This window comes from Micromonospora sp. NPDC051006 (assembly GCF_044456245.1).
GTDB lineage: Bacteria > Actinomycetota > Actinomycetes > Mycobacteriales > Micromonosporaceae > Micromonospora.
Genome location: NZ_JBITFP010000038.1, coordinates 1 through 48637, shown reverse-complemented (window position 1 = coordinate 48637; position 48637 = coordinate 1). Strand labels below are relative to the sequence as shown.

The 48637-nt window shown below is 73.5% G+C and carries 48 protein-coding genes, 2 tRNA genes and 1 pseudogene; 31 read left to right on the top strand and 20 right to left on the bottom strand.

Annotation, left to right across the window (positions count from 1 at the left end; translation table 11 throughout):
• Window positions 1–235: 235 nt before the first annotated feature.
• The 6 genes from ACIBBA_RS32800 (at window position 236) to nudC (ending at window position 7050) form a co-directional block, all read left to right on the top strand.
• Complete coding sequence (locus ACIBBA_RS32800; RefSeq protein ID WP_396702666.1) at window positions 236–1567, top strand: DEAD/DEAH box helicase; 1332 nt, start codon at window positions 236–238, stop codon at window positions 1565–1567.
• 158 nt (window positions 1568–1725) lie between these two features.
• Window positions 1726–1929: a hypothetical protein gene (locus ACIBBA_RS32795; protein ID WP_357051324.1), complete on the top strand. Its 204-nt coding sequence runs from the start codon at window positions 1726–1728 to the stop codon at window positions 1927–1929.
• Window positions 1930–2166: 237 nt separating this feature from the next.
• Window positions 2167–3282 (top strand): LLM class flavin-dependent oxidoreductase, encoded by a 1116-nt coding sequence (locus ACIBBA_RS32790; RefSeq protein ID WP_396702664.1) that lies wholly within the window; start codon window positions 2167–2169, stop codon window positions 3280–3282.
• 10 nt (window positions 3283–3292) lie between these two features.
• Window positions 3293–4603 carry a M16 family metallopeptidase gene (locus tag ACIBBA_RS32785; protein WP_396702662.1) on the top strand — a complete coding sequence of 437 codons (1311 nt, stop codon included), beginning with the start codon at window positions 3293–3295 and terminating at the stop codon, window positions 4601–4603.
• Between the two features lie 55 nt (window positions 4604–4658).
• Window positions 4659–6014, top strand: a complete 1356-nt coding sequence (locus tag ACIBBA_RS32780) for a M16 family metallopeptidase (RefSeq protein ID WP_396702660.1) — start codon at window positions 4659–4661, stop codon at window positions 6012–6014.
• A 52-nt stretch (window positions 6015–6066) separates the two neighbouring features.
• A complete protein-coding gene (gene nudC / locus ACIBBA_RS32775; protein ID WP_396702658.1) occupies window positions 6067–7050 on the top strand; it encodes an NAD(+) diphosphatase in 984 nt (327 codons plus the stop codon).
• 100 nt (window positions 7051–7150) lie between these two features.
• Here the strand turns inward: nudC and ACIBBA_RS32770 are convergent, their stop codons facing one another.
• From ACIBBA_RS32770 to ACIBBA_RS32760, 3 genes are all read right to left on the bottom strand, one after another.
• Window positions 7151–7426, bottom strand: a complete 276-nt coding sequence (locus ACIBBA_RS32770; protein WP_396702656.1) for a hypothetical protein — start codon at window positions 7424–7426, stop codon at window positions 7151–7153.
• 213 nt (window positions 7427–7639) lie between these two features.
• Window positions 7640–7879, bottom strand: coding sequence for a DUF397 domain-containing protein (locus ACIBBA_RS32765; protein WP_396702654.1), 240 nt, complete (start codon window positions 7877–7879; stop codon window positions 7640–7642).
• A gap of 71 nt (window positions 7880–7950) precedes the next feature.
• Complete coding sequence (locus tag ACIBBA_RS32760) at window positions 7951–8931, bottom strand: helix-turn-helix domain-containing protein (protein WP_396702653.1); 981 nt, start codon at window positions 8929–8931, stop codon at window positions 7951–7953.
• Window positions 8932–9156: 225 nt separating this feature from the next.
• Here ACIBBA_RS32760 and ACIBBA_RS32755 point away from each other — a divergent pair, with 225 nt between their 5' ends.
• Window positions 9157–10431, top strand: a complete 1275-nt coding sequence (locus ACIBBA_RS32755) for an MFS transporter (protein WP_396702651.1) — start codon at window positions 9157–9159, stop codon at window positions 10429–10431.
• 87 nt (window positions 10432–10518) lie between these two features.
• On the opposite strand, the gene ACIBBA_RS32750 is transcribed toward ACIBBA_RS32755, so the two are convergent.
• Entirely contained in the window at window positions 10519–10761 is a 243-nt protein-coding gene (locus ACIBBA_RS32750) for a mycoredoxin (protein WP_350871584.1), read from the bottom strand.
• 93 nt (window positions 10762–10854) lie between these two features.
• Here ACIBBA_RS32750 and ACIBBA_RS32745 point away from each other — a divergent pair, with 93 nt between their 5' ends.
• From ACIBBA_RS32745 to ACIBBA_RS32730, 4 genes are all read left to right on the top strand, one after another.
• Window positions 10855–13017, top strand: coding sequence for an ATP-dependent DNA helicase UvrD2 (locus ACIBBA_RS32745; protein ID WP_396702649.1), 2163 nt, complete (start codon window positions 10855–10857; stop codon window positions 13015–13017).
• A 124-nt stretch (window positions 13018–13141) separates the two neighbouring features.
• Window positions 13142–13396 (top strand): hypothetical protein, encoded by a 255-nt coding sequence (locus ACIBBA_RS32740; RefSeq protein WP_396702647.1) that lies wholly within the window; start codon window positions 13142–13144, stop codon window positions 13394–13396.
• A 131-nt stretch (window positions 13397–13527) separates the two neighbouring features.
• Window positions 13528–13893, top strand: coding sequence for a WhiB family transcriptional regulator (locus tag ACIBBA_RS32735; RefSeq protein ID WP_350871589.1), 366 nt, complete (start codon window positions 13528–13530; stop codon window positions 13891–13893).
• 1 nt (window position 13894) lies between these two features.
• Window positions 13895–14131 carry a hypothetical protein gene (locus ACIBBA_RS32730; RefSeq protein ID WP_350871591.1) on the top strand — a complete coding sequence of 79 codons (237 nt, stop codon included), beginning with the start codon at window positions 13895–13897 and terminating at the stop codon, window positions 14129–14131.
• 100 nt (window positions 14132–14231) lie between these two features.
• On the opposite strand, the gene ACIBBA_RS32725 is transcribed toward ACIBBA_RS32730, so the two are convergent.
• The 3 genes from ACIBBA_RS32725 to ACIBBA_RS32715 form a co-directional block, all read right to left on the bottom strand.
• On the bottom strand, window positions 14232–15578 hold the full coding sequence (locus ACIBBA_RS32725; protein WP_396702644.1) for an ABC1 kinase family protein: 1347 nt from the start codon (window positions 15576–15578) through the stop codon (window positions 14232–14234).
• Between the two features lie 145 nt (window positions 15579–15723).
• Window positions 15724–16776 (bottom strand): TOMM precursor leader peptide-binding protein, encoded by a 1053-nt coding sequence (locus ACIBBA_RS32720; protein ID WP_396702642.1) that lies wholly within the window; start codon window positions 16774–16776, stop codon window positions 15724–15726.
• A 204-nt stretch (window positions 16777–16980) separates the two neighbouring features.
• Window positions 16981–17148 (bottom strand): DUF5679 domain-containing protein, encoded by a 168-nt coding sequence (locus tag ACIBBA_RS32715; protein ID WP_012014940.1) that lies wholly within the window; start codon window positions 17146–17148, stop codon window positions 16981–16983.
• 524 nt (window positions 17149–17672) lie between these two features.
• Here ACIBBA_RS32715 and ACIBBA_RS32710 point away from each other — a divergent pair.
• Both ACIBBA_RS32710 and ACIBBA_RS32705 read left to right on the top strand, forming a co-directional pair.
• Complete coding sequence (locus ACIBBA_RS32710; protein WP_396702639.1) at window positions 17673–18206, top strand: M48 family metallopeptidase; 534 nt, start codon at window positions 17673–17675, stop codon at window positions 18204–18206.
• Window positions 18207–18315: 109 nt separating this feature from the next.
• A complete protein-coding gene (locus ACIBBA_RS32705) occupies window positions 18316–18924 on the top strand; it encodes a hypothetical protein (protein ID WP_396702637.1) in 609 nt (202 codons plus the stop codon).
• A gap of 211 nt (window positions 18925–19135) precedes the next feature.
• Here ACIBBA_RS32705 and ACIBBA_RS32700 read toward each other — a convergent pair whose 3' ends face one another.
• Window positions 19136–20428 (bottom strand): zinc-dependent metalloprotease, encoded by a 1293-nt coding sequence (locus ACIBBA_RS32700; protein ID WP_396702635.1) that lies wholly within the window; start codon window positions 20426–20428, stop codon window positions 19136–19138.
• A gap of 114 nt (window positions 20429–20542) precedes the next feature.
• On the opposite strand from ACIBBA_RS32700, the gene ACIBBA_RS32695 reads away from it, so the two are divergent.
• The 8 genes from ACIBBA_RS32695 (at window position 20543) to ACIBBA_RS32660 (ending at window position 28027) form a co-directional block, all read left to right on the top strand.
• Window positions 20543–21556 (top strand): PDZ domain-containing protein, encoded by a 1014-nt coding sequence (locus tag ACIBBA_RS32695; RefSeq protein WP_396702633.1) that lies wholly within the window; start codon window positions 20543–20545, stop codon window positions 21554–21556.
• Window positions 21557–21683: 127 nt separating this feature from the next.
• Window positions 21684–24689, top strand: coding sequence for a UPF0182 family protein (locus ACIBBA_RS32690; RefSeq protein WP_396702631.1), 3006 nt, complete (start codon window positions 21684–21686; stop codon window positions 24687–24689).
• Between the two features lie 191 nt (window positions 24690–24880).
• Entirely contained in the window at window positions 24881–25390 is a 510-nt protein-coding gene (locus ACIBBA_RS32685) for a SigE family RNA polymerase sigma factor (protein ID WP_350871601.1), read from the top strand.
• Window positions 25380–26297: a hypothetical protein gene (locus tag ACIBBA_RS32680; protein ID WP_396702629.1), complete on the top strand. Its 918-nt coding sequence runs from the start codon at window positions 25380–25382 to the stop codon at window positions 26295–26297. The genes ACIBBA_RS32685 and ACIBBA_RS32680 overlap by 11 nt, the downstream gene beginning before the upstream one ends.
• A gap of 89 nt (window positions 26298–26386) precedes the next feature.
• Window positions 26387–26460 (top strand) — tRNA-Met (locus ACIBBA_RS32675).
• 411 nt (window positions 26461–26871) lie between these two features.
• Window positions 26872–26945 (top strand) — tRNA-Met (locus ACIBBA_RS32670).
• A gap of 119 nt (window positions 26946–27064) precedes the next feature.
• The gene (locus ACIBBA_RS32665; RefSeq protein ID WP_396702627.1) at window positions 27065–27622 is read left to right on the top strand and encodes a hypothetical protein; all 558 of its coding nucleotides are present in this window, start codon (window positions 27065–27067) and stop codon (window positions 27620–27622) included.
• A gap of 156 nt (window positions 27623–27778) precedes the next feature.
• The gene (locus ACIBBA_RS32660) at window positions 27779–28027 is read left to right on the top strand and encodes a hypothetical protein (RefSeq protein WP_396702625.1); all 249 of its coding nucleotides are present in this window, start codon (window positions 27779–27781) and stop codon (window positions 28025–28027) included.
• Window positions 28028–28044: 17 nt separating this feature from the next.
• On the opposite strand, the gene ACIBBA_RS32655 is transcribed toward ACIBBA_RS32660, so the two are convergent.
• A complete protein-coding gene (locus ACIBBA_RS32655) occupies window positions 28045–29379 on the bottom strand; it encodes an ABC transporter substrate-binding protein (protein ID WP_396702623.1) in 1335 nt (444 codons plus the stop codon).
• 168 nt (window positions 29380–29547) lie between these two features.
• On the opposite strand from ACIBBA_RS32655, the gene ACIBBA_RS32650 reads away from it, so the two are divergent.
• Window positions 29548–30381 (top strand): phosphoribosylaminoimidazolesuccinocarboxamide synthase, encoded by an 834-nt coding sequence (locus tag ACIBBA_RS32650; RefSeq protein ID WP_350871609.1) that lies wholly within the window; start codon window positions 29548–29550, stop codon window positions 30379–30381.
• A gap of 42 nt (window positions 30382–30423) precedes the next feature.
• On the opposite strand, the gene ACIBBA_RS32645 is transcribed toward ACIBBA_RS32650, so the two are convergent.
• The 3 genes from ACIBBA_RS32645 to glpK all read right to left on the bottom strand — a co-directional run bounded on the left by ACIBBA_RS32645 (window position 30424) and on the right by glpK (window position 33376).
• Window positions 30424–31146, bottom strand: a complete 723-nt coding sequence (locus ACIBBA_RS32645; protein ID WP_396702621.1) for an acetate uptake transporter family protein — start codon at window positions 31144–31146, stop codon at window positions 30424–30426.
• Between the two features lie 220 nt (window positions 31147–31366).
• Window positions 31367–31888 (bottom strand): pyridoxamine 5'-phosphate oxidase family protein, encoded by a 522-nt coding sequence (locus ACIBBA_RS32640; protein ID WP_396702619.1) that lies wholly within the window; start codon window positions 31886–31888, stop codon window positions 31367–31369.
• Window positions 31889–31891: 3 nt separating this feature from the next.
• Window positions 31892–33376: a glycerol kinase GlpK gene (gene glpK / locus ACIBBA_RS32635; RefSeq protein WP_396702617.1), complete on the bottom strand. Its 1485-nt coding sequence runs from the start codon at window positions 33374–33376 to the stop codon at window positions 31892–31894.
• A 99-nt stretch (window positions 33377–33475) separates the two neighbouring features.
• Here glpK and ACIBBA_RS32630 point away from each other — a divergent pair, with 99 nt between their 5' ends.
• Window positions 33476–34414 (top strand): ribose-phosphate diphosphokinase, encoded by a 939-nt coding sequence (locus ACIBBA_RS32630; RefSeq protein WP_396702615.1) that lies wholly within the window; start codon window positions 33476–33478, stop codon window positions 34412–34414.
• Window positions 34415–34482: 68 nt separating this feature from the next.
• Here ACIBBA_RS32630 and ACIBBA_RS32625 read toward each other — a convergent pair whose 3' ends face one another.
• Entirely contained in the window at window positions 34483–34935 is a 453-nt protein-coding gene (locus tag ACIBBA_RS32625; protein WP_396702613.1) for an ATP-binding protein, read from the bottom strand.
• 120 nt (window positions 34936–35055) lie between these two features.
• Between ACIBBA_RS32625 and macS the strand changes: the two genes are divergently transcribed.
• Together macS and ACIBBA_RS32615 are read left to right on the top strand one after the other, a co-directional pair.
• On the top strand, window positions 35056–36180 hold the full coding sequence (gene macS, locus ACIBBA_RS32620) for a MacS family sensor histidine kinase (protein WP_396702611.1): 1125 nt from the start codon (window positions 35056–35058) through the stop codon (window positions 36178–36180).
• Window positions 36181–36260: 80 nt separating this feature from the next.
• Window positions 36261–36914, top strand: coding sequence for a response regulator (locus ACIBBA_RS32615; RefSeq protein WP_396702609.1), 654 nt, complete (start codon window positions 36261–36263; stop codon window positions 36912–36914).
• A gap of 1 nt (window position 36915) precedes the next feature.
• Here the strand turns inward: ACIBBA_RS32615 and ACIBBA_RS32610 are convergent, their stop codons facing one another.
• From ACIBBA_RS32610 to ACIBBA_RS32600, 3 genes are all read right to left on the bottom strand, one after another.
• On the bottom strand, window positions 36916–37488 hold the full coding sequence (locus ACIBBA_RS32610; protein ID WP_396702607.1) for a DUF5709 domain-containing protein: 573 nt from the start codon (window positions 37486–37488) through the stop codon (window positions 36916–36918).
• 107 nt (window positions 37489–37595) lie between these two features.
• Window positions 37596–38327, bottom strand: a complete 732-nt coding sequence (locus ACIBBA_RS32605; RefSeq protein WP_396702605.1) for an ATP-binding protein — start codon at window positions 38325–38327, stop codon at window positions 37596–37598.
• A gap of 59 nt (window positions 38328–38386) precedes the next feature.
• The gene (locus ACIBBA_RS32600; protein ID WP_396702603.1) at window positions 38387–39385 is read right to left on the bottom strand and encodes an SDR family oxidoreductase; all 999 of its coding nucleotides are present in this window, start codon (window positions 39383–39385) and stop codon (window positions 38387–38389) included.
• Between the two features lie 232 nt (window positions 39386–39617).
• Between ACIBBA_RS32600 and ACIBBA_RS32595 the strand changes: the two genes are divergently transcribed.
• The gene (locus ACIBBA_RS32595; protein ID WP_396702601.1) at window positions 39618–40817 is read left to right on the top strand and encodes a glycosyltransferase; all 1200 of its coding nucleotides are present in this window, start codon (window positions 39618–39620) and stop codon (window positions 40815–40817) included.
• Here ACIBBA_RS32595 and ACIBBA_RS32590 read toward each other — a convergent pair.
• From ACIBBA_RS32590 to aroA, 4 genes and pseudogenes are all read right to left on the bottom strand, one after another.
• Window positions 40775–41675, bottom strand: a pseudogene (locus ACIBBA_RS32590) (hypothetical protein). The gene ACIBBA_RS32595 and the pseudogene ACIBBA_RS32590 overlap by 43 nt on opposite strands.
• A gap of 59 nt (window positions 41676–41734) precedes the next feature.
• On the bottom strand, window positions 41735–42553 hold the full coding sequence (hisN, locus tag ACIBBA_RS32585) for a histidinol-phosphatase (RefSeq protein WP_396702599.1): 819 nt from the start codon (window positions 42551–42553) through the stop codon (window positions 41735–41737).
• Window positions 42554–42562: 9 nt separating this feature from the next.
• Window positions 42563–43696: a ribosome small subunit-dependent GTPase A gene (gene rsgA, locus ACIBBA_RS32580; RefSeq protein WP_396702597.1), complete on the bottom strand. Its 1134-nt coding sequence runs from the start codon at window positions 43694–43696 to the stop codon at window positions 42563–42565.
• Window positions 43666–44967, bottom strand: coding sequence for a 3-phosphoshikimate 1-carboxyvinyltransferase (gene aroA, locus ACIBBA_RS32575; protein ID WP_396702595.1), 1302 nt, complete (start codon window positions 44965–44967; stop codon window positions 43666–43668). The genes rsgA and aroA overlap by 31 nt, the downstream gene beginning before the upstream one ends.
• A 103-nt stretch (window positions 44968–45070) precedes the next feature.
• Between aroA and ACIBBA_RS32570 the strand changes: the two genes are divergently transcribed.
• From ACIBBA_RS32570 to rsrA, 5 genes are all read left to right on the top strand, one after another.
• Entirely contained in the window at window positions 45071–45778 is a 708-nt protein-coding gene (locus ACIBBA_RS32570) for an SOS response-associated peptidase (RefSeq protein WP_396702593.1), read from the top strand.
• A gap of 198 nt (window positions 45779–45976) precedes the next feature.
• A complete protein-coding gene (locus ACIBBA_RS32565) occupies window positions 45977–46369 on the top strand; it encodes a WhiB family transcriptional regulator (RefSeq protein WP_357051435.1) in 393 nt (130 codons plus the stop codon).
• A gap of 141 nt (window positions 46370–46510) precedes the next feature.
• Complete coding sequence (locus ACIBBA_RS32560) at window positions 46511–47128, top strand: alpha/beta family hydrolase (protein WP_396702591.1); 618 nt, start codon at window positions 46511–46513, stop codon at window positions 47126–47128.
• Between the two features lie 257 nt (window positions 47129–47385).
• Window positions 47386–48204: a sigma-70 family RNA polymerase sigma factor gene (locus tag ACIBBA_RS32555; RefSeq protein ID WP_396702589.1), complete on the top strand. Its 819-nt coding sequence runs from the start codon at window positions 47386–47388 to the stop codon at window positions 48202–48204.
• A 1-nt stretch (window position 48205) separates the two neighbouring features.
• On the top strand, window positions 48206–48493 hold the full coding sequence (gene rsrA, locus ACIBBA_RS32550) for a mycothiol system anti-sigma-R factor (protein ID WP_350871639.1): 288 nt from the start codon (window positions 48206–48208) through the stop codon (window positions 48491–48493).
• Window positions 48494–48637: the final 144 nt, after the last annotated feature.

Genomic DNA, 48637 nt, shown 5'->3' with positions numbered 1-48637 from the left:
GCCCAACGGCCCGGCCGGGGTCCAACACCCCCCCGCACGCCAGGTGGCCAACCCCCCCCCCACCCCCCCCCCCCCGGGGGGGGTGGGGGGGGGGGCGGCCCGGGGGGGGGGGGGGGGGGCCCGGCCCCCGTACCCCCTTCGGTTCGTGCTTGTGACCACCCGCAGCTCGGCTGCGCCGGTGGCAGCGCCGCTCGGCGCCTTCCTCGACACGTGCCGCCTCGAGGAAGGCTCCCTTGTGACTACCGTCATGCCGTCATTCGCTGATACCGGCCTGGCGCCGAACCTGCTCGCCGCACTGTCGGCCCAGGGCATCGCCGCGCCGTTCCCGATCCAGTCCGCCACCCTGCCCGACTCGCTCGCCGGCCGGGACGTGCTGGGCCGGGGCCGCACCGGCTCCGGCAAGACCCTCGCCTTCGGGCTCGCACTGCTGCACCGCACCACCGGTCACCGGGCCCGCCCGGGCCGTCCACTGGCACTGGTGCTGGTGCCGACCCGTGAGCTGGCCCAGCAGGTCACCACCGCGCTCGCCCCGTACGCCCGCGCCGTCGGGCTGCGCTGCGCGACCGTGGTGGGCGGCCTCTCGCTCCAGCGCCAGGCGGACGCGCTGCGCGCCGGCGCCGAGGTCGTGGTGGCCACCCCCGGTCGGCTGCACGACCTGATCAACCGCGGCGACGCCCGTCTCGACCAGGTCGAGATCACCGTGCTGGACGAGGCCGACCAGATGGCCGACATGGGCTTCCTGCCGCAGGTCACGAAGCTGCTGGAGCAGGTCGCCCCGCAGGGGCAGCGGATGCTCTTCTCGGCGACCCTGGACGGCGGCGTCGACCGCCTGGTCCGTCGCTTCCTGAGCAACCCGGTGACCCACTCGGTCGACCCGGGCACGGCCACCGTCAGCGCGATGACCCACCACGTGCTGCACGTCGACGCGGTGGACAAGCCCGCCGCGCTGACCCGCATCGCCGCCCGTGAGGGCCGCACCATCCTGTTCATGGGTACCAAGCACCGCGCCGACCGGCTCGCCCGCCAGCTGCTCTCCAAGGGGGTACGCGCCGCGGCGCTGCACGGCGGCAAGTCGCAGCCGCAGCGCACCCGGATCCTGGAGCAGTTCCGCAACGGGCAGGTGAGCGTCCTGGTCGCCACGGACGTGGCGGCCCGGGGCATCCACGTCGACGGGCTGGACCTGGTGGTCAACGTGGACCCGCCGACCGAGGCGAAGGACTACCTGCACCGGGGTGGCCGCACCGCCCGGGCGGGGGAGTCCGGCACGGTGGTGACCCTGGTCCTGCCGGAGCAGCGCCGCGACGTGTCCCGGCTGATGGCCACGGCCGGCATCCGCCCGGAGTCGGTCCAGGTGCGCTCCGACGAGGCCGCGCTGGTGCGGGTGACCGGTGCCCGGGAGCCCTCCGGCGTGCCGGTGACCATCGCCGCGCCCCCGGCGCCCGCGGCCAAGCGCGCCTCGGGTGGTCGTGGCACCGCGACGAGCACCGACGGCACCTCGAACGTCGGCCGGCCGGCGCACCGCGCCTCGGGCCGGTCCCGTCGGCCGCGCCGGCCGCGTATCGCCTGACGCCCGCGGCTGACCTCGTCCCGCGCCGCCGCACCGGTTGACTGAGTCGGTAATCAGCATCCGGTGCGTCGGGTGGGCGACTGCGGGGTCGTACCGGCCTGGTCGAAGCTGCCCTGGGGACGTCGTCGGGCGGGGGGCCCGGCGCGGGAGGGGTGACCATGGTGGGCGACGTGGACTCCGGCGCGGCACTGCGCGAGCTGCTCATGGTGCTCGCGGTCGCCGTCGCCGGACTGCTGCTCGCCATGGTCGCGGCCTTCACGCCCTGGCACGCCACCCCGGCCGGGTCTGCTCCCGCCGGCCTGGTGGAGCTGCACGGCCCGGGTGATCCGGGCGCCGCCCCGGCAGGTACGCGAGCCGGCTGACCGGCCGTCGAGGCCCGTCGAGCCGTCGCGTCCGCCAGGGTGCGCCGGGTCGGGTCGTGCGTGGTGTGGTCGGGCCGGCGGGGCACCGGTCCGACCACGCCCTGCTGTCCGGCAGTCGGCCCGGGTCTCTTCTCCGTCATCCAGATGCCGGGACGATTCGATCTCGGCTATGTCGGTCTTTCCTACCGGCTCGATAGGATTACCACTCCTGTCGCGCTGGCTGGAGAGAGGCGACGCATGACCTTCCACTGGTTTCTCCCCACCTCCGGCGACGGCGACCAGGTGGGCGCGGCGACCGTCACGGCCGGCGCGGCCAGGCACGACCGCGCCGCGACCGTCGCCTACCTGGCCGAGGTCGGTCGGGCCGCCGAGCGGGGCGGCTTCGCGGCCGTGCTCACCCCGGTGGGCGCGGGCTGCCCCGACCCGTGGATCGTCTGCGCCGCCGTCGCCCAGCACACCGAGCGGCTCGGCATGCTCGTCGCGGTCCGGGCCGGCTTCGCGCTGCCCACCCTGATCGCCCAGCAGGCCGAGGCGTTCCAGGCGGTCTCCGGCGGCCGACTGTCGATCAACGTCGTCACCGGCGGCGACCCGGCCGAGCAGCGGGCGTACGGCGACTTCCTGCCGCACGACGCCCGCTACGCGCGTACCGGCGAGTTTCTCGACGTGCTCCGCCGCTGCTGGCGCGGCGAGCCGTTCGACTTCACCGGCGCGCACTACCAGATCGCCGGCGGCGGCCTGGCCAACCCGCTGACCGACCCGCCGCCGGTCTACTTCGGCGGTGCCTCCCCGGCAGCCGAGGCGGTGGCCGCCCGGCACGCCGAGGTGTACCTCATGTGGGGCGAACCCCCGACCGCGATCGCCGCCCGGGTGGCCCGGATCCGCGCGCTCGCCGCCGAGCACGGCCGGCAGTTGCGGACCGGGATCCGGCTGCACGTCATCGCCCGGGCCACCGCCGCCGAGGCGTGGGCCGAGGCCGACCGGCTGCTGGCCGGGATGAGTCCGGAACGGATCGCCGCCGCCCAGGCGCGGTTCCGCCGGATGGACTCGGTCGGGCAGGCCCGGATGGCCGCCCTGAACGGCGGGAGCGCCGACGGGCTCACCGTCGCGCCGAACCTCTGGGCCGGGGTCGGTCTGGTCCGCGAGGGCGCCGGCACCGCGCTGGTCGGCAGCTACGCCGAGGTCGCCGCCCGGATCGACGAGTACGCCGGGCTCGGCGTCGACGAGTTCGTGCTCTCCGGTTGGCCGCACCGGGAGGAGGCCGAGCGGGTCGGCGCCGAGGTGCTGCCCCTGGTGACGGCCCCGGTCGCGGCTGCTCACCGGAGGTCGCCGGTGGCGACGGTGCCGACGCGCTAGGGTCGATCCCGTGGCGGCGCGGAGATCGAGAATTCCAGCGACGAAGTACCCGGTCGAGCGGTTCACCCTCGACAACGGCCTGCGGGTGGTCCTCACCCCGGACCGCAGCGCCCCGGTCATCGGGGTCGCCGTGGTCTACGACGTCGGCATCCGCTCCGAACCGGAGGGGCGTACCGGCTTCGCCCACCTCTTCGAGCACCTGATGTTCCAGGGTTCGGAGAACCTGGAGAAGCTGGCCCACTTCCGGCACGTGCAGGGCGCCGGGGGCACCTTCAACGGCTCCACCCACCTCGACTACACCGACTACTTCGAGACCCTGCCGAGCAACGCGCTGGAACGGGCGCTCTTCCTGGAGGCCGACCGGATGCGCGGCCCCCGGCTGACCGAGGAGAACCTGCGCAACCAGGTCGACGTGGTCAAGGAGGAGATCCGGGTCAACGTGCTCAACCGGCCGTACGGCGGCTTCCCCTGGCTGACCCTGCCTCCGGTCATGTTCGACACCTTCGCCAACGCGCACGACGGCTACGGCTCCTTCGACGACCTGGAGTCGGCCACCGTCGCCGACGCTGCGGACTTCTTCCGGCGCTACTACGCCAGCGGCAACGCGGTGCTGGCGGTGAGCGGCGACATCGACGTGGCCGAGGCGACCGGGCTGATCGAGCGGCATTTCGGGGACGTACCGGCCCGGCCCGCGCCGCAGCGTCCCGACTTCACCGAACCCGACCTCACCGCTGAGCGGCGCACCTCGTACACCGACCGGCTGGCGCCGCTGCCGGCGGTGGCCGGCGCCTGGCGGGTGCCGGACCCGATCACCGACTTCGTCGGCTACCTGCCCTACGTGGTGCTGGCCGAGGTGCTCACCGACGGCGACGCGTCCCGGCTGGTGGAGCGGCTGGTGCTGCGGGACCGGGCGGTCACCAGCGTCGGCGGCTACCTGGGTTTCATGGGCGACCCGTTCGACGTCCGTGACCCGACGGCGTTGCTCCTCCAGGCGCACCTGCCGCCCGGCGGCGACGTGGACAAGGTGCTGCGCACCGTCGACGAGGAACTGGACCGGCTGGCCAGCGACGGGCTGACCGAGGGCGAGCTGGCCCGCACCCAGGCCCGCATGGGCACCCACCTGCTGCGCGACACCGATGCGGTGCTCGGCCGGGCGCTGCGGATGGCGGTGCTGGAGCAGCAACGCGGCGAGCCCGGGCTGCTCAACGAGCTGCCACGGCTGGTCGGCGAGGTCACCGAGGAACAGGTACGCGCCGCGGCCGCCACCCTGCGGCCGGAGCGCCGCGCGTCCATCGAGGTCATCGCCGGAGGTGCCCGGTGAGCGCGAGGAGTGAGCTGGGTTTGCGAGCCCCGCAGTCGCGAACGAAGGAGGCCCGATGACGGCAATGGTTGAGCCGGGGCCGCGGACGCTGCCGGCGCTGGGCCCGAATCGCAAGCTCAAGCTGCCGAAGCAGGCCGAGCGCACGCTGGCCAACGGCCTCACCGTGATCGCGGTGCGCCGCCCGGCGGTGCCGCTGGTCGAACTGCGGTTGTGGGTGCCGTTCGGGCGGGCCCACCTGGCCCGCGGCGTGATGCTCGCGCAGACCCTGCTCTCCGGGACGCCCGCGATGACCAGCGTGCAGATCGCCGCCGAGCTGCAGAAGGTCGGCGGCGGGCTCGCCGCCGGCGTCGACCCGGACCGGCTGATGCTCTCCGGCACCAGCCTGGTCACCGGGCTGGACCGGATGCTGGAGATCCTCGCCGCCGTGCTGACCTCGGCGAGCTATCCGAAGGACGAGGTGGGCACCGAGCGCGACCGGCTGGTCGACCGGATCCAGGTCGCCCAGAGCCAGCCCGCGCACCTGGCCCGGGAGGCCCTGCTCAAGCGGGTCTACGGCCGGCACCCGTACGCGCTCCAGACGCCCGAGCCGGAGCAGGTCCGTGCGGTCCGTCCGGCCGCGCTGCGCAGCCTGCACGGCGAGCGGGTACACCCGGCCGGGGCGGTGCTGGTGCTGGTCGGCGACGTGCAGCCGGAGCGGGCGCTGGACGCGGCCGAGAAGGCGCTGGGCGACTGGACCGGTGGTGGCCGGGAGGTCGACCTGCCGCCCGCCCCGCCGCTGGAGCCGGGACCGCTGCTGCTGGTCGACCGGCCGGGGTCGGTGCAGTCGTCGCTGCGGGTGGCGCTGCCGGCGGTGCCCCGCACCCACCCGGACCACGCGGCGCTGCAACTGGCCAACCTGATCTTCGGCGGCTACTTCTCCTCCCGGTGGGTGGAGAACATCCGCGAGGACAAGGGCTACACGTACGGCCCGCACTCGCTGGTCGAACACTCGGTGGCCGGGTCGGTGCTGGTCGCCGCCGCCGAGGTGGCGACCGAGGTGACCGGACCGGCGCTGCTGGAGACGACGTACGAGCTGGGCCGGCTGGCCTCGGTGCCGCCGAAGGAGGAGGAGCTCGAGCAGGCCCGGCAGTACGCGCTGGGCACGCTTCAGCTCGGCATGTCCACCCAGGCCGGCCTGGCCGCGTTGACCAGCGCGTACGCCGGCAACGGGCTGCGGCTCGACTTCCTGGCCGAGCACGCGGCCCGGCTGGCGAAGGCCACCGTCGCCGACGTCGCCGAGGCGGCGGCCCGCTACCTCGCCCCGGCGCGGGCGGTCACCGTGGTGCTCGGCGACGCCGAGCGGATCGCGCCGCCGTTGGCCGCGTTGACCGCGGTCGAGACGGCCTCAGTGAGCGCAGCGACCGAGTCATGACGCGCAGCGCGGCGGGGCCTCGTGACGGCGCCGGCCGAAGGGAGGGGTCGGCATGAGCGGGGAGACCGCGCCGCCGCTGGCCCGCTCCACGCTGGACCGGGCCGCGCACCGCCGGACCGACCCGGTCTGGTTGGCCGAGGCGTGGTTGCGGGGTCGGGTGCTGGTGTTGGACTCCACCGCGGAGGGCCGCACCCTGATCCGCACCGAGGGCACCCCGCCGCCGGTGGTGCTGCTGGGCGCGGGGGAGCTGCCACCGGGCAGCGAGGCGACCGCGATGTTCCTCGGGGTCGAGCCGGACGGGGTTCCGGTCTTTGCCGTGGACGTCCCGCTGCCGGCGTTGCCCGGCACCCGCGCGGTCGGCCTGCGCGACGTGGGCCACCTGCTCAGCGATCGGGACGCCGGCCTCTTCACCACCGCGCTGGCGCTGCTCAACTGGCACCTGCGGCACGGCTACTCGTCGGCGAGCGGCGCGCCGACCGAGATGGACGAGGCCGGCTGGTCGCGGATCGACCGCAACGGCGTGCGGATCTGGCCGCGTACCGATCCGGCGATGATCGTGCTGGTGCACGACGGGATGCCCGGCCCGGAGGGGCGGTGCCTGCTGGGCAACAACGCCGCCTGGCCGGGCACCGCCGGCGAGCGCCGCTTCTCCTGCCTGGCCGGTTACGTCGAGCCGGGCGAGTCGGCTGAGGCCGCGGTGCTGCGCGAGGTCTGCGAGGAGGTCGGCGTCGGGGTCGAGCGGATCACGTATGTGGGGAGCCAGGCGTGGCCGTTCCCGGGCTCGCTGATGCTGGGCTTTCTCGCCACGGCCGATCCGGAGCACCCGGTGCGGATCGACCCCACCGAGATCGCGTACGCCCGGTGGTTCTCCCGTCAGGAGATCGGCGCGGCGCTGGCCGGGCGGACGGTGGACGTCGGCGGCGGCGCCCGCTTGCTGCTCCCGCCACCGTCCTCGATCGCGTTGTTCCTGATCCACCGCTGGCTGGACGGCTGGCTGGAACCGTCGGACGGAGCTGGACACGGTCCCGGCCTGTGACCGTCGTTGCCGCGGCGGTCACAGGCCGGGAACACGGACCGTCGTGGTCGGTGGGCGAGGAACACGGCGGGGGAGCCGGTCCGGCCACGACGGACGTCTCTCAGGTGGCGGTGCGATCCGGTCGGTGCCAGCGGCCGGATCCGGGCTCGCTCAGCGGCAGCACTTTGACCCGCTGCCGGCCGGCACGGACCGCGCCCACCGTGGCGAGGGCCCGGGCCAGGATCAGCGCGGCGTCCCGGTCGTCGGCGTGCACGATTTGCCGGCGCGGCTCCGGCGCGGTCGTCTCGTCCCGCAGCCGATGACCGCCGGCCCAGGCGGCGGCGATGTCTCCGTCGGCGACGGAGCGGATGTCGGTGCGAACGATCAGGAACCGCATGAGGGTCTCCGATGAACCGCGACTGATGAGCCGGTGTGGAAGTTCCACGTCACTCTGTCGCCATGTTACGCCGCGTGTTCATCTCGGCAACTGAAACACGACTATCGGTGTGGAGCCTCGTCCGATCAGCGGATGCCTGATCAGCGGGGGTGCCGGGGCCACATGCGACGGGGCCGCCGGCATCGTGCCGACGGCCCCGTGCCTCTCGGTGGGTCAGTCCAGATCGAACTGTCCCTTCTTCGCACCGGTGATGAAGCCCAGCCATCCGGCCCGGTTGAACAGCAGCACCGGGCCGCTCTGGTCCTTGCTGTCCCGCAGCGCGACCGCCGCCGGTCCGCCGCCGAGCGGCGCGACCTCCACGCAGTTGGAGGTCTGGCTGCGGGTGCTCTTACGCCACGGGGCGTCCGCCAGGTTCTGGCCGGGTACGGACGGCGTGTTGCGGATCTCGTTCATGGTTCTGCTCCATTCGAACCGCTTCGATGGGTCGAGTGGTGTCGCACGCGAAACGGAGGGTCCCCCGTGGATCACCGTTCCGTCAGCCGCCCCGAATAGCGGCGGCGCTGGGCCGGCGCCGTTGCCGGCCCGTACGCCACTGTGGACGGGCTTCCCGCCTCGGTCAGCCGTCCCGCCGCGTCGATCAGCCAGGAGAGGGTGTCCGAGGCGGGAAGCGCCGCCGTGCATAGCCACTCGAACACCACTTTATAGCGATTTAGGCCGTTTGCCTCGGTCGACATGACGTCGGTGAACCCCCCTTCGATGGCGACCGTCTCCGGATCGAGGGGATCGGCGAACCGATAGAGCGAGAACGCGGTCGGTGGGAGGTAGAAATCGCCGATCGGCGCGTCGCGGAGCAGCACGTGCAGGGTGACGTTGGGCAGCAGCGCCAGCTCGCAGAGCTGGACCAGTTGCTCGTGGAGCACGTCGGGCGGGCCGGCCCGGTGGCCCAGCGCCGCCTCCTCCAGCACCGCCGTGTAGCGCGGCGCGTCGGGCGCCCTGGTCAGCAACGACTGCCGTGCCAGCCGGGCCTGCACCTCGGTCTCCGGCTCGTCGGTGGGCTCCGGGTCACCGGCGCCCGCCCCGACCTGGCGGGCCGAGACGATCCGCACCCGGGCGTAGCCGGGTGTCTGCAACAGCCCGGGCACCAGCACCGGGTTGTACTCGGAGATCTCGGCACAGCCCGCCTCGAGCTCGGCCCAGCTGCGCTGCTGCTGGGTCATCACCGGGAAGTTCTTCAGCCAGCCACGGATGTCGCCGGCCTCCTGGGTGATGCCGAGCAACTCGCCGCGGAGCGCCTCGCCGGCGCCGTAGAGGTCGAGCAGGTCCCGCACGTCCTCCGGGTCGGGCCGGCTGCGGCCATTCTCCAACCGGGACAATTTGGACGCGGATGCCCAGCCGATCCGCTCGATGACCTGGTCTCCGGTGAGGCCCGCGGCTTCGCGCAGCCGGCGCAGCTCGGTGCCCAACCTGCGACGGCGCAGGATCGGGCTGGGTGAGGCAGGAGGCACGACGACCTCTTTCCCGTCGGCCGCCGCAGACGCGACGGTAACTGTATGAAATTCGCCCCCCACCGTCAGTATGGACGGCGCGACCGGCGTCGGACGTTCCGGCGAGGGCGTGTCTTGCAGAAAAGAGGACCGTGGACGCTGTGGCCTCGCACGAACCGGGCCGCGAGGCACGCGCCACCCCGACCGCGCCCGCCACCGGGCGCACCACCGCAAGCCGGAGGATCCATGCGCACCGTCCTGCGCCGACCCGAGTTCCGCCTGCTCTTCGGCGGGCTGCTGGCCAGCATGACCGCGGAGTCGATCCTCCTGCTCGCGCTCGCCATCTGGGTGAAGGACCTGACCGGTTCGAACGGCATGGCCGGCGGCACCATCTTCGCGATCATCGCGCCGATGACCCTGGCGCCGCTGATCGGCTGGTTCGTCGACCGCTACCCGCGCCGGCCGTTCTTCGTGGTGGCCAACCTGGTGACCGCGGTCCTGCTGATGCCGCTGTTCCTGGTGCGGGATCGGACCGACGTGTGGATCATCTACGCGGTGGCCGCCCTCTACGGGCTCTCCTACCTGACCCTCAGCGCCGCGCTCAACGGGCTGATCCGTGAGCTGGTGCCGGTCGAGCTGCTCGCCGAGGCGAACGGCGTGCTGCAGACCGTACGCCAGGGGCTGCGGTTGATCGGTCCGCTGGCGGGCGCCGGGCTCTACGCGGCGGTCGGCGGCGGGGTGTTGGCCGCGATCGGCATGGTCGGATTCCTGTCAGCCGCCGTCGTGGTGGCCGCGCTGCGCACGACGCAACAGGCGCCGTCCCGGGCCGGGCCGCGCTGGACCGCCGAGCTCGGGGCCGGCCTGCGGCACCTCGCCGGCGAGCCGGCGTTGCGCCGGGCGCTGCTCGGCTACGGCTTCGGCTCGCTGGTGATGGGCTTCACCGAGTCGCTGATCTTCGCGTACGTCGACCACGGACTGCGCCGCGACGCCGCGTTCGTCGGCGTGCTGGTCACCGTGCAGGGGATCGGCGGGCTGATCGGCGGGCTCTGCTCGGCCGGGGCGGTCCGCCGCCTCGGCGAGGTGGGCACGCTCGCCGTCGGCGTCGCCTTCTTCGCGCCGGCCGCGTTGATGCTGGCGTACCCCGATCTCCGGCTGGGGACGGCGGCGGTGCTGCTGGCCGGCGTCTCGCTGCCGCTCACCATGGTCGGGCTGAACACGCTCGTCCAGCGCCGGACCCCGCCCCGCCTGCTCGGCCGGGTCACGGCTGCCGCGGAGGCGGTGATCAGCGGACCGCAGGCGGTCTCGATCGGCGCCGGCGCGCTGCTGGTCGGCGTGCTGGACTACCGACTGCTCTTCCTGCTGATCGGCCTGGCCACCCTGCTCGCCGGGGGCTACCTCTGGCGCGGCCGCCACCTGAGCGCCCCACCCCCATCCACACCCCACATCCCGGCCCCCCGCCGCCCCACCACTCCCGTCGATCATGAGGTTCTCGCCGCGACACGCCGGCGCCGCGGGAGATAACTTCATGATCAACGGTCCGGGTGGGCCACGGCAGACACGGAAAGGGTGGCCGTCCGGGGGGACGGCCACCCTCGCGTTGGGTGCGGGTCAGGCGGCGATGCTGGCGAGGTGCTGCTTGACCTGCGTGATCGACGGGTTGGTGAGCGAGCTGCCGTCGGCGAAGCGCAGGGTCGGCACGGTCTGGTTGCCGCCGTTGACGCCCATCACGAAGTCCGCGGCCTCCGGGTTCTGCTCGATGTCGACCACCTCGTACCCGATGCCCTCCCGGTCGAGCTGCGACTTCAGCCGGTGGCAGTAGCCGCACCACGAGGTCGAATACATCGTCAGCATGGTCAGATCCTCCAACTGCTCCACCCGGTGGCTTGCCGATCAAGCCGAGGCTAATCGCTGCAACGTCCGGGGCGGCTGCGAGAATTCCTGGCTGTGGTGGTTCACTCAGCGTCCGAGCGGGTGCTCGCCGGGCTGGATCCCGAGCAGCGCAACGCGGTGACCGCGCCGGCCGGCCCGGTCTGCGTCCTGGCCGGCGCCGGCACGGGTAAGACCCGGGCCATCACCTCCCGGATCGCCTACCGGGCCCTCACCGGGGAGATCTCCGCCCGGCATGTGCTCGCGGTCACCTTCACCGCCCGGGCCGCCGCCGAGATGCGGCACCGGCTCACCCAGCTCGGGGCTGCCGGCGTGCAGGCACGCACCTTCCATGCGGCGGCACTGCGGCAGGTGCGCTACTTCGCGCCCCGGCTGCTCGACGGCCGGGCCATGCCCGAGCTGTTGGACAGCAAGGTCCGGCTGGTGACGCTCGCCGCCGCCCGCGTCGGCCTGCGTACCGACCGGGCCGCCGCGCGCGACCTGGCCGGCGAGATCGAGTGGGCCAAGTCGTCCCTGGTCGAGCCGGGGGAGTACGTGGTCGCGGCGGCGAAGGGACTGCGCGACACCCCGCACGAGCCGGCAAAGGTCGCCGAGGTGTTCGCCGCGTACGAGAAGATCAAGCGCGGCAACGGGGTGATCGACTTCGAGGACATGCTGCGTGCCGCCGTCTGGGGGATCGAGGAGCACGCCGACGTCGCCGAGCAGGTGCGCGCGCAGTACCGGCACTTCGTGGTCGACGAGTACCAGGACGTCAACCCGCTGCAGCAGCGGCTGTTGGACGCCTGGCTCGGTGGCCGGGACGACCTGACCGTGGTCGGTGACGCCAGCCAGACCATCTACTCCTTCACCGGGGCCACCTCGTCCTACCTGGTCGACTTCCCGCGCCGGCACCGCAACGCGGTGGTGGTCCGGCTGGTCCGCGACTACCGGTCCACCCCGCAGGTGGTCGGGCTGGCCAACGCGGTGATCTCCCAGGCCCGGGGCGCGGAGGCCCGACTGCGGCTGGAGCTGAGCGGGCAGCGCCCGCCCGGCCCCGAGCCCGAGCTGCGCATCTTCACCGACGAGCCGGCCGAGGCGAGCGCGGTGGCCGCGCGCGCCCGGGCGCTCGTCGAGGCCGGCACCCCGGCCCGCGAGATCGCCGTGCTGTTCCGCACCAACGCCCAGTCCGAGGCGTACGAGAAGGCGCTCACCGAGGCCGAGGTGCCCTACGTGGTGCAGGGGGCGGAGCGGTTCTTCGAGCGCGCCGAGGTGCGCCAGGCGATGATCGCGCTGCGCGCCGCCACCCGCTCGATCCCGGGCGAGACCCCGCTGCCGACCGCCGTGGTCGAGGCCCTCGCCGCGGTCGGTTGGGCGCCGGACTCGCCTCCGGCCGGTGGCGCCGCCCGGGAACGCTGGGAAGCGCTCGCCGCATTGGTGCAGCTCGCCGAGGAGTACGCGGCCACGCCCGAGGTGCTCCCGATCGGCGAGGCGGCGTCGGTGGAGCGCCCGGTGACCCTGGCCGGCTTCACCGACGAACTGCACCACCGGGCCAGCCAGCAGCACGTACCGACGGTGGACGGGGTGACACTCGCCTCGCTGCACTCGGCGAAGGGGCTGGAGTGGGACGCGGTCTTCCTGGTCGGGCTCTCCGAGGGCACCCTGCCCACCACCTACGCGAAGACCGTCGAGCAGGTCGAGGAGGAGCGCCGCCTGCTCTACGTCGGCATCACCCGAGCCCGGGAGTGGCTCTGGATGTCGTACGCCGCGGCGCGTTCTCCGGGCGGGCGGGCCCGGCGGCCGTCGCGGTTCCTGCCCCAGCTGGACCGCTCCGGGGGCGTCGAGCGGGCCCGCGGCACGGGACCCGCCGGCCGGCCGGAGCGCCGCCGTACCCAGATCGTCTCCTGCCGGATCTGCGGCGCGACCCTGCTCGCCGGCCCGGACCGCAAGCTCGGCCGCTGCGCGACCTGCCCGTCCGACCTGGACGAGGAGTTGCACGCGCGGCTGTGCGACTGGCGGCAGCGGGTGGCCCGAGCGCAGAAGGTCCCCGCCTACGTGGTCTTCACCGACGCCACGCTCACCGCGCTCGCCGAGCGGCGGCCCCGGCGCGCGGAGGAACTGATCGCCATCGCCGGGATCGGGCCCCGCAAACTCGGGCTCTACGGCGAGTCGGTGTTGGCCCTCGTGGGCGGCGCGACGGTCGACGACGTCTGCCCGGAGAAAACTTTCGAAATCTCGTCGTAAATTCGTTTGCCCTCGCCCCGTGGCGAGGAATAGCCTCAGGACACACCTCGCGAGCAGCGCCATTCCGGCTGCTCACGGGGGGCGAGACCCAGTCGATACGAGGAACGTGAGGGAGGTGGCACCCGTGGAGATCTTCACCTATGAGCGTCCGGCGGCGATGCCAGCTGCCTGCGCTCCGCTGTCGGCTGTCCGGGTTGCCCTTACCGCCGCACGACCGTCGGTTCCGCAGGTGCACCAGGTCCAGGTTCAGGCCGAGCTGAACCTGACCGTCGCGCCGTTCGGAGTCGAGGGCACCAGTGGCTCCACGGGCATGGGCATCAATGTCGCCAAGAAGCGCATGGATGTCCGCGGCGTTCCACCTCGAGGTAGACCGGTCTGATCACAGACCACCGGCTCACCTCGAGGCCGCGGAACCCGCTTACCGGGATCCGCGGCCTCAGTTTTTTGCCCCGCCGAAGTAGTCGGAAGTAGCGATCCACAAGATCGAAGTGAGAGAGAGGTGACCGGGCGATGAGTCTGGCGTTGGCCCCACTCGAGGTGAGCGTCGAGCTGGAGGCGAACCTGCCCTGCCGGAAGTTCGACCCCGACCTGTGGTTCTCCGACTCGCCCGCCGAGCTCGAGCTGGCCAAGTCGCTCTGCGGGGACTGCCCGCTGCGCGTCGAGTGCCTCGCCGGTGCGGTGGAGCGGGCCGAGCCCTGGGGCGTCTGGGGCGGCGAGATCTTCGAGCGTGGCGCGGTCGTTCCGCGTAAGCGGCCCCGTGGCCGTCCGCGCAAGGAAGACGTCGCCCGCGACGCCGCGCTGCGGGTCGAGGCCGAGGCGCGCCTGGCGGCCAGTGGGCTGTCCCAGGGGCGTAACGCGGTCCGGTTGGCGGCCTGACATGAACCCGATCCGTCCCAACTACGCCGGTGTCACGCCGGTAGCGAGCGAGAACACCATGCTGCACGTCCCGAACGGAGCCATCGAGATGCAACTACTCCACGAAGCGTTGTCCCGGGCTCGAATGCGCCGGCCTCAGGCCGGTCGTATCACCACGAGCACTGAGGCAACCCGATCCGCCCGTACCATCGCGCTGAACAGCCGCAAGCAGGCGGCGCGCGACCTGGGCCTTCTCTGACACCACCCACCGAACCGGGGGGGGGGGGGGGGGGGGGGGGGCCGCGCCCCCCCCCCCCCCCCCCCCCCCCGCTTCTCAATCCACGACCGCGCGCCGGTGCTCAGCCGACCGGCGCGAAGCCCGGCAGCCAGCGTTCCAGGATGCCCCGGTACGGCGCCTTCGCCTCCAGCTGGCAGAGCACCCCGATCGACCCCAGCGTCACCCGGTGGATGAGCAGGTACGACGGGGGCAGGTTGAGCTGCCGGCTCAGCTGGTAGGTGGGGGAGCGGGGGCTGGCCAGCCGGGCGGCTTCACCCCGGAGCCAGGCGCGGGTGAACCGGAACTCCTCGGCCGAGATGGGCTCCAGCATCGGACGGATGAAGTCGAGCACCCCCTCGGCGTCGATCTCTTCCGTGGCGCTGATGAAGCCCTCTGCCCGTAGGCCCGCGACCACCTCTTCGGCGTCGTTACGCAGGGCCAGCGCCGCGATCCGACCGATCGGCTCCGGCGTGCCCTCCGGCATCCGGGCCACCGCGCCGAAGTCGATCACCCCGAGCCGGCCGTCCGGCAGCAGCCGGAAGTTGCCCGGGTGCGGGTCGGCGTGCAGCAGACCGGCCCGCTGCGGCGCGGAGAGGTGCAGGATGGCCATCAGCCGGCCCGCCTCGTCCCGCTGGGCCTCGGTGCCCTCCCGGATGATGTCGGCGAGCGGCGTCCCCTCCACCCACTCGGTCACCAGTACCCGGGGCGCGGCGGAGACCACGGCCGGAATGTAGATCTCCGGGTCGTCGGCGTACGCGGCCGCGAACGCGCGCTGGGACTCCGCCTCCAGCTCGTAGTCGAGCTCCTCGGTGATCCGCTCCCGCAGCTCCACCAGGAGCGGCTTGACGTCCAGCCCGGGCTGGATCGCCCGGAACATCCCGCCCAGCCGGGAGAGCTGCTTCAGGTCGGCGAGCAGGGCTTCGCCGGCACCCGGGTACTGGATCTTGACTGCCACGTCCCGGTGGTGCGGCGCGCCCCCCGGGCCGTACCCCGGATCACGCCAGACCGCGCGGTGCACCTGCCCGATGCTCGCCGCCGCGGCCGGGGTGTCGTTGAACTCGACGAACCGGTCCCGCCAGTCGGGGCCGAGCTGCTCGGTCAGCACCTTGTGCACGCTGGCGACCGGCAGCGGCGGGGCGGCCTCCTGGAGCTTGGTCAGGGCCTGCCGGTAGGGCGCGGCGATCTCCTCCGGCAGCGCCGCCTCGAACACCGACAGCGCCTGACCGAACTTCATCGCGCCGCCCTTGAGCTGGCCGAGGACGCTGAAGAGCTGTTCCGCGGTGCGCTGCTGGATCTCCGCGGAGATCACGTCGGAGGCGAGCCCGGTGACGCGCTTTCCCATGCCGAGGACGGTCCGGCCGGCGAAGCCGAGCGGCAGTGCGGCGAGCTTGGCGGTCCGGGACACGGCCCGGCGTGGGATGTCGGTCACCCGGTCATTGTTACCGACTTGGCCGGCCCGCGGCTGCTGAGCGGCCGGGCGACTGTCGTTTGGTCCGGACGGTCGGGCGGACACCGGGCGTCGGCGGACACCGCGACGGCCGCTGCCCGGGGTTCGCCGGAGCATGCGACCGGTTTCAGCGCCGTCGGCGGGAGCATTCGCAGCCGGGGTGCGGCGGCCAGCTCCGGCGGCGGAACCGGCCGGCGCCGACGACCTCCACGGCTCCGCCGGTCGTCTCCGGGGCCCCGCCGTCGAGGTGCGCCAGCGCCTCCGCGACCGCGAATCCGACGGCCGCGAGCAGGGTGGCGGTGGCGCACGCCGGGGCCGGGCCGTCGCCGGTGAGCTGGGCGGCGAGTCGGGGCCAGTCCGGGTCACGGTCGGCCCGGTGCAGGTCGACGCAGTTCAGGCAGGGCCCGACCGGGGGGCGGAGCAGGGGGCCGATCACCGGCACGTCCTCCCGCAGGGTGACCAGCAGGTGCGCCAGGCGGCGCTGGGCGTAGCCGGCGGCGAGCAGGGCCGCCGGCCGGTCGGTGCCGAGTTGCACCGCCAGGTCGGCCCGGCCGCGGTGACCTCGGTGCCCGCCGGTGCCGGGGGCGGCCCGGTCGATCGCCTCCCGCACCGCGGTGGCGAGCGGGCGCCCGAGATCCGCGGCGGGGATGCCGGTGCCGACCAGGTCGGCCGGCTGTACCGGGCCGGCGAGTTCCGGCGTGACCTGGCCCACACCGGCCTGGGCGAGCGCCACGGCCAGTGCCGCGCCGGGCCGACCGGCACCGGTCACCAGCACCCGGGCGGCCTGCCGGCGGCGCAGCACCTGGGCCGGCGTGGCGGGCAGCCGCGCGGCGGCGAGGGCGAGCGCGCCGGCCTCGGCGCCGAGCCGGGCCCGGGTCGGCCCGGCCAGGTCGCGCGGCAGCAGGGTGTGCCGCGGCACGAGCAGGCCCGCGGCCCGCAGGGTGTCGAGCAGGGTACGGACCTCGTCGGTGCCCACGTCGGTGGCGACCGGGTGCGTCAGCACGCCGCGTTCGCTGCGGGTGCCGTCGAGCAGGTCCAACAACCGGGCGGCGCGCGGATTGGCGATCTCGAGCAGGACGGCCCGCTCCGGGCCGACGCCGAGCTGAAGTGTGTGCCGGTCCCGCCAGAGCCGGGTCAGGCCGGGCAGCAGGGTGGGGCGGGGGAGTGCGACACGGGTCATGACAACGAATCGTGACCGCGTCGATGCGCTCGGTCGATCGTTGTCCACAGGTGCGGAGGGCTCTGTCCAGGGCTGTCCACAGGAAATCGCGGGTTATCCACAGCCCGCTGGGCGTCCTGTCCGGGAGGCGACAGTAGGCCCACCGTGACGACTACGGGGGAGGGGTGGCCGTCGGCCACTCCTCCCCCGTACCCGCGCTCCGGGTCAGACCTTGGCCTTGCCCAGGATGCGGTTCACTGTTGTGCCGCACACCGGACACTTGCCCTTGGCCATGTTCATCCCGGTCTTCGAGACCTCGACGCGCCCCTCGAAGTCCCGCTTCTCCTTGCACTTGACGCAGTAACCGTTGTAGGTCTGGGCCTGGTCGGCCACGGTGCCCTCCTCGTCTCGTCCGCCGGCCGATGCCGTCCCGGCGGGTTGCCCGGCGGCGGGCCACACGGGGCGCCGGCGCTGGGTCTATCTCCGCGGTCACGCACGTGACCGCTGGTCCGCGGACCCTACCCAGGTCTGGGCAGTTCCATGTCAGCTGTGCATCGACACTGTGAGGAAGCCGACGACGAGAGTGTGCACGGCGAATAACGTCGGATAAGTCAGTTTGGCGGGGACACGCCGACCGAACTGGCCCAGATGCCCCCTCCGGGGGCCCCCGGGCGCCGCCCGGGCGGGGTGATCACCTACCGTGGGGAGGAAGCGAAGATCCCCCAGGTGGTGACCGAGTGGGCCGCCACGAAGGGTGACGGTGACGCTTCGCGTTGGTCTGCCAAGAATTTTTTCGGGACTCCTGGCGACCAATCACCATCTTCCGGGCGCGTGTCGCGGGGTTGACCCTTCCGACCCCTGGTCACTACGCAGTAGCTTTCCCTCGTGGCAGCAAATCGAGGCTGCGCGGGTCTGTGATGGCAGGGGCGCGCAAGCCGGTCGTCGAGGTGCGGCGCAGCCAGCGCCGGCGACGTACGGTGTCCGCCTACCGCGACGGTGAGCGGGTCGTCGTCCTGATTCCCGACCAGTTCTCCCGGGCCGAGGAGAGCGAGTGGGTCGACCGCATGCTGGCCCGGCTCGCCGCCCGGGAAGGGCGGCTGGCCCGCTCCGACGCCGAGCTGCTCGGCCGGGCCAACCGACTGATCAACGCCTACCTCGCCGAATACGGCCGGCAGGCCGTGCCGGCGAGCGTCCGGTGGGTGACCAACCAGAACGGCCGCTGGGGCTCCTGCACGCCGGCGGACCGGAGCATCCGGATCTCGCACCGGGTGCAGGACATGCCCGACTGGGTGATCGACTACGTGCTGCTCCACGAGCTGGCCCATCTCATCGTGCCCAGCCACAACGCCGCGTTCTGGGCCCTGGTCGGCCGGTACCCCCGTGCGGAGCGGGCCCGCGGCTACCTGGAGGGCGTCGCCGCGGCGGCCTGCGTCCCCGCCCTGGCCGACTGAGCAGCCCTCCGGGCCCGGCCCGCATCCGGTCCAACACGGCTTGACCGGGTCTCGCGGTCGGAGGGCGACGGCCGGAGTGATTTCGGCGGGGGAGGGTTAGGGTCGGGGAATGGTGCGGCGGGTGGTGGTGGCGTTGCTCGGGCCGGTGACGTGGGCGCCGCCCGGCATCGAGCCGGGGCGGTGGCGGCACGCGCTCGCCGAGGACACCGTCGACCTGCTCGCCATGCTGAACGAGGTGGACACCGCGGTGGCCGTCACCCCGGCCGACCGGTCGCTCGCCGACGCGGTGACCTGGCCGGACATGGCCGTCTACGAGGTGCCGGAACCCACGCCGAACGCCGTCTTCGCGGCGCTGACCGGGTACGACCAGGCGGCCGTGATCGCCGCCGACGCGCCTGACCTGCCCGGCCTCACCATCGGCAAGCTGCTCCGCCCGCTGACCAGCCGCCCGGTCGCGGTCGCGCCGGCCGAGGGAGTCGGGCCCGGGCTGCTCGGCGTCGCCGCACGGCTGCCCGTACCCGACTGGTTGCCCGTGATCGACCTGGACCGGTCGTTGCCCACGACGGTCCGCGCCGCCGCCCCGCGCCCCAACGACCTCTCGGTCACCCCGGCGTGGCGTCGACTGCGCGGCCCGGTCGACCTGGCCGCTCTCGACCCGGCGGTGGAGGGCTGGGAGACCACTCGCGCGCTGCTCTCCGGGGCCGGCCAGCCGGGCTGACCCGCCGAACAGCGAGCCCGTCGATCCGCCGAACGTGATCGACTCGCCCGCTTGGAAGTCGGGGTGACCGAGCCCGCAGACACCCCGACATCCAGGAACGCGAGCCGATCTTGCGCGACTGGTTGGCGGATCAGCCGTGAAGCCGGCTGATCGGGCGGACAGCGAACCGGCCGGCACCGCCTGGAAGCGGTGCCGGCCGGTCGGGGGAGGGTCAGGAGCGGCTGTCGCCGTCGGTGTCGTCCGGTCGCTCCGGCCCGCCCGGCGCCTGCTCCTCCGGGCCGCCGGGCGCGGTGAAGTCGAAGGTCTCCAGCTCACCGAGGTCGAGCTGGGCCATCGCGAAGGCCACCGGATCGGCGAAGTCGTCCTCGGAGGGGAGCAGATCCGGGTGGCCCCAGAGCGCGTCCCGGCCGGCGATGCCGCGGTGCTCGGTGAGCGCGGCCCAGAGCGCCGCCGCCTCGCGCAGCCGGCGCGGACGCAGTTCCAGGCCGACCAGGGCGGCGAACGTCTGCTCGGCGGGGCCGCCCGCGGCGCGGCGGCGCCGGAACGCCTCGGCCAGGCGCACCACGTTGGGCAGCCGGTCGCTGGCGGCGCTGTCCACCACGTGGCAGACCCACCCCTCGACCAGCGCCAACGCGGTCTCCAGCCGGGCCAGCGACGCCTTCTGTGCCGGGGTGTCCTCCGGGGTGAAGATGCCCTCCAGGGCGATCGCCTGCATCGACTCCGGATCGGTCGGGTCGACCCGGCCCATCGCCTCCTCGATCGCCTCCCGGTTGACCCGGATGCCCGAGGCGTACATCTCCACCGCGCTGAGCACGTGCCCGCGCAGCCACGGCACGTGCTGGAAGAGCCGTTGGTGGGCGGCCTCGCGCAGGGAGACGTAGAGGCGGACCTCGTCCTCCGGCAGCTCCAGGCCCTCGCCGTACGCCCGGATGTTGGCCGGAATGAGCGCGGCGGTGCCGGCCGGACCGAGCGGCAGCCCGATGTCGCCGGCGGAGAGCACCTCGGCGGCGAGCGAGCCGAGGGCCTGGCCGAGCTGACCGCCGAAGAGGGCGCCACCGAGGGTGGCCACCATCGACTGCATCGGGCCGAGCTGGGCCCGGGCCTCCGGCGGCACCAGGTCGCCCATCGCGCCCACCATCCGGCTGGCCACCGGGTCGCAGAGCTTCCGCCAGACGTCGAGCGTCTTGTAGATCCACTCGTTCCGGTTCCAGGCCACCGAGGTCTGGATCCCGGACGGCAGGGCGGACGCCGGTTCGAGCCACAGGTCGGCGAGGCGCAGCGCCTCTTCCACCGCGTTGCGCTCGTAGGGCGAGACCGCCGGGTCGCCCGCGGCGGCGAGCTGGCTCGCCGCTACCTGCCGGGCCAGGTCCCAGTTGACCGGCCCGCTGCCCGGCGAGGAGAGCAGGTGCTGCAACTGCGACATGAACTGCTGCATCTGCGCCGGGTCGTTGGGGTCTGGTGGCTGCCCACCCGGGAGCGCGAAACCGAACGGAATATCAGGCACGAGCTCTACGGTACGCGCGCCACGCCCCAGGTCGTGTCGCTGGCGTTGCGCTGAGGGCGAAGTCGTTCCCGCGGGTTGCCGGAGCGGCGCCGCCCGGTCGGTACGCTCTGCCGCATGAGACGTCGCGGCCTGACCGTCCTGCTCGGTGCCCTGTTCACCGCCCTGCTCAGCATCGGTGTGCTCGGTGCGCCGATCCCGTACGTGGTGCTCGGCCCCGGGCCGACGGTGAACACTCTCGGCACCGAGAAGGGTAAGGAGGTCATCCAGGTCAGCGGCCGGGCGACCTCCACCTCGGCCGGGCAGTTGCGGCTCACCACGGTCGGCGTGCAGCCCTCGGTCAAGCTCCGCTCGGCCATCGCCGGCTGGTTCTCCAAGGACGAGGCGGTGGTGCCTCGGGAGCTGATCTACCCGCCGGGTGAGTCGCAGGAGCAGGTCGAGCAGCGCAACGCCGAGGACTTCGCCGCCTCGCAGACCAGCGCGGAGACCGCCGCGCTGCGGGAGCTGGGCTTCCCGGTGCAGGTCGTGGTGAAGACGGTGGCCGCGGACGGCCCGGCGGCAGGGGTGCTCAAGCCCGGCGACGTGCTCACGTCGGTCGACGGCCAGCCGGTGCCGGTCGCCGCCCGGCTCACCGAACTGATCCGGGCCAAGCCGGCCGGCAGCGCGCTGACCATCGGCTACACCCGCGTCGGTGCGCCGGCGACCGCCCAGGTCACCAGCCGGGAACAGGACGCCCGGCCACGGATCGGCGTCGAGATCGAGCAGCAGCAGCCGCACCCGTTCAACCTCAGCATCGCCCTGGAGGACATCGGCGGGCCGAGCGCCGGCCTGATGTTCGCGCTCGGCATCGTGGACAAGCTGACCCCCGCGGACCTGACTGGCGGCGCAGTGATCGCCGGCACCGGCACCATCGACGACGAGGGGAAGGTCGGCCCGATCGGCGGGATCGCGCAGAAGCTGGTCGGCGCGAAGCACGCCGGGGCGAAGGTCTTCCTGGTGCCGGCGGACAACTGCGCCGAGGCCGTTCGCAACCCGCAGCCGGACCTGCCGCTGCTCAAGGTCGGCTCGCTGGACGAGGCGCTCACCGCTCTCGAGACGCTGCGCGCCGGCGGTCAGCCGACCCGCTGCTGAGGCTGGCGGCAGGGGGTCGGACACAATGCGTGGCGATGCCGCGTGACCGTGGGCCGCCGCATTCAGGAACACCCCGTACTCTGGGTGCCTGGTCGGAGCCGATCACATCGAGCGTGCGGAGCCAACAGTGGTCATGCGTAGCGGCAGCCCCCTGCCGAGGATGAGTAGGCGCGGTCGCGTCACGATCGCCGTCCTGGTCGGGGTGTTCGTGCTCTTCACCCTGCTCGGCTGGGGTGTGCAGGCCTGGACGGACTGGCTCTGGTTCGACGAGGTCAACTTCACCGAGGTCTTCACCGGGGTGCTCGTCACCCGGTTGCTGCTCTTCCTCACCGTCGGCCTCGCCATGGCGGTGGTCGTCGGCGGCAACCTCTGGCTGGCCCACCGGATGCGCCCGCGGCTGCGCCCGCACTCGGTCGAGCAGGCCACCCTGGAGCGTTACCGGATGGCGCTCGGCCCGCGACTCGGCCTCTGGATAACCCTCGTCGCCGGCGTCGTCGGCCTCTTCGCCGGTCTCTCCGCACAGAGCCGGTGGAACCAGTGGCTGCTCTTCCGCAACGGCGGCGACTTCGGGGTGAAGGACCCGGAGTTCGGGGTGGACGTCGGCTTCTACGTCTTCCAGCTGCCGTTCTGGCGCTATCTGCTCGGCGTCGCCTTCACCGCGGTGGTGCTGGCCGTGGTCGGCGCGCTCGCCGTGCACTACATCTTCGGCGGGGTCCGGCTGCAGGGCGTCGGCGACCGGATGACCAATGCCGCACGGGCCCACCTGAGCACGCTGGTCGCGGTCTTCGTCCTGCTCAAGGCGGTCGCGTACGTGCTGGACCGGCGGGCCATGCTGCTCGAGTACAACGAGGGCGCCAAGCTCTACGGCGCCGGCTACGCCGACGTCAACGCGCTGCTGCCGGCGAAGGAGATCCTCGCCTACATCTCCATCGTGGTGGCGATCGCGATCCTCGTCTTCTCCAACGCCTGGATGCGCAACCTGGTCTGGCCCGGCATCTCGCTCGCCCTGCTCGGCGTCTCCGCGGTCGCGATCGGCGGCATCTACCCGTGGGCCGTGCAGACCTTCGAGGTGAAGCCGAGCGCCAAGGAGAAGGAGGCGCCGTTCATCCAGCGCAGCATCGACGCGACCCGGACGGCGTTCAGCCTGCAGGCCACGAAGACCACGCCGTACGCGGCGAGCAACCTCACCCCGCCGGCCAGCCTGGCCACCGACACCTCGGTGGTGCCGAACGTCCGGCTGCTCGACCCGCAGCTGGTCAGCGAGACGTACACCCAGCTCCAGCAGGTGCGTGGGTTCTACGACTTCGGTCCGAAGCTGGACATCGACCGGTACGGGGTGAACGGCAAGACCTCCGACTACGTGGTCGGCGTCCGCGAGATCAACTACGGCGAGCTGACCGACCAGCAGAACACCTGGATCAACCGGCACACCGTGTACACGCACGGTTACGGCCTGGTGGCGGCTCCGGCGAACCAGGTGGTCTGCGGTGGCCAGCCGTTCTTCGTCTCCGGCTTCCTCGGCGAGAAGACCCAGGAGGCGTGCTCCTCGCAGACCGAGCAGATCCCGGCCACCCAGCCGCGGATCTACTACGGCGAGCGGATGGAGGACGGCGACTACGCGATCGTCGGCCAGCAGGACCCGGAGAAGAAGGCCGAGTTCGACCGTCCGGTCGGTGAGGGCGGCGGCGAGTCCTACACCTACACCGGCACCGGTGGCGTCGAGATCGGCTCGTTCACCCGCCGGCTGCTCTACGCGATCAAGGAGCAGGAGTCGAACTTCCTGCTCTCCGGGGCGGTCAACGAGGACTCGAAGCTGCTCTACGTACGCAACCCGCGGGACCGGGTGGAGAAGGTCGCGCCGTTCCTGACGCTGGACGGCGACCCCTACCCGGCGGTGGTGGGCGGTCGGGTGCAGTGGATCGTCGACGGCTACACCACCGCGGCGACCTACCCGTACGCCGAGCGGGTCAACCTGCGCGAGGAGACCACCGACGAGCTGACCGGGCGGGGCACCTTCCAACTGGCCCGGGAGAACGTCAACTACATCCGCAACTCGGTCAAGGCCACCGTCGACGCCTACGACGGCACCGTCCGGCTCTACGAGTTCGACGAGACCGACCCGGTGCTGAAGGCCTGGAACAAGGCGTTCGGCGGCGACCTGGTGCTGCCGAAGAAGGACATCCCGGCCGACCTGGCCGCCCACTTCCGCTACCCGGCCGACCTGTTCAAGGTGCAGCGCAACCTGCTCACCAAGTTCCACGTGACCAACCCGGGTGACTTCTACTCGGCCCAGGACTTCTGGCAGGTGCCCAACGTGCCGGACGCGCCGGACAGCGGGCAGACGCAGCCGCCGTACTACCTCTTCACCGAGTTCCCGGGTCAGGACGGGCCGCGCTTCCAGCTCACCTCGGCGGTCACCCCGAACGGCCGGCAGAACCTGGCCGCGCTGATCACCGGCTCGTACGTCGACGGGCAGCCACAGCTGGAGGTGCTGGAACTGCCCGACCAGACCCGGATCTCCGGGCCGGTGCAGGTGCACCAGCAGATGACCAACAACGCCAACATCCGGCAGCAACTGAACCTGCTCTCCTCGAACCAGGCCCAGGTGCAGTACGGCAACCTGCTCTCGCTGCCGTTCGGCGACGGGATGCTCTACGTCGAGCCGGTCTATGTGAAGAGCAACCAGCAGGACGCGTATCCGCTGCTGCAGAAGGTGTTGCTCTCCTACGGTGACGGCGGCTCCTTCGTGGCGCTGGCCGACAACATCACCGACGGCATCAAGCAGCTCGTCGAGCAGGGCAAGCGGGCCGCGCCGGGCACCGCGCCGCCGCCGACCACCGGCGGTACTCCGCCGTCGCCCCCCACCGGAGGCGACAACAACCCGCCGCCGCTGACCGGCGAACTGGCCGCCGCGGCGGACCGGGTGCAGGCGGCGATCAGCGAGGTCCGGGCCGCCCAGGCGTCCGGTGACTTCGAGCGGTACGGGCGGGCGCTCAAGGCGCTGGACGAGGCGCTCACCGCCTTCCAGCAGGCTCAGGGACGGGCCACGCCGGCCGCGAGCACCAGCCCGGCCCCCAGCGGCAGCCCACCGGCGTCGCCGAGCGGCAGCCCGCCCGCCGGGTCGGGCGGCTGACCCGCCGCGCCCCCCGGGTAGCTCTCGGAGCCCCCGCCGTCGGACCGCATCCGGTCCCGACGGCGGGGGCTCCGCCATGTCCGGCCGGCACGCCCGTCTGTCGCCCTTCCGACCGGGGCCGAGCAGCCCGCAACCGCGGGCACCGGTGCGCCGTCCTCACTGCAACGGGGCGCGGACGAGGGGGAACAGTCGTGAGGGACGCGCAGAGCTTCGACGAGTTCTACCGCAGCACCGCCCGGCGGATGCTGCGTTACGGCTACGCGGTCACCGGCGACCACACCGAGGCGCAGGATCTCGTGCAGGAGGCGTACGCCCGAGCCTGGCGGCAGTGGGGGACGCTTTCGGCGCACCCGGCGCCGGAGGCGTGGCTGCGACTGGTGGTCGCCCGGCTGGCGACCGACCGGTGGCGGCACCTGCACCGCTGGCGTGGGGTGCTGAGCCGGACCGGACCGCCGGCTACCGCGCCCCCGCCGAGCGAGGACGGGGTGTTGCTCGTCCGCGCACTGCGGCAGTTGCCGACCGCCCAGCGGCAGGCTCTGGCCCTGCACTACCTCTTCGACATGCCGGTGGAGGAGATCGCCCGGGAGACCGGGGTCGCCGTCGGCACCGTGAAGTCCTGGCTGTCCCGGGGCCGCGCCCGGCTCGCCGCGCTACTGCCCGACCTCTCCACCGTGGAGCTGGAGGCGAACGATGTCACCTGAACTCTCCGACCTCTACCGGTCGCTCACCGCCACCGCCGACGGCCAGGAGTTGGCCCACCCCGAGCTGGTCCGGCGGCGCGCCGACCGTCGGGCCCGCGTCCGGGTCGCCGGGACCGCGCTCGTGGTTGCGCTGCTGCTCGGCGGGGTGGCCGCCGGCGGTCGGCTGGTGTTCTCGGCGGACGGTCCCACGCCGCTGCCGCCGCCCGCCGACACCCCCGGACCGGTGCCGACCAGCCCGGCACCCCGCCCGTCCGCGTCGCCGTCGGCCTCGACGCCGGTGCCGAGCAGGCCGAGTGGTGCGCCGTCGACGGCACCGACCAGCGCCGCGCCGACCCGCCGCCAGCCCACCTCGATCCCGGACCGGGCGTTCTTCGTCCTGGCGGCCGCGAACCGGACGGGCCTGGAGACGGCGCTCGCGACGCCGTTGCTGCCGACGCTCTGCGCGGCCCGCTATCCCAGCGAGTCCGCGGTGGTGCAGCGCCGCGCCCGCAACCTGGCCTACAAGCTGGCGAGCACGCCCCGGGGGAACGTGCCGGACGGCAGCTACATGCACAGCATCACCATCTACCGGCCGGGTCGCGCCGACGACGTGCTGCGGGAGCTGCGGCAGGCCGTCCGCGACTGCCCTCGGCAGGGGCCCGACGAGACCGGGGTGACCTGGCGGCAGCGGCTGCTGGACCCGGGGGAGTACGGGGACGAGTCGGTGCTGTTCGAGATGCGGGCGCCGTACCCGGAGGGCATGGGCGAACCGGGTGACGACCAGGTCCGGTTGGTCCGGGCGGTGCGCATCGGTGACGTGGTGACGGTGCTCTGGGAGCAGGGCTGGGAGAACACCTCCGCCGAGCGCGCCCAGGTCGACGCCGACAGCCGCCGGGCGGTGCGGGCGATCGAGGACTGGCTCGACTGACTGCGGCCCAGGTCAACCGGGTCGGCGGCGGTGGGACGGGAGGTCGTTTTGCGGCGCCCCGGGTCGGTGCGCTACGGTTACTCAGCCGACGCGGGGTGGAGCAGCTCGGTAGCTCGCTGGGCTCATAACCCAGAGGTCGCAGGTTCAAATCCTGTCCCCGCTACGAGAGAAACACCGCTCAACAGCCCGTCCCCGATAAACCGGGGGCGGGCTGTTTGCTGTTGGTCCCGAACCGGGTCCCGCGCCCGCATACCGTCAGGCGCAGCCGGCTACCGGTCGCGGGTTCGTCAGCACGCGAGTCGACCACCCTGACCCCCGGCCGTCGAGAATGGACCGCGACCGTGTCGTGCCACCGGGGACGGCGCGGGCCCTTCACCCCGGGCGACGGTCGGACGACGCGGCCCCGCCCCGGAGGTCCGACTCAGGGCCCGTATCCCGGTCGGCCGGGGCGCCGTCTCGCTGCGGGGCCGGGCACCCGCCGGTCCGGCATCGGGGGTCGTCCGGACCCCGGTCCGGGCGAATAAGTGGGCCTGCGGATCTCGGTCGACGGCGTGGGGTAGAGTAGAGCTACCGACGCGGGGTGGAGCAGCTCGGTAGCTCGCTGGGCTCATAACCCAGAGGTCGCAGGTTCAAATCCTGTCCCCGCTACGAAAGAGAAGAACCCGGGTCCCGACATGGGGCCCGGGTTCTTCCGTTCCCGGCTCTGACGGGGCGGCGGGCGGACGATCGTGGCGCGTACGGTGTGGGCCGACCCGAAGGAGATTCGGATGGCCGTCCGACCGCGGCGCAAGCCCAACCACGTGCGATTCTTCGCCCTGTTCATCGGGCTGATAGTCGTCGGCGTCGGCGCCGTCTACGGGATCCACTGGGCGGCGAACCCGTGGGCCCTGGCCCTGCCGGGCAAGCCGGCACTGACGGGCTACTGGCAGGGCGTCGTGCCGTACGGGCCCGGCGACGAGCGGCGGATCGTCCTGCACCTGGCCGACGACCAACCCAGCGCGACCGACCGCTGCGGCGACTGCCCGGATCTTCAGGGCGCCTTCAAGGTCTGCCACGGGCCCGAGGTCGAGAGGTACGAGGTCTGGGGGGACCCGAGCAACTATCTCGGGACCCGCTTCTCGCTGCACACCCGTCCGGACGTTGAGCGGTCCGGGCCGAGACTGAACGAGTTCGACGGCGACTGGGACGCCGACCTGCTCCGGATCCGGACGTCCCTCACCACGTTCGCCGCCGACGGCGTGCTCGCCGGATCCGGTTCACCGACGGCTTCGTTCGAGATGACCCGTGCTGGCGAGGCCGACTTCGACGACCCTTCGTGCGGGTGACGCGCCCGGGCTGGACCGCGTCAGGAGCGTCCGGCCTGGGCGATTTCGCGCCGGTCATCCCTCGGCGGTGGGCTTCGGGGTTGTCATCCGCCCGCCGTCCCGCGCGTTACGGTCCACCGTGCTGCCGTGTTTGCGTTTCTCGGCGAGGATGTGGGCATGTCTTCTTTCGGTAAGTGGTGGGGCCGGCTCGGCGCGGTCCTCAGTACGGTGGTGCTCGCGGTGTTCGTACCGGCGGCGGCGTGGGCGTCGAGCGGGACCGGTGAGCTGGTGGTGGAGGCGGCCCGGCGCCGGTCGCGCGGTGGCTTCGGCTTCATAGGTCTGCTCTGCTGCGCCGTAGTGGTCGTGGTGGTCGTGCTGCTGCTCCTGCGCATGATGCGCAACCGCCGCGGTGGTCCGCCGCGCTGACCCGCGGTGGGCGTCGGTCATCCCGTGAGCGCGGCGTCGGCCTCGGCGAGGAAGCGGGTCGCCGCCGCGCGGGCACCGACCCCACCCGATCGGACGCTCTCGGCGGCGGCGACGAGCAGGGTGCGGACCCGGGCGTGCCCCTTGGGCGGCGGGACGGGGGCCGGTCCGATGGCCGTGCCGAGGCTGGTGCCGAGGGCGGCTGCGCGCTGCTGGGCCCGGTCGGTGAGGCTGCCCTCGAGGGCACGCCGGACGGGCTGGCTCGGGCTGAGCCCCCGCTCGTGGCCGAGGATGGCGCCCGCCTCGCCGTTGTTGGTCAGAAAGTTGATCACGTCGACCGCCACGTCGGGGTGCCGGCTGCCACGGAAGACCGCCCAGTACATCGACGCCCGGGCCCACTGGGCGGCGGGGGAGCCGGGGAAGCCGGCCAGCCCCAGCTCCGCCTTGGTCAGGCGTTGCAGCTCGGGCAGCTGGTGTGACCAGGCGAAGGACGCCGCGGTCAGCCCGGAGACCACCAACTGCCGGGCCGGTTCGCCACTGTCGGCCTGCTCGACGAGCGCGGCGGCCGGGGTGGCCCGTCCGGCGCGGGCACGCCGCCACAGGTCGAACCAGCTGACCAGCTCGCCGGTGCCGAAGCCCAGCTGCCGGCCGCGGTAGAGCTCCGCGCTCTGCCCGCGCAGCCAGAGCCAGAGCGCCCGGTAGTCGCCGGACGGATCCATGGTGCCGGCGACGCGCCCCTGGCTGGCTCGGGTGACCTGCTCGGACCAGCCGATGTACTGGGCCCAGGACATCCCGGTGCGGGGCTCGGGCAGCCGTAGTTCGCGTAGCAGGTCCCGGTTGAAGACCACCGCCGCAGCCGTCTGCCCGCCGGCCACGGCCATCGTCCGGCCGTCGACCTGGCCGTAGCGGACCAGCCCGTCGGGCAGGCCGGTCAGGTCGAGCCGGCTCTGGGCGACGTGGTCGCTGAGGTCGAGGAGGATCTCGCGCTGGGTGTACTCGCTCAGCACGCTGTCGTCCAGCTGGATGAGGTCGGGCGGATTGCCGCCGACGGCCTGGGTGGCCAGCCGGTCGTAGTAGCCGTCGACGCCCTGCCAGGTGACCCGGAAGCTGACTCGGGGGTTGCGCTCGCTGTAGAGACGCAGCGCCCGTTCGGTCAGCTCCGCCCGCTTGGCGCTGCCCCACCAGAAGACCGACAGCACGACCGGCTCGTCGCGGGTCTCGGTGGCGGCCGGGCCGGTGCTGCACCCGGTGAGTCCGCCGGCGGCGAGGACCGGTGCCCCGAGCAGCGCGGCGAGCATCCGCCGCCGGCCCGGATCGGGGCCGGGGCCGGAAAGCGACGGTCGGGCAGTGGGCACGCGGAACTCCTGTCACCTGCCGAAGGCGGACGGTCGGCTCATTCACGCAGGCACCGCCCGAGGGTGTCAACGTCCGTCCGGCCACAGGCCGGGTCGCACAGACGTACGCATCGATGGCCTCGGCCACCCCTGCCGGGCGTACGCGGGCGACATGGTGTACTTGGCCGCGTGGAACTTCTGCACTCGGGCAAGGTCCGGGACGTCTACGCCGACGGCGACGACCTGATCCTGGTCGCCTCGGACCGGATCTCGATCTACGACGTGGCGCTGCCGACGCCGATCCCGGACAAGGGGCGCCTGCTCACCGCGCTCTCGCTCTGGTGGTTCGAGCAGCTCTCCGACGTGGTGCCGAACCACGTCATCTCGGCCACCGACGTCCCGGCGGAGTTCGCCGGCCGGGCGATCCGCTGCCGCCGGCTGGAGATGGTCCCGGTCGAGTGTGTCGCCCGTGGTTACCTCACCGGCGGCGGCCTGCGCGAGTACGAGCGCACCGGAGCGGTCTCCGGCGTACCGCTGCCGCGGGGGCTCGGCGAGGCGTCGATCCTGCCCGAGCCGATCTTCACCCCGTCGAGCAAGGCGCCCGCCGGCGAGCACGACGAGCCGATCACCTTCACCGACGTGGTGGACAAGGTGGGCCAGGCCACCGCCGAGCGGCTGCGGCAGATCACCATCGACATCTACCGGCGCGGCGCCGAGCTGGCCGCCGAGCGGGGCATCCTGGTCGCCGACACGAAGATCGAGCTGGGCTGGGCGCCGGACGGCACCCTGGTCCTCGCCGACGAGCTGCTCACCTCGGACTCGTCGCGGTTCTGGCCGGCCCGGTCGTACCAGCCGGGCCGCACGCAGTTCTCGTACGACAAGCAGTACGTGCGGAACTGGGCCACCGACAGCGGCTGGAACAAGCAGGCTCCCGCCCCGGACATGCCGGCCGAGGTGGTCGAGGCGACGCGGGCCCGCTACGTCGACGTCTACGAGACGCTCACCGGCAACCGCTGGGAGTGAGCGTGCGGGCGGGCCGCGCCGCGGCGTCGCCCGCCCGTACGGTCACTGCCCGATCTTGATGCCCGGCTCGCCCGACACGAACTGGATGGCCTGGGGCGGCTGCGCGCCCGGGCGGTGCGGGGCGCGCAGCATGCCGATCGGCAGGACCGCCCGACCGTAGGTGGCCTCCAGCAGCATCGCCGTCGCGGTGTACCAGGCCACCACGGCCGAGGCGATGAAGAAGTAGGCGCCGAGTGTCCGCCAGCCCGAGATGTCGGCGAGCTGGCCGATCGCCTGGGCGGTGGCGCCGGCGGCGAGCGCGATCAGGGTCAGGGCGAGGCTGACGTTCTTCGCGAGGGCGGCCAGCGCGCCGGACCAGGTGATCGCCGCGAGGGCGATGAACCAGTAGCCGAGCGCCACGAAGGGGGTCGGCGGAGTCAGCGCCCCGAGCGCCACCAGCAGGAAGAGCACCCCGTAGGCCAGCCAGAAGGCACCCCAGATCCCGTGCATCGCGGTGGCCAGGCCGTCGCGGGCCCGGTAGGCCCACATTCCGGCCAGGAACTGCGCGAGACCACCCGTGAACGCGGCGAACGGAAAGAGGAAGGCCGGCGTGTTCGTGTCGCCGTACCAGCCCGCCAGGTTCGTGGCCACGACGAAGGTGGCGGCGGCGAAGCCGAACAGGCCCAGGATGGACGGCGGGGCAACCGGCTGCAATGAGATCTGTGCGTGGTTTCGCCAGAATTCGAACTCGCCGTCCTGGGACGGCGTGTTGGCCATGCGTGGCATCTGAGCCTCCTCTTCCCGGCGGCGTCGCCCGGACGGCCGAGCGGTAGGCGAACGGCTACCCGGTGCGCGCGGTCCCACACCCGGACCGGCCGGAGGCTCACCGGCCGCCGCTGGGCGTGGATGAGCAGGCCCGAGCACGGCGGGCCGCCGGCCTGCCGACCGAGCGGCTGCCCGCCGGTCAGGACGCCGGCCGGCGCGGTCAGGACGCCGGCGGGCGCGGTCAGGACGCCGGCGGGCGCCGCCAGAACTGGCGGGGGGCGTACCCCTCGCGCCGCAGCCAGTGCTCGGTGTAGACGATCCGGTCGGCCTCGACCACCACCAGCGGCCCGTCGGGCGGCTCGTCCAGGCCGCGCGACCGCTCGACATGATCCGACTGCCAGCGCACCGCCGGCCAGTAGTGGGCGAAGAGCTCGTCGTCCGGGGTCAGCACCCGGGCCCGCCCGAACACCTGCGCGCCGCGACTGCTGGCCTGCCCGACGAGCGGCGCGAACACCCCGATCGACACCCGGGGGTCGGCGGCGATGTTGCGCATCTTCGGCGTGCCCGCCGCGGCGGTGAACAGCAGCGCGAAGTCGAGGTGGAAGTAGCGCACCGGCGTGGCCAGTGGGCCGCCCGGGCCCGCGGTGGCCAGCACGCACATGTTCTGCGACGACAACAGGTTGAGGATGCGCTCACCGAGCCGCTCCGGGTCGAGCCGTCCGGTCGGGCTCGGCCCCGCCAGCCAGGGATTCGTCACCGGCACGGCTCACTCCGCCCAGTCGAGGGTGCGCTGCACGGCCTTGCGCCAGTTGCGCAGCTCCTCGTCGCGCAGCCCCGGATCCATCGCGGGGGTCCACTCGGCGTCGGAGCGCCAGTGCGCGCGCAGGGTGGCCAGGTCGGGCCAGAAGCCGACGGCCAGGCCGGCGGCGTACGCGGCGCCGAGGCAGGTGGTCTCGGTGATCCGGGGGCGGACTACCGGCACGTCGAGCACGTCGGCGAGGAACTGCATCAGCAGCTCGTTGCCGGTCATCCCACCGTCCACCCGCAGCCGGCGCAGCGCCACGTCGGAGTCGGCGTTCATCGCGTCGACCACCTCCCGGGTCTGCCAGGCCGTGGCCTCCAACGCCGCCCGGGCCAGGTGCCCCTTGGTGATGTAGCCGGTGAGCCCGGCGATCACCCCGCGCGCGTCGCTGCGCCAGTGCGGCGCGAAGAGCCCGGAGAAGGCGGGCACCACGTAGCAGCCGCCGTTGTCCTCGACGGTGCGGGCCAACTCCTCTACCTCGGGCGCGGTGGAGATCAGGCCGAGGTTGTCCCGCAGCCACTGCACCAGTGACCCGGTCACCGCGATCGCCCCCTCCAGAGCATACGTGGCGGGCTGTCCGGCGATGCGGTAGGCGACCGTGGTGAGCAGGCCGTGCGACGAGGCGACCGGGGTCGCCCCGGTGTTCAGCAGCAGGAAGCTGCCGGTGCCGTAGGTGCACTTGGCCTCGCCGGGCTGGAAGCAGGTCTGCCCGAACAGGGCGGCCTGCTGGTCGCCGAGCGCACTGGCCACCGGCACCCCGGCGAGCACCCCGGTGGCCGTGCCGTAGACCTCGGCGGAGCCGCAGATCTGCGGCAGCATCGCGGCTGGCACGCCCATCGCGTCGAGCAGTTCCGCGTCCCAGTCCAGAGTGGTCAGGTCCATCAGCATGGTCCGGCTGGCGTTGGTCACGTCGGTGACGTGCCGGCCGGTCAGCTTCCAGATCAGCCAGCTGTCCATCGTGCCGAAGAGCACCTCGCTGGCCTCGGCCCGGGACCGTAGCCCGTCGACGTGCTCCAGCAGCCAGCGCAGCTTGGGGCCGGCGAAGTAGGTGGCCAGCGGCAGGCCGGTGCGGGACCGGAACAGCTCCTCGCCGTACGCCTCGTCGAGCTCGCGCAGCTGCGGCCCGGTCCGGGTGTCCTGCCAGACGATCGCGTTGGCCACCGGGCGGCCGGTCGCCCGGTCCCAGACCACGGTGGTCTCCCGCTGGTTGGTGATGCCGACCGCGGCCAGCCCGCCCGGGTCGGTGCCGGCGGTCTGCAACGCCTCCCGGACCACCAGCTCGACGTTCGCCCAGATCTCCTCGGCGTCGTGCTCGACCCAGCCGGGGCGGGGGAAGATCTGCCGGTGTTCGCGCTGCGCCACCGAGACGATCGCCCCGGCCCGGTCGAAGACGATGCACCGCGAGGAGGTGGTGCCCTGGTCGATGGCGGCGACGTACTCTCCGGTCACGGCAGCACCGTACCCGCCCCGACGGCGGCGCGCCGACCGCCGGGACGCTCCTCGTGGGTCGGCACGACGCCCGAGCCGCGGCCCGTACGATCTGCAGACGTGCGTGACATCGCCGTCTTCAGCGGAACCGCCCACCCTGACCTCGCCGCCGAGATCTGCGCCAACCTGGGCGTGCCCCTGCACTCCGTGCGGGTGTCCCGCTTCGCCAACGACTGCCTGGAAGTGCAGTTGCAGGCCAACTGCCGGGAACGGGACGTCTTCCTGATCCAACCGCTGGTGCCGCCGGTGCAGGAGCACCTGGTCGAGCTGCTGCTCATGATCGACGCGGCCCGGGGAGCCTCGGCCGGCCGGATCACCGTGGTGCTGCCGCACTACGCGTACGCCCGGTCGGACAAGAAGGACGCGCCGCGGATCTCGATCGGCGCCCGGCTCGTCGCCGACCTGCTCACCTCGGCCGGGGCGGACCGCGTGCTGGCCATGACGCTGCACTCGCCGCAGGTGCACGGCTTCTTCAGCGTGCCGGTCGACCACCTGCACGCGCTGCGCGAGCTGGCCCGGCACTTCCGGCGCTACGACCTGAGCAATTCGGTGGTCGTCTCGCCCGACCTGGGCAACGCCAAGGAGGCGGCGGCCTTCGCCCGGATGCTCGGCACCCCGGTGGCCGCCGGCGCAAAGCAGCGGTTCAGCGACGACAAGGTCACGATCAGCGCGGTGATCGGCGACGTGGCCGACCGGGACGTGATCGTGCTCGACGACGAGATCGCCAAGGGCAGCACGGTGATCGAGCTGATGGAGCATCTGCGCGAGCTGAAGGTGCGCTCGATCCGGCTGGCCTGTACCCACGGCCTCTTCTCCAGCGACGCGCTCGGCCGGCTCAGCGACCAGGAGGGCGTGCTGGAGATCGTCTGCACCAACACCGTGCCGATTCCGGTGGCGAAGCGGGTGCCGAAGCTGCAGGTGCTCTCGGTGGCGCCGGCGTTGGCCGAGGCGATGCGGCGGATCCACAACGGCGAGTCGGTGAGCGCGCTCTTCGCCTGAGCGGCCCGGCTCCTGCGGTGGCCGTCCGGCGCCGGGCGGTCCGCCTGCCGGCGCGGGGATCAGTCGGGTCAGGCGGAGGAGGTCGGGGCGGTGACGGCGGCGCTGATCCGGACGATGGTGCCGGTCTCGCCGCTCTCCACCTCCATGGTGTCGCTGAGCTGCCGGGCCAGCCAGAGCCCCCAGCCGCCGGCGATCTCCGGCTCCGGGCGACTCCGGTCGCCCAGCCGCCGGGCGCTGATGCCGTGCCCGTGGTCGGCGACCTCGCAGACCAGCCGCTCGCCCCGCTGCCACAGCCGCAGCGACCCGCGCCCGCCACCGTGCCGCACCGCGTTGGTGATCAGCTCGTTGACCGCGAGCACGAAGTCGTCGAGGCGCTGCCCGCGCAGCCCCGCCGCCCGCGCGCAGGAGGTGACCGAGTGACGCAGCTCGGTCACCTGGGCCTGGTCGAAGGCGTCGGCGATGAGGAGGGAAGGTTCGATGGGCACAACCGTACGCGGTGCGCTGGGCTCGGCGTTCGTCATGGCCCCGTCCCGACAGCGGATCTAGGAGTTATTCGCGGCATTTCCACCGTACGTCAGGGTTTCCTGATCTGCATCACGCGGCCCCCCGTCCGGCGGACGCACTGTGGCATGGTGGCGCCCATGCCGTCGTCGCCGGGTGGGTTCGAGGTACCGCTCTGGCGTGCCATCGCGGTGTTCCGGGTGGCCTCACTCGCGTACGTCTGCCTGCTGGCGGTGCGCGACGCCGACCGGTACGCCCACCCGCTCGCCGCCGGCGGCCTGGTGCTCGCGATGATCGTCTGGACCGGGGTGACCGCGTTCGGCTACGCCCGACCGGCCTGGCGCGCCTGGCCGCTGCTCCTGGCCGACCTCGGTGTGGTGCTGGCGATCATGCTGGCCACCCCGTGGGTGATCGGCCGATCGGCGCTGCACGCCGGGGTGCCCACCCTGGCGGTGGCCTGGCTGGCCGGCCCGGTGCTCGCCTGGGCCGTCTCCGGCGGCCGGCGGCGGGGCACCGTCGCCGCGCTGGTGATCGGCGGCGCGGACCTCGCCACCCGGGAGCGGGTCAGCCAGTCCTCGCTCACCGGTGTCATCCTGATCCTGCTCGCGGGGGTGGTGGTGGGGCACGTCGCGCGGCTGGCGGTCACCGCGGAGGAGCGGCTGCACCGGGCCGTGGAGCTGGAGGCGGCCACCCGGGAGCGGGAGCGGCTGGCCCGGGACATCCACGACTCGGTGCTCCAGGTGCTCGCCCTGGTGCAGCGGCGCGGCGCACACCTGCCGGGAGAGGCCGGGGAGCTGGCCCGGCTCGCGGGTGAGCAGGAGGCCGCCTTGCGGGCGCTGATCGCCGGCGCCGTCCCGGCCGGGGTGACCGACGACGGTCCCGTCGACCTGCGCGCCCTGCTCGGGCGGTACGCCGCCGCGACGGTGTCGGTCTCCGCGCCGGCCACCCCGGTGCCGCTGTCCGGGCCGGTGGCGCGCGAGCTGGCGGCCGCGACCGCGGCGGCCCTAGAGAACGTGCGACGGCACGCCGGCGGGCGGGCCTGGGTGCTGATCGAGGACGAGGGGACGACGGTGACCGTGTCGGTACGCGACGAAGGGCCGGGCATCCCGGACGGCCGGCTGGCCGAGGCCGTGACGCAGGGCCGGCTCGGGGTGGCGCAGTCCATCCGGGGCCGGATCACCGAGCTGGGCGGTACGGCGCGGATCGTCTCGACGCCCGGCGCGGGCACCGAGGTGGAGTTGACGGTGCCGAGGGTCGACCGGTGACCGGGCCGGACGCGGCCGGAGCTGCCGGCGGAGCGCCCGGGCCCGCGGGGCACGCCCATGCGGGTGGACCGGTGCGGGTGATGGTTGTCGACGATCACCCGATGTGGCGGGAGGGGGTGGCCCGCGACCTGACCGAGGCCGGTCACCTGGTGGTGGCCACCAGCGGCGAGGGCCGGCAGGCGATCCGGGTGGCGGCCGCGGCCCGGCCCGACGTGGTGGTGCTGGACCTGCAACTGCCGGACATCTCCGGAGTGGAGGTGATCCACGGGCTGCGGGCCGCGCTGCCGCAGGTGCGGGTGCTGATGCTCTCGGCGAGCGGCGAGCAGCAGGGTGTGCTGGACGCGGTCAAGGCGGGGGCGACCGGCTACCTGGTCAAGTCCGCGGCGCCGGCGGAGTTCCTGGAGGCGGTGCGCCGCACCGCGGCCGGCGAGCCGGTCTTCACCCCCGGCCTGGCCGGCCTGGTCCTCGGCGAGTACCGGCGGTTGGCGGCCACCCCGGCGTCGGGTGGTCCCGACGCCGGGCCGCGGGGCGACCTGGCGCCGCGGTTGACCGACCGGGAGACCGAGGTGCTCCGGCTGGTCGCCAAGGGGATGTCCTACAAGCAGATCGCGCAGCGGCTCGGGCTCGCACACCGTACGGTGCAGAACCATGTCCAGAACACGCTGGGCAAGCTGCAGCTGCACAACCGGGTCGAGCTGACCCGCTACGCGATCGAGCGGGGCCTGGACAGCTGACTCAGACCGAGTGCGGCGGTCGGGTCTCGTGGATGGCCAGCTCCTCGGCGCTCGCCCCGCCACCGGCCGCCCCCGCGTCGTACGCCACGTTGTCGGTCTCCTGGTCCGTGTGCGCGCCCTCGTCCGGTTCCACGAGCCGGCCCACCGTCGCGTCGGCGACCGTGCCGAGCTGGCCGTGGTCGTAGATCGAGACCGGAGAGTTCGGGTCCGAGGTGGGGCCGGGGTCGATCACGTCGGCGTCGAGCTGGGCCTGCGCCGCGGCCTCGTCACTGGTCGCCTCGGCCGCGATGTCCGGGTCGACCGTGCCGGCCAGCGGGTCGTCGACGGGGCGCTCGTAGCTCTCCCGCTGGAGCTTGTAGTCCAGCGACTCGCCGTCGAGCTGCTCGTCGGCGGTGGTCCCGAACCGGTCCACCGCGACCGGGTTGCGGTCGCCGGGAAGCTGGGCCGGGTCCGGACCGTCCGCCTCACGACCGGTCAGCACGTCGTCGTTGGCGGTCGAGTCGTCATCGGCGGTGCCCGGCAGGCCGTTGGCCTCCGGGTCGGACACGGGGGTCGGGTACTCGTCGTCGCGCATGACGGATCTCTACCCGCTCGACCCGCCGCTCATGCCGTGCTGTTGCCCCGTGAAAGCCACGAAGGGGAAGAAACCGCCCGCGCTGCGGTGGGAGGGTGCGGCGCGGATCAGAGCGGAGGCTGGTCGGCGGGGTGCAGGACGCACCAGACGACCTTGCCGTCCGGGACCGCGCTGCTGCCCCAGCGTCGCGCCACCGTGTCGATCAGCAGCAGGCCGCGACCGCCGGTCGAGGTCAACGGGGCCAGCCCGGCGAAGGTGGGCTGCCGCGACGAGTGATCGCGGACGGCCAGGTGCAGCAGGCCGCCGTCGGGGGCGAGCCGCACGGTCATCGGGGTGCGCGCGTGTGCGACCACGTTGTTGACCATCTCGGTGACGGCGATGCTGCCCGGCTCGGCGAGGGCCGGCATGCCCCACCGCCGACAGCCGTCGGTGACCAGCTCCCGGGCCTGCCGGGCGGCGCCGAGCACCGGGGCGAGGTCGGTGTTGAGCACCGCGGCCTTCGGCGACCCGGCCAGCGCCGCCATCGCCCCGTCGAGGGTCGGCCAGACCGGCACCCCGGCCAACGCCGGATGGCCGGCCGCCGCGGGGTCGCAGACCAGCAGACCCGCCGCGGGCCAGTCGGCGACCTCCCGGTGCACGTCGGCGAAGACGGCCCGGGCGGCCGGGTCGGTGAACCGCAGCTCGGTCAGGTCGGCCACCACCGGGCCGGGACGCTCGGACAGCCGGGTGAGCAGCGCGTCGCGGACACGCCCGGCGCCGGACGGGTCGAGCACCCCGGTCAGCCGGAGCACCGCGCCGGACTCGTCCGTCTCGACCAGGAACTGCACGTCCGTCGGCATGATCGACCCATTGTGCACGTCCGCCACCGCCCGCGCATTCGACCGCTCGGCCGGGCTCATCAGCGGTCCGTCCGGGCGCGGCGGGTCCGTGCGGCCATCGTGCCGACCGCCGTGCCGGCGGCGGCGAGGCCGAAGGCGGCGGTCATCCGGACCAGTTGCCGTCGCCGGCCGTACCAGCCCCCCTCCCGTCGACCCTCCGCGTCGGCCCGGAACACGTTGCCGGTGCTGTCCGCGCGGGAGCCCGGCCCGAACTGGGTGCGGTGCGCGTACCAGCCGAGGGCGCGTTCGGCCAGCGCCGGCGCGAGCCGCCACTGGAGGCCGATCAGCCGCGCCGCGCCACCGGCGTACGCCTCCCGGCGCGGCCGGCGCAGCAGCCGGACGATGGTCGCGGCCACCGTCTCGGGCGGGTAGATCGGCGGCGGCGGCACCAGTTCCCGGCCGGTGTGGTTCGCGGTGTGCCGGAAGAACGGGGTGTCGATGGTGGCCGGCAGCACCGTGCAGATCGAGATGTCGCCCCGGCCGGTGACCCGCAGCTCCTGGCGCACGGTGTCGGCCAGGCCGCGGATGGCGTGCTTCGTGGCGTTGTACGCCGACTGGTACGGCATCGCCACCTCCGCCAGCACCGAGGCGTTGTTGACCACCACCCCGCCCCCGGCGGCGCCGAGGTACGGCAACGCGGCCCGCAGGCCGTGCACGGTGCCGAGCAGGTTCACCTCCAGCACCCGACGGAACTCGGCGACCGGGATCTCGTCGAAGAGCCCGACCACGCCCACCGCGGCGTTGTTGATCCAACCGTCGATCCGACCGAACTCGGCCGCCGCGCGGTCGGCCAGCTGCTCCACCGAGGCCGCGTCGGTGACGTCGGTCGGCACGACCAGCGCCCTGCCACCCAGTTCCCGGCAGCGCTGCGCGACCTGGGTCAGGGCCGACTCGCTGCGGGCGGCCAGGACGACGGCCGCGCCCCGGCGGGCCAGGGCGTACGCGGTGGCGGTACCGATCCCGCTGGAGGCGCCGGTGACCACCACGGTGGCCTCGTCGAGGCTGCGGCTGAGAGGCATTCTTCGCCGGTACCCCCGCCCGGGGTGGGTCATGCCGCCGACGTGGGTCGGATCAGCACAAACCGTGATCATCGGACGGCGATCCGGGAGGCTGAAGTGCTTGTCGTGGCGCAAGCGTCCGGGGCACCTGCCGGGCTGTTCCCGATCTGCCAGGTTTCGGCTTACGGGCCCCTGGTTAATGGGACCCTCTGACCGGGAGGACCACTGCTAGAAGATCGCATGGAGGTGACCCATGCGCGTCGGTCTCGTCTGCGCGCACGCCGGCCCGTCCAGGACGACCGAAGGCCCTGCCGTCGGTACGCACCAGCACATCGCACGGGTCGCTGCCGAACTGGCCGGACGAGGCCACGAGGTGCGGCTCTACGAACGCCGGGATGATCCGGGGCTGCCGGAGACCGTGGAGGTCGACGGCTACCGCGTGGAGCGGGTGCCGGTCGGCCCCGTCGCGCCGCTGTCCACCGCCGAGCTGATCCCGTACGTGACCGGCTTCGGCGGTTGGCTGACCGACCGGTGGGCCGGTGACTGGCGTCCGGACGTGGTGCACGGGCACTACTGGGTGGGTGGGCTGGCCGCGGCGCACGCCGTGCGGGAGACCGACATCCCGGTCGTGCAGACCTTCCACTCGCTCGGCGTCGAGCAGCTGCGCCACCTCGGCCGGCAGTACGGCGGCCCGGGGGAGCGGATCCCGCTGGAGCGGGCCCTGACCCGGGCGGTGGACATCGCGGTGGCCCAGTGCAACGACGAGGTCGACGAGCTGACCCGGATGGGCCTGCAACGCACCGCGGTGGCGATGGTGCCCACCGGGGTGGACACCGAGCTGTTCCACCCCGACGGTGAGGCGGCCCCGCGCGACCGGCGGGCCCGGATCCTCTCCGTGGGCGGTCTATCGGCGGGGCACGGCCAGGAGGACCTGATCCAGGCGATGCGGCTGGTCGGCGACGCGGAGCTGGTGATCGCCGGCGGCCCGCCCGCCGAGCAGTTGGCCGGCCACGCTGAGGCCCGCCGGCTTCGTGAGCTGGCCGATCAGGCCGGTGTGGGCGACCAGGTGAAGCTGGTCGGCGCGGTGCCTCATGACCAGATGGCCACCTGGTACCGGTCGGCCGACGTGGTCGCCTGCACCCCGCACTACTCCTCCGCCGGGCGGGTGTCGCTGGAGGCGATGGCCTGTGGCGTGCCGGTGGTGGGCTACGCGATGGGCGGGATCGCCGACGCGGTGGTGGACGAGGTGACCGGGCGACTGGTCCCGCCGGGCGACGTACGCGCCCTCGGCGTCACGCTGCGCCGGCTGCTCTCCGACAACGCCGGGCGGTTCGCGTACGGGCACGCCGCGGTGGACCGGGTGCGGTGCAGCTACAGCTGGGAACGGACCGCCGGGGCGCTGGAGCGCCTCTACGAACGGGTGGTGGGCCGGCGCAAGCCGGTCGAGGCCTGAGCCTCAGCCGGGGCGGCCGGCGCCGACCATGGCCTGGTCGCGCCGGCGGGCCAGCGCGTGGTGGTGCTGCGGTTCGGCGTACCGGGTCAGGCCGATCACCGCGGCCAGGGTGACCAGGAAACCGACGCCGGCCAGCCACTCCCGGCCGGGCCAGATCTTGTCGTTGAGCAGCAGCAGGCCGACGATCGCCGCGGGCACCGCGCCGGCCGCGTCCATCGCCGCCACCGCCGCGGTGGTGGAGCCACGCTGCATCGCCAGGCCGAGCAGCAGCTGCCCGACGATCGAGTGCGCGATCAGCAGATAGAGCAGCGGGTTGCGGGCGAACGCCTCGGCCGACGGCACCGAGGCCAGCGGGCGGGCGGCCACCGCGGCGGCGGAGAACGCCAACCCGGCCAGCGAACCGAGCGCCACCGAGCCGGGTGCCCCGTGCAGCCGGACCGCGAAGAAGCCGAGCACCGCGATCACGCCGAGCACCGCCAGCAGGGCGATCAGACCGGCCGGGCCGAGCTGCTTCGACGGCGCCGGCCGGGCGGCCAGCACCAGCGCGCTGATCCCGGCGAAGAGCAGCGCCAACAGCACCACCTCGGCGGCCGGTAGCCGCCACTTCAGCACCAGCACGCCGAGGACGGCGGTGACCCCGAGGCCGGCCGCCACGCTCGCCTGCACCAGGAAGAGCGGCAGGTCGCGGCGGGCCAGGAAGGCCAGCACGAAGCCGCCGACCTGACAGCCCAGCCCGACCAGGTACGTCCGGTGCCCGGCCAGGCGCAACAGCAGGCCGGGATCGAAGGTGTGGTGCACCGTGGTGCGGGCTGCGGCAACCGACTGGAGCAGGTTGGCGACGCCGTAAGCGACGATCATCGCCGCAAGGAAGCACCAGCCGGAGGAGACCACCTGGCGAGGATAGAGGTTGCTGAGGGTCAGCGCTCGGCTGGTCGAGCCAGCCGAGCCAGGATGTCGGCGTGCAGCGCACCGTTGCTGGCCAGCGCGCTGTGCTCGGTGTCCGGGCCCGCGGCCGGGGCGGACGCGCCGGTCAGGTCGGTGACGACGCCGCCCGCCTCCGTCACGATCGGCACCAGCGCGGCGATGTCCCAGAGCGACAGCTCCGGCTCCACCATCACGTCGAGTGCCCCCTCGGCCAGCAGCATGTAACCGTAGAAGTCGCCGTAGGCCCGGCTGCGCCAGCACTCCCGCATCAGGCCGAGCATCGCGTCGAGCCGTCCGACCGCCTCCCACCCGGTCAGCGACGAGTAGCAGAAGCTGGCGTCGGCGAGTCGTCGTACCGCGGAGACCCGGATCGGCTCGCCGCCGGCCTGGTCCGGCCCGGCCCACGCGCCCGACCCGCTCGCGGCCCACCAGCGGCGGCCCAGCGCCGGCGCGGAGACCAGCCCGAGCACCGGGCGGTCCCCCTCCAGCAGCGCGATCAGGGTGGCCCAGACGGGCACCCCCCGGACGAAGTTCTTGGTGCCGTCGATCGGGTCGACCACCCACCGCCGGCCGTCCGGCCCGGTCGCCGGCTGGGCGCCGTACTCCTCGCCGAGCAGCCCGTCGGCCGGGCGGTGCTCGGCCAGCAGCGCGCGGATCTCCCGCTCCACGGCGGTGTCCGCGTCGGAGACCGGGGTGAGGTCGGGCTTCGACTCCACCCGTAGGTCCAGGGCGCGGAAGCGGGCCGTCGAGACGGCGTCGGCGGCGTCGGCGAGCCGGTGGGCGAGGTCGAGGTCCGCGGCGTACCCGGTCATGACCGGAACCTAGCCGATGCCCGGTCCGTCACGATCCGTGGCCCCGCGCTGGTCGACCTCGCCGCGCGGGTCGTCGCCGGCCCGGGAGGCGAGCAGCCGGCGGTACGAGGCCAGCCGGCGTGGGTCGGCCTTGCCGGCCGCCACCCAGGCGTCCAGCCCGCAGTCCGGCGCGTCGGTGGTGTGCGGACAGTTGGCCGGGCAGTCCACCGTCCCCTCGACCAGGTCGGGGAAGCCGTGCAGGAGGCTGTCCGCGGAGACGTGCGCCAGCCCGAAGCTGCGGACCCCCGGGGTGTCGATGATCCAGCCCGGGTCGTCGCCCCCGCCGGACGCCGTCGGCAGCCAGAGCGCGACCGCGCTGGTCGAGGTGTGCCGTCCCCGGCCGATCGCGCTGACCGTGCCGACCGCCCGGGCCGCGTCCGGAACGAGTCGGTTGACCAGCGTCGACTTGCCCACCCCGGAGTGCCCGACCAGCACCGAGATCCGTCCGGCGAGCAGCGCCCGCAGGGCGGCCAGGTCCGAATCCGGGCGGATCAGCACGTACGGCAGCTCCAGCTCGGTGTAGTAGTCGAGCACCGCCTCCGGCCCGGCCAGGTCCGCCTTGGTGAGGCAGAGCAGCGGCTCGACGTCCGCGTCGTACGCGGCCACCAGGCAGCGGTCGATGAAACCGGTGCGCGGCGGCGGGTCGGCCAGCGCGCTCACGATCACCAGTTGGTCGGCGTTGGCCACCACCACCCGCTCCAGCCGGCCCTCGGGGGTCGTCGCGTCGTCCTCGGCGGTGCGGCGCAGGACGGAGCGTCGCTCGGCGATCCGGACGATCCGGGCCAGCGCCCCGGCCGCGCCGGAGGTGTCCCCGACCAGCCCCACCCGGTCGCCGACCACCACCGACTTGCGGCCCAGCTCGCGGGCGCGCATCGCGGTCACCGTCGGGGTGGGCGCGTCGCCGAGCACGCAGGTGTAGCGCCCGCGGTCGACGGCGATGACGAAGCCGTCCACCGCGTCGGCGTGCAACGGGCGGGTCCGGGTACGCGGGCGCGACGACTTGCCGGGCCGGACCCGCACGTCGTCCTCGTCGTACTCCCGCCGTCTGGTCGCCAGGACCACCCTCCGTCGCGTCAGCTCTTGCCGGTCACCATCGCTGACCATAGTGCCGGGAACTCGGGCATCGTCTTCGAGGTACACGCCACGTCGTCCACCTCGATGCCGGGCACGGCCAGCCCGGCGACCGCGGCGGCGTGCGCCATCCGGTGGTCGGCGTAGGTGCGGAACGTCCCGCCGCGCAGCGGGCGCGGCCGGATCTCCAGCCCGTCACGGGACTCGGTGAGGTCGGCGCCGAGCGCGGCGAACTCCCGCGCCAGCGCGGCGATGCGGTCGGTCTCGTGGCCGCGGATGTGCGCCACCCCGGAGAACCGGGACGGCGAGTCGGCCAGCATCGCCAGGGCGGTCAGCGCCGGGGTCAGCTCGCTGACGTCGGAGAGGTCGGCCTCGATGCCGTGCACCGCGCCGGTGCCCCGTACGGTCAGCCCGGTGGTGGTGAGGGTCACCTCGCCGCCCATCTGCTGCAGCAGCGTGCGGAGCCGATCGAGGGGCTGGGCGCTGCTGTGCGGCCAACCCTGGAGCGTCACCTCACCACCGGTCACCAGGGCGGCGGCGAAGAACGGCACGGCGCCGGAGAGGTCCGGTTCGATCTCCCAGCCGCGCCCGGTGAGCGGACCGGGCTCGACGGCCCAGACGTCGGGCGTCGTGTCGTCGACCGCCGCGCCGGCGGCCCGCAGCATCTGCACGGTCATCCGCAGGTGCGGTGCGGACGGGACCGGCGGGCCGACGTGCCGGACCACCACCCCGCGGTCGAAGCGCGGCGCAGCCAGCAGCAGGCCGGAGACGAGCTGGCTGGAGGCGGAGGCGTCGATCACCACCTCGCCGCCGACGACCCGACCGGCGCCGAGCACGGTCAGCGGCAGGCTGCCGGCGCCGGTCACGTCGATGCGGACCCCGAGCGAGCGCAGCGCGCCGATCAGCGGGCCGAGCGGCCTGGTCCGGGCTTGCGGGTCGCCGTCGAAGGTGATCTGCCCGTCGGCCAGGCCGGCCACCGGCGGGACGAAGCGCATCACCGTGCCGGCCAGGCCGACGTCGACGTGCGCCGGGCCGACCAGCCGGTGCGGCCGGACCAGCCAACGGTCGTCGTCGCTGATCGACATGTGCGCGCCCATCGCGCGCAGGCCGGCGGCCATCAGCTCGGTGTCCCGCGCGCGCAGCGGCCCGGCGAGCGTCGACGGGCCGCTGGCCAACGCGCTGAGCACCAGCGCGCGGGCGGTCATCGACTTGGAGCCGGGCAGGCGCAGCGTGACCCCGACCGGGTCGGAGGCGGTCGGTGCGGTCCACGGCTGCAGCGGCCGCGTCGCGGTCAGATTCCCCACGGTTACATTCTGCCGTGTCGGGCCGGGGGTGGCGCCGGCCGGTGACCCGACTCCCGGTTGGCGGGACACCCGACACCCCGTGCGGCGGGTTAGCGTGTGGGACATGTGCGGCAGGTACGCGACGACCCGGAGCGCGGGTGAGCTGAGCGCGCTCTTCGAGGCGTACGACGAGACCGGGGGCCGGCTCGGGCCGGACCACAACGTCGCACCCACCGATCCCGTTCCGCTGGTCCGGGTGTCGAGCGAGGGTCACCGCGCCCTCTCCGTCGGCCGCTGGGGCTTTCTGCCGCACTGGGCGCGCAGCGCCGCCGGCGCAGCCCGCATGATCAACGCCCGTGCCGAGACGGTGGCCACCAGCCGGGCGTACGCGGGCGCCTTCGCCCGCCGCCGCTGCCTGGTGCCGGCCGACGGCTGGTACGAGTGGGTCCGCTCGGCGGGCGGCCGGCAGGCCTACTACATGACGCCGCTGGACTCCTCGGTGCTCGCCTTCGCGGGCATCTGGTCGCTCTGGGGCACCGGCGACCAGGCGCTGCTCACCGTCAGCGTGCTGACCACCGCCGCGGTCGGCGAGCTGGCCGAGGTGCACGACCGGATGCCGGTGCTGCTCCCGCACGACCGCTGGGCCCCGTGGCTGGCGCCGACCGGCGACGCGCAGTCGCTGCTCGCACCGCCGGCGCCCGACTGGCTCGCCGGGCTGGAGGTCCGTCCGGTCGGCCCGGCGGTCGGCGACGTCCGCAACGACGGCCCGCAACTGGTCGAGCGGGTGCCGGTGGCTCCGGCCGTCGCCGCGAAGGATCTGACGCTCTTCTGATCACGTTCTGCGCATATACGGGTGCCGATTTGCCAGGGTTCCGGGCGAAACGTCGCCTGACCGTTCAGCCATCTTCGCGGTAGCCCCTTGTGACCGTGCGCATAAGTGCGATAGAACACAGCGCCGGTGGTGAGTGTCGATTCGCAGGGGGCGGACGACGCCCATCGATCTTGCCGGTCCCACGGGGGAGGTGGGTGGATGACACGGGCGCGTATGCCCCGCCCGCATGAGGTGGCCGCCGCACGACGAGATCCGCGACTGCTCCGCGCACTGCGCGAGCGGCGCGAGGACGACGCGTGGCGGACCAGAGGAACCTGTCAGTCGGTCGATCCGGAGACGTTCTTTCCGGCGCCGAACGAGCCCGCCGACGCCGCGGTCGCACTCTGCCGCAGCTGCGAGGTGCAGGGCTCTTGTCTGGCCTGGGCGCTGGAGGTCGGTGACTGCCACGGCGTCTGGGGCGGCACCACGCCGCGCGAACGTCGGGCCATGCTGGTCGCCTGGCGCGGCGAGGTCCAGCCGGATCCGGACGCCGTGGACGAGCCCGGTCCGCCGGTGCGAGATCAGCTGCTCACCCTGGTGCCGCTGAGCTGACCGAGGCCGCACGAGCGCCCGGCCGGGGCGCGGCCGGGTGCGACGCGGCCGACGAGTCACGGGTGGTCGGTGATTCGGCGACGATGCGCGTTCGGCGGCGGTTCCGGCCGTGCGTCGGCGGGTGGGGCGCAGAATGAGCCGGTGCACAGCAGCGACGAGATCGGCACCCCGCGCGGGCCGGCCCGCACCGAGACCGATCTGCCGGCCGGGGCGGCGACCGCGCTGCTGGTGCTCGGGCACGGCGCGGGCGGCGGGGTGGACGCGCCGGACCTGCTCGCGGTCCGGGACGCGGCGGTGGCGCTCGGCGTCGCGGTGGTGCGGGTGACCCAGCCGTACCGGGTCGCCGGTCGGCGCGCGCCCGCGCCCGCCGGGCACCTGGACGAGGCGTGGACGGCGGTGCTGGCCGCGCTGCGGGACCGGCACGCCGACGTACCCACGCTGCTCGTCGGCGGGCGCTCCAGTGGGGCCCGGGTGGCCTGCCGCACGGCCGCTGCGACCGGCGCGGCGGGGATCGTCGCACTGGCCTTCCCGCTGCACCCGCCGGGCCGCCCGGAGCGCTCCCGGGCGGCGGAGTTGTCGACCGGTCTGCCGACGCTGGTGGTCAACGGTGACCGGGATGCGTTCGGGGTGCCCGACCCGGGCCCGGGGGTGACCGTGGTCACCCGCCCCGGCGAGGGGCACGACCTGCGGAAGGACCCGGCCGGCACGGCGGCGGTGGTGCGGGACTGGCTGCGCGGGCAGGGCTGGGCGGCGGCCTGACCGCTCGGCCGGAGGCCCGCCTCGCCGGGCGGCCCGTTTCCGGCGGCCGCGCAGGTTCGTTGCATCGGATGGTGCCGGTGCCCGGTTCGGGCGGCGGAACCATCCTCCCAGGCCCTTCCTGGTCCCAGCGCCGGCGGCACCGCCGACGCCGGGGCCAGGAAAGGGGTGGCCGGCGGAAAAGGACGCTGGTCCGGAATGCTCCGCCCGGCGTCGGGCGTTACTACCCCCGGACGACTTTTCTGGCGGAGGGGGGACCGGTGCCGACCGAGACACGGAGCCGGGAACGGGACGATCGGGACGCGCGGCAGCTGCGTCAGTTGCTCGCCGCCCCGGAGTGGCCCGCCACGGCGGAGCCGGGTGCTACGGGTGCGGTGAGCACCAGCACACCGGCCGGAACTGAATCTGTGGGCAGGTCCGTACGCGTATCCTCGGCGGGAAAGCATCCGACGCGAGGGGATGTGCGGTTGACCACCGAAAAGACCGACGAGCGCAGGGCCCGCTTCGAGCGGGACGCGATGCCATTCGTCGATCAGCTCTACGCTGCCGGGCTGCGGATGACACGCAACCCGGCGGATGCCGAGGATCTGGTCCAGGAGACCTACCTGAAGGCGTACGCCGCCTTCCACCAGTTCGAGCAGGGCACCAACCTGAAGGCCTGGCTCTACCGGATCCTGACCAACACCTACATCAACTCCTACCGGCGCCGGCAGCGGCAGCCGGTGCAGGCGCCGACCGACGAGATCACCGACTGGCAGCTCGCCGAGGCCGAGTCGCACACCTCCAGCGGGCTGCGCTCGGCCGAGACCGAGGCGCTGGACCGGCTGCCGGACAGCGACGTCAAGGAGGCCCTCCAGCAGCTGCCGGAGGAGTTCCGGATGGCGGTCTACCTGACCGACGTCGAGGGCTTCTCCTACAAGGAGGTCGCCGACATCATGGGCACGCCGATCGGCACGGTGATGTCGCGGCTGCACCGCGGACGGCGTAATCTGCGCAAGCTGTTGGAGCAGTACGCCAGGGAGCGCGGTTTCTCCGCCACCACCAAGGGCTCGACCGCTCCCGCCGGCCGGGAGGTGTGACGTGAGCTGTGGAGAGCCGCACGAGACCGACTGCCGCGAGGTGCTCGCGGAGGTCTACCTCTACCTCGACCTGGAGTGCGCCGACGAGCGGCGCACGCTGATCCGCCACCACCTCGACGAGTGCGGGCACTGCCTGCGCGAGTACGGCCTCGAGCAGGAGGTCAAGGCGCTGGTGGCGCGGTGCTGCGGCAACGAGACCGCGCCCGACGAGCTGCGCGAGCGGCTCCGCGTGCGACTGACCGAGCTGGTGGTCTTCGAGAGCAGCGAGTCGCGCGAACTGGCCGACTGAGGCCTTTCGCCGTACGACCGACACACGCCGGTGGGCCCGGGGGGGCCCCCCCCCGCCCCCCCCGGATAAGGGCCCCCCCCGGTGGGGCGAATTGTGTGGGCGGGGGGGGGGCCCCGGGGGGCACGCGTTGGGGGGGGTGGCGGG

What these genes read in the sequence shown, in the direction of transcription:
- ACIBBA_RS32795 (WP_357051324.1), top strand. Translation starts at nt 1,726, where the DNA reads ATGGTGGGCGACGTGGACTCCGGCGCGGCACTGCGCGAGCTGCTCATG.
- ACIBBA_RS32790 (WP_396702664.1), top strand. Translation starts at nt 2,167, where the DNA reads ATGACCTTCCACTGGTTTCTCCCCACCTCCGGCGACGGCGACCAGGTG.
- ACIBBA_RS32780 (WP_396702660.1), top strand. Translation starts at nt 4,659, where the DNA reads ATGACGGCAATGGTTGAGCCGGGGCCGCGGACGCTGCCGGCGCTGGGC.
- nudC (WP_396702658.1), top strand. Translation starts at nt 6,067, where the DNA reads ATGAGCGGGGAGACCGCGCCGCCGCTGGCCCGCTCCACGCTGGACCGG.
- ACIBBA_RS32770 (WP_396702656.1), bottom strand. Translation starts at nt 7,426, where the DNA reads ATGCGGTTCCTGATCGTTCGCACCGACATCCGCTCCGTCGCCGACGGA.
- ACIBBA_RS32765 (WP_396702654.1), bottom strand. Translation starts at nt 7,879, where the DNA reads ATGAACGAGATCCGCAACACGCCGTCCGTACCCGGCCAGAACCTGGCG.
- ACIBBA_RS32755 (WP_396702651.1), top strand. Translation starts at nt 9,157, where the DNA reads ATGCGCACCGTCCTGCGCCGACCCGAGTTCCGCCTGCTCTTCGGCGGG.
- ACIBBA_RS32750 (WP_350871584.1), bottom strand. Translation starts at nt 10,761, where the DNA reads ATGCTGACGATGTATTCGACCTCGTGGTGCGGCTACTGCCACCGGCTG.
- ACIBBA_RS32735 (WP_350871589.1), top strand. Translation starts at nt 13,528, where the DNA reads ATGAGTCTGGCGTTGGCCCCACTCGAGGTGAGCGTCGAGCTGGAGGCG.
- ACIBBA_RS32730 (WP_350871591.1), top strand. Translation starts at nt 13,895, where the DNA reads ATGAACCCGATCCGTCCCAACTACGCCGGTGTCACGCCGGTAGCGAGC.
- ACIBBA_RS32720 (WP_396702642.1), bottom strand. Translation starts at nt 16,776, where the DNA reads ATGACCCGTGTCGCACTCCCCCGCCCCACCCTGCTGCCCGGCCTGACC.
- ACIBBA_RS32710 (WP_396702639.1), top strand. Translation starts at nt 17,673, where the DNA reads ATGGCAGGGGCGCGCAAGCCGGTCGTCGAGGTGCGGCGCAGCCAGCGC.
- ACIBBA_RS32705 (WP_396702637.1), top strand. Translation starts at nt 18,316, where the DNA reads ATGGTGCGGCGGGTGGTGGTGGCGTTGCTCGGGCCGGTGACGTGGGCG.
- ACIBBA_RS32695 (WP_396702633.1), top strand. Translation starts at nt 20,543, where the DNA reads ATGAGACGTCGCGGCCTGACCGTCCTGCTCGGTGCCCTGTTCACCGCC.
- ACIBBA_RS32680 (WP_396702629.1), top strand. Translation starts at nt 25,380, where the DNA reads ATGTCACCTGAACTCTCCGACCTCTACCGGTCGCTCACCGCCACCGCC.
- ACIBBA_RS32665 (WP_396702627.1), top strand. Translation starts at nt 27,065, where the DNA reads ATGGCCGTCCGACCGCGGCGCAAGCCCAACCACGTGCGATTCTTCGCC.
- ACIBBA_RS32660 (WP_396702625.1), top strand. Translation starts at nt 27,779, where the DNA reads ATGTCTTCTTTCGGTAAGTGGTGGGGCCGGCTCGGCGCGGTCCTCAGT.
- ACIBBA_RS32645 (WP_396702621.1), bottom strand. Translation starts at nt 31,146, where the DNA reads ATGCCACGCATGGCCAACACGCCGTCCCAGGACGGCGAGTTCGAATTC.
- ACIBBA_RS32625 (WP_396702613.1), bottom strand. Translation starts at nt 34,935, where the DNA reads ATGACGAACGCCGAGCCCAGCGCACCGCGTACGGTTGTGCCCATCGAA.
- macS (WP_396702611.1), top strand. Translation starts at nt 35,056, where the DNA reads ATGCCGTCGTCGCCGGGTGGGTTCGAGGTACCGCTCTGGCGTGCCATC.
- ACIBBA_RS32615 (WP_396702609.1), top strand. Translation starts at nt 36,261, where the DNA reads ATGGTTGTCGACGATCACCCGATGTGGCGGGAGGGGGTGGCCCGCGAC.
- ACIBBA_RS32610 (WP_396702607.1), bottom strand. Translation starts at nt 37,488, where the DNA reads ATGCGCGACGACGAGTACCCGACCCCCGTGTCCGACCCGGAGGCCAAC.
- ACIBBA_RS32605 (WP_396702605.1), bottom strand. Translation starts at nt 38,327, where the DNA reads ATGCCGACGGACGTGCAGTTCCTGGTCGAGACGGACGAGTCCGGCGCG.
- ACIBBA_RS32600 (WP_396702603.1), bottom strand. Translation starts at nt 39,385, where the DNA reads ATGCCTCTCAGCCGCAGCCTCGACGAGGCCACCGTGGTGGTCACCGGC.
- ACIBBA_RS32595 (WP_396702601.1), top strand. Translation starts at nt 39,618, where the DNA reads ATGCGCGTCGGTCTCGTCTGCGCGCACGCCGGCCCGTCCAGGACGACC.
- hisN (WP_396702599.1), bottom strand. Translation starts at nt 42,553, where the DNA reads ATGACCGGGTACGCCGCGGACCTCGACCTCGCCCACCGGCTCGCCGAC.
- rsgA (WP_396702597.1), bottom strand. Translation starts at nt 43,696, where the DNA reads ATGGTCAGCGATGGTGACCGGCAAGAGCTGACGCGACGGAGGGTGGTC.
- ACIBBA_RS32570 (WP_396702593.1), top strand. Translation starts at nt 45,071, where the DNA reads ATGTGCGGCAGGTACGCGACGACCCGGAGCGCGGGTGAGCTGAGCGCG.
- ACIBBA_RS32565 (WP_357051435.1), top strand. Translation starts at nt 45,977, where the DNA reads ATGACACGGGCGCGTATGCCCCGCCCGCATGAGGTGGCCGCCGCACGA.